Genomic DNA, 55,593 nt, shown 5'->3' on the forward strand with positions numbered 1-55,593 from the left:
GGCGCGTGGGGGGGGTGGGCCCGGGGGGGGGGGGGGGCGGGCGGGCCCCCCCCCCGCCCCGCCCCCGGGGGGGGGGGGGGGGGGGCCGGGCCCGGCCCCCCCCCCCCCCCCCCCCGCGCCCGTCTGGCATGCTTCCGCACACAGTTAATCTCACTTGGAGGATGACATGCGTGCGGCCGACCCGGTCCTGGACAGCCTGCAGGGGCTCGCCCTCGGCGACGCCTTCGGCGACCGCTGGTTCTCGGTCCCGGCCGACGAGGCGCCGGCCGCGCTGGCGGCGCGCATCGCCCGCCCCGCGCCCTGGCACTGGACCGACGACACCGCGATGGCGCTCGTCCTCGTCCGGCACCTGACCGAGCACGGCGAGGTCCGGCAGGACGCGCTGGCCGGGGAGTTCGCCGCCGAGTACACCCGCGAGTACCAGCGCAAGTACGGGCCCTCGATGCACCGGGTCCTGCGCGCGATCGCCGCCGGCGAGGACTGGCGGGCGGTCACCTCCGGCCAGTTCGAGGGCCAGGGCTCGTACGGGAACGGCGCGGCCATGCGAGCGGCTCCGCTCGGCGCCTGGTTCGCCGACGACCTGGCGGAGGCGGCCCGGCAGGCCGAACTCCAGGCGCTCACCACGCACTTCCACCCGGAGGCGGTCGCCGGTGCGGTGGCGGTGGCGCTCGCGGCCGCCCTGGCCGTCCGCCACCGGGGCGAAGTCCCGCCCGGCCGGAGCGAGTTGCTCGCGGAGATCGCGGGGCGACTGCCGGCGGGCGACGTCCGCTCCGGCCTGCGGATCGCCGCCCGGATGCCCGAGCACACCAGCGTGCGGCACGCGGCGAACGTGCTCGGCTCGGGGCTGATGATCTCCGCCCCGGACACCGTCCCATTCGCCCTCTGGTCCGCCGCCGGGCACCTGGACTCGCTGCCCGAAGCGCTCTGGCACACCCTGGAGGGCTGGGGCGACAAGGACACCACCTGCGCGATCGCGGGCGGCGTGGTCGCCGCCCGCACCGGCACGGCCGACGTCCCGGCCGCCTGGCTCGCCGCCCGCGAGACCCTGCCCGACTGGGCGGGCGAGGCCCCGCCCGCCGACTGACCACCGTCCGGCCGACCGGCGGCCGACCGCGGCGCACAACGGACAACGAACAGCTGACAGAGTTCAGCGAACAGATAACAGATTTCAACATCTGTTATCTGTTCGCTGAACTCTGTTCGCCGTCAGCCGTCAGCCGTTCGCTGTAAGCCGCCGCTCCTCCCCCGCCGCGTACGCCCGTCCCGTTCCCGCGTTCGCCACGCCAGCACCACGTACACCACCGCGGCGCCCGCGAAGCCGACCGCCCAGCCATAGTCGGCCAGCGGCCTCAGGAGCGGGATGATCCCGTCCACCGGGAACGGGCCCTGTTTCACGCCGTGCGCGTCGACGGAGGAGTGCGAGCCGCCGACCGCCAGCAGGCCGCCGGTCAGGAGCGCCACGACGGCCCGCCAGTTCCAGCCGCCGGCGTACCAGTAGGCGCCGCCCGGGCGGTACAGCTCGGCGAGCCACAGTTGGGTGCCGCGCAGCAGCCAGTAGTCGGCGATCAGGACCCCGGCGACCGTCCCCAGCAGGCCGCCGACCACGCCGAGCCAGGTGAAGATGTACACGTGCGGGTCGGCGATCAACCGCCACGGGAAGATCGCGATCCCGACCACGCCCGTGATCAGCGCACCGGTACGGAAGTTGACCAGGCGGGGCAGCAGGTTGGCCAGGTCGTAGGCCGGCGAGACGACGTTGGCGGCGATGTTCACCGACAGGGTCGCGACCAGGACGGTCAGCAGCGCGAACAGGATCCCGACCGGGCTCTCCATCTTCGCGGCGAGCTGGATCGGGTCCCACACCGGAGCGCCGTAGACCGCCTGCGAGCCGGAGGTGACCAGCACGGACAGCAGCGCGAAGAGCGTCATCGTGGTCGGCAGGCCGAGCGCCTGGCCGCGGATCTGGGCCCGCTGGCTGCCGCCGAAACGGGTGAAGTCGGGGATGTTGAGCGACAGCGTCGACCAGAACCCGATCATGCCCATCAGCGCCGGGAAGAAGACCTTCCAGAAGCCGGATCCCCAGCCCAGCGTGGACGGTTGGGACAGCAGCGGCCCGAACCCGCCCGCCTTGACGGTGATCCACACCAGCAGCGCGAGCGCGCCCGCGATGACGAACGGCGCCGCCCAGTTCTCGAAGCGCCGCAGCGCCTCCATCCCCCGGGCGATGATGACCATCTCGATCGCCCAGAAGAGCAGGAAGGACAGCCACTGCGTCCACGGGTAGCCGGCGAACTCGGCGGCCTCGCGCCAGGACCGGCCGAGCAGTTTGCCCGCCAGCAGGTAGATGCCCTCGCCGCCGATCCAGGTCTGGATGCCGAACCAGGCGCAGGCGACCGCCGCCCGGACCAGGGCCGGCAGGTTGGCGCCGCGCAGGCCGAACGCGGCCCGGGCGAAGACGGGGAACGGGATGCCGTACTTGGTCCCCGCGTGCCCGGTGAGCAGCATCGGCACGAGGACGATCAGGTTAGCCAGGGCGATGGTCAGCACCGCCTGCTTCCAGTCCATGCCGAGCGCGACCAGACCCGAAGCCAGCGTCCACGAGGGGATGTTGTGGGCCATGCCGACCCAGAGGGCGAGGAAGTTGTAGGTCGTCCAGGTGCGCCGCGCCACCGGCACCGGGCGCAGGTCGTCATTGGTGAAGCCGTTGGGTGGCAGTTCCCCGATGGCCGGGTCGAGTTCGACCCGGCCATCGGGGAACTGCCGTTGTCCGCCGCCGGTGGCCGCGGTCTGGGCCATGGGCAACTCCCTTCTGCTGCAGCTGAGGTCACGCGATGGGTAGTGGCGCCGGAACACAAGGGAAGAGGGACGGCGACGAGCGAGGGCCGGCGGAAGAAGGGCGGCGGGGGCCGCCGGCGGTCTACAGCCGGGGAATGACGTCCGTCCCGTAGGCGTCGATGGTGGCCTCGATCGCGTCGTGCATCGCGTAGACGGCGAACTGGTCGACGCCGAGCGAGCGGAGCTGTTCCAGGCGGGCGAGTTGGGCCTCCGGCGGTCCGATCAGGCAGAAGCGGTCGACGATCTCGTCCGGGACGAAGGCGGTGTCCGGGTTGTCGGCACGCCCGTGGTGGCTGTAGTCGTAGCCCTGGCGTTCCTTGATGTAGTCGGTGAGGGCGTCGGGGACGAGGTCGGAGTGCTCGCCGTAGTGGCCGACCAGGTCGGCGACGTGGTTGCCGACCATGCCGCCGAACCAGCGGCACTGCTCGCGGGCGTGGGCGAGCGCGGCGGGCGAGTCGTCGGCGGTCACGTAGGCGGGGGCCGCGACGCAGATGGTGACGGAGTCGGGATCGCGGCCGGCCTCGACGGCGGCCGCGCGGACCGCCTTCACCATGAACTCGGTGAGGTAGGGGTCGGCCAACTGCAGGATGAATCCGTCCGCTTGACGCCCGGTCAGCGCTAGTGCCTTCGGCCCGTACGCGCCCATCCAGATCGGCAGCTCGGCGCCGGGGCCCACCCACGGCAGGTGCATGTCAGTGCCGTCCACCTCGACGGTCCGGCCCTCGGCCAACTCCTTGACGGCGTGCATGGCTTGGGAGAGCCGGGCGAGCGTGGCGGGGCGCCGCCCGGCGACGCGCATCGCGGAGTCGCCGCGGCCGATGCCGCAGACGGTGCGGTTGCCGTACATGTCGTTGAGCGTGGCGAACAGGGAGGCGGTGACCTCCCAGGTCCGGGTGGAGGGGTTGGTGACCATCGGGCCGACGACCAGCCGCTCGGTCTCGGCGAGGATGCGGCTGTAGATGACGAAGGGCTCCTGCCACAGCACGCAGGAGTCGAAGGTCCAGCCGTGGCTGAATCCGGCCCGTTCGGCGCGGATCATCCGGTCGATGAGCAGGCGGGCGGGCGGGTCGGTCTGCAGGACGAGGCCGATGTCCATGGGTGCGACTCCAGGAACGTGGTGGACAAGGACGAGGAGAAGGGGGCCGCCGGCGCCCGGGACACGGGGCCCCGGGCGGCGCAACTGAGCGGTGGGGCAAGGGGGTTCAGACCAGGTACTGGCAGGTGTCCCGGCGCAGGAAGGTGCCGTGGCCGGCCCGGCCGCGCCAGTCGCCGCCGTCCAGCACGACGGTGCCGCGGGAGAGCACCGTCCGTACCCGGCCGGTGAGTCGGCGTCCCTCGTAGGCGGAGTAGTCGACGTTCATGTGGTGGGTGGCGGCGGAGACGGTCTGCACGGCGGTCGGGTCGTAGACGACGAGGTCGGCGTCCGCGCCCGGCGCGATGGTGCCCTTGCGCGGGTGCAGGCCGAACATCCGGGCCGGGGTGGTGCAGGCGATCTCGACCCAGCGGCGCCGGGTGATCCGTCCGTCCACCACGGCCTGATGGAGCAGGTCCATCCGGTTCTCCACTCCCGGGAGGCCGTTGGGGATCTTCGAGAAGTCGCCGCGGCCGAGTTCCTTCTGCCCGGTGAAGCAGAACGGGCAGTGGTCGGTGGAGACCACCTGGAGGTCGTTGGTGCGCAGCCCGCGCCAGAGCGCGTCCTGGTGTTCGCGGGGCCGAAGTGGCGTGCTGCACACGTACTTGGCGCCCTCGAAGCCGTCCGCGCCCTCTTCGGCGAGGTTGTCGGTGGAGAGGAAGAGGTACTGCGGGCAGGTCTCGCCGAAGACGTTGAGGCCGGCGTCGCGGGCCTGGGCGAGTTCGGCGAGGGCGGACGCGGCGGAGACGTGCACGACGTAGAGCGGGCTGCCGGCGACCTGGGCGAGCCTGATCGCCCGGTGGGTGGCCTCGGCCTCCAGCAACTCCCGCCGCACTTCCCCGTGGTAGCGGGGAGCGGTGCGTCCGGCGGCGAGCGCCTGTTCGACCAGGACGTCGATGGCGATGCCGTTCTCGGCGTGCATCATGGTCAGTCCGCCGTTGGCGGCGCCGCGTTGCATGGCCCGCAGGATGCGGCCGTCGTCGCTGTAGAAGACTCCGGGGTAGGCCATGAAGAGCTTGAAGGAGGTGGATTCGCCGGAGTCGACGAGTGCGTCCATCTCCTTCAGGACGCCGTCGTTGACGTCGGAGACGATGGTGTGGAAGGCGTAGTCGATGGCGCAGTTGCCGTCCGCCTTGGCGTGCCAGGCGTCGAGGCCTTCGCGCAGGGTGCCGCCGACCGGCTGGACGGCGAAGTCGACGATGGTGGTGGTGCCGCCCCAGGCGGCGGCGCGGGTGCCGGTCTCGAAGGTGTCGGAGGCCGCGGTGCCGCCGAACGGCAGTTCCATGTGGGTGTGGGCGTCGACGCCGCCCGGGATGACGTAGTGGCCGGTGGCGTCGATGACGGTGTCGGCGGTCCAGGCCTCGGCGGCGGCGCTGCCGGTGGCGGCGATGGCGACGATGCGTTCGCCCTCGATCAGGACGTCGGCGTGCAGTTCCTCGGTGGCGGTGATCACGAGGCCGCCGCGGACGACGGTACGCGCGTGCGCGTCGCGGAACTGCGGGGCCTGGGCGTCACGGGCGCGGGCGGCGGGGGTGCGGGCGGCAGGGGTGCTGAGGTCGCGGGTGGTCATCGCGCTGCTCCTCAGGCCTCGGCGAGCGGTCCATAGGCGTCGGGCCGGCGATCGCGGTAGAACGCCCACTGCTGGCGGACCTGTTCGATCAGGTCGAGGTCGAGGTCGCGGACGACGAGTTCCTCCTCCTTGTCGGAGGCGACGTCGCCGACGAACTGCCCTCGCGGGTCGACGAAGTAGGAGGTGCCGTAGAAGTCGTTGTCGCCGTACTCCTCGGTGCCGACGCGGTTGATCGCGGCGACGTAGTACTCGTTGGCGACGGCGGCGGCGGGCTGTTCGAGCTGCCAGAGGTAGGCGGACAGGCCGCGGCTGGTGGCGGAGGGGTTGTAGACGATCTGCGCGCCGGCCAGGCCGAGGGCGCGCCAGCCCTCGGGGAAGTGGCGGTCGTAGCAGATGTAGACGCCGACCTTGCCGACCGCGGTGTCGAAGACGGGCCAGCCGAGGTTGCCGGGCTTGAAGTAGTACTTCTCCCAGAAGCCCTTGACCTGCGGGATGTGGTGCTTGCGGTACTTGCCGAGGTAGCTGCCGTCCGCGTCGATCACGGCCGCGGTGTTGTAGTAGACCCCGGTCTGCTCCTCCTCGTAGACCGGGAGGACCATCACCAGGCCGAGCTCGCGGGCGAGTTCACGCATCCGGCGCACGGTCGGGCCGTCCGGGACGGCCTCGGCCCAGCGGTAGTGTTCGGGCTCCTGGACCTGACAGAAGTACGGGGCGTTGAAGACCTCCTGGAAGCCGATGATCTGCGCGCCCTGGGCGGCGGCCTCACGGGCGTACCGCTCGTGGAGGGCGATCATGCTCTCCTGGTCGCCGGTCCAGCGGGTCTGGACGAGCGCGGCACGGACGATCTGCGACATGGGTACCTCCGCAACTCCGTGGTCCGGCGCTGCGGTCGGACCAGCGGTCTGAGGGTTGACGGGGCGGTTCTCGCCTGCGGGCCCCCGGGGGGACCCTCAGGTGTCTACGTGCGTAGAAAGCGATCTGTAGACGGTAGGCCGGGCCTCGGTGGCCTGACAATACGTTGACGGCAACGTGTCTGGGGCGATCTTGTGGCGCGGACACGCGGGCGGGCGTGGATGGGATGAAACGGTCATCTACCCCGGGAGTGGGCTCCTTACTCATCCGGGACAGCGGGGGTGCGGGACCCCGGACGGGCGGGCGCGGGACCCCGGACGGGCGGGTGCGGGATCCGGACGCTGCGCGGGCGGGTACGGGCGCTGCGCGGGCGGGTACGGGCGCTGCGCGGGCGGGTACGGGCGGGCGGGTCCGCGGCGCGGACCGCCAGCACGGACCGGCGGCACGCGCCGACTGCGGACGGTCCGGCTTGACTTCGTCCGCTCCGCTCGGAAAGGATCCGACGCATGGACACCGGCACCACTCTGGTCTGCCGCCTGCACGTCGATCTGCGACGCCAGGCGAGTTCCATCTGTGCCTGTTGACCCAGCCCTTCCCGCCGGTCCCACCCCTGTGACGTCTGCCAGGGCCCACGCCGCGCACCCGCTTCCGCAGTTCTGATCACCGCCCACACGCGTCCTGCGCACTCCGCCGTACCCGTCGCACCTCCACGTGCCCGGCGTACCGCCGCAGGCCGCTCCGGGCGCACCCTGCCGACGTTCCCGCCGCATCCGAGGACGCCCCGATGAGCCCGAGCAGTACCGCACCCACCGCACCGGCCACCGCACCGGCCGCACCCACCGAACCCGCCACACCCGCCACGCCCGCCGCACTCGCCGCCGACGACGTCCGTGCGCCGCTCAGCCCGAGCGCCCTGCGGACGATCGTCCGCGAGCTGGCCGAGCGCCCCGAGCAGTGGATCCACCACGTCCGGCTCTCCACCGAGGAGCGCTGGTACCGGCGACTGGCGGCCGCCGACGACCACGAGGTGTGGCTGATCAGCTGGCTGCCCGGCCAGTCGACCGGCTTCCACGACCACGGCGGCTCGCGCGGCGCCTTCACCGTCGCGCTCGGCGAGTTGGAGGAACTGTCCTTGGGCGGCCCCGATCAGGGGCTGCTGATCCGCCGGATCCCGGCGGGCACCGCCCGCGCCTTCGGGCCCGAGTACGTGCACGACGTGCGCAACACCGCGGTCGGCCCGGCCGTCACCCTGCACGCCTACTCGCCGCCGCTCAGCTCGATGGCGCACTACGACCTGCGGGCCGGCGGGCTCGTCCGCACCTCCGAGGAAGGACCGGAACAGTGGTGACCACGATCGACGACCTGGTGGAGCGCGCCCGCGAGGGCGTCCATCGTCCGCGCGCCCGGGAGGCGTACCAGGCCCGGCTGGACGGCGCGCTGCTGGTGGACATCCGTCCGGCGGCGCAGCGGGCGGCGGAGGGGGAGATCCCGGGGGCGCTGATCATCGAGCGCAACGTCCTGGAGTGGAGGCTGGATCCGACCGGCTCCCACCGCATCCCGGAGGCGGAGGGCTATGACGTGGAGGTGATCGTGGTCTGCTCGGAGGGCTACGCCTCCAGTCTCGCCGCCGCCTCGCTGCGCGAGCTGGGTCTGCACCGGGCGACGGACCTGGACGGCGGGTTCGTCGGCTGGGCGGCCGCCGGCTTGCCGACGCGTCAGGGTGGCCTCGCCCCGGCGGTCGAGCCGAGGCAGGAGTGACAGCACCGGCAGGAGTGGTAGCGCCGGCAGGTGCCGCAGTGGCCAGCAGAGGTGGTAGCGACAGAAGATCAGGTACCTGCGGCAAAGTTTGCTAGCGCCGACAGGCAAGTGGTCACTGCCAGCCACGATGGCGCCGGCAGGCTTCGCGGCCACGGCTGACCCGGCGGCCCCACTGATCCCGCTCGTCCCACCGGCTCGGCCGGGGCCCGGGTCGGCGGCGGCGACCTGCGCGAACATCGCCCGGGAGGCGGCGGCTCACCGTCTCCCGGATGGTGACCGAGCGACAGAAGATGACTCAGGTCATACTCTTATCGGAGTTTCCGCGGGTCCGAAGCTGGGCAGCCACGCGGGCGGAAGAACGCCCAGGCAGCTGATCCGACAGACGCCGGCGCGACGACGGCGGCCCGCTACCGGCCACCACCGCTCGCCGCCCATCGCCCGTCGACAAGCCGCCGACGACCGAACGACCGAACAGGCGCCGCCTCCCCGGGGCGCCCTGACGAGGAAACACCCCGTGATCAGATTCGAGGGCGCCGGCAAGCGCCACCCCGACGGCACCATCGCCGTCGAGGGCCTGGACCTGGAGGTCCCGACCGGACGCACGACCGTCCTGGTCGGGCCGTCCGGCTGCGGCAAGACCACCCTGCTGCGCATGGTCAACCGGATGGTCGAGCCCACCTCGGGCCGGGTCCTGCTGGACGGCACCGACGTCGCCGAGCTGGAGCCCGCCAGACTGCGGCGCGGCATCGGCTACGTGATCCAGCAGGCCGGGCTCTTCCCGCACCGCCGGGTGATCGACAACATCGCCACCGTCCCCCGCCTGCTCGGCTGGGACCGCAAGCGGGCCCGCGCCCGGGCCGCCGAACTGCTCGAACTGGTCGGCCTCGCGCCCGACCTCGCCAAGCGGTACCCGTTCCAGCTGTCCGGCGGCCAGCAGCAGCGGGTCGGCGTGGCCCGCGCCCTGGCCGCCGATCCGCCGGTGCTGCTGATGGACGAGCCGTTCAGCGCGGTCGACCCGGTGGTGCGCGCCGGGCTGCAGGAGGAGTTGCTGCGGCTGCAGTCCGAGCTGCACAAGACGGTGCTGTTCGTCACCCACGACATCGAGGAGGCCGTCCGGCTCGGCGACCAGGTGGTGGTGCTGCGCGAGCACGGGCGGATAGCCCAACTCGCCGACCCGCACACCCTGTTGACCGCACCCGCCGACGACGGCGTGGCCGCCTTCCTCGGCCGGGACCGGGGCCTGCGCGGTCTCGGACTGCGGCCCGCGAGCGCCGTCGCCCTGCGCCCGGTCGCCGCCGGACTCCGGTACGGGAGCTGGGAGTTGGCCCTGGACGACGGGCTCCGGCCGATCGGCTGGCTCGACCGCGCCGCCGCCGGCGGCGAGTTGCACCCCGTCGCCGGATTCCGGCCGGAGGCCGACACGCTGCGCACGGCGCTCGACGCGGCGGTCCTCTCCCCCGCCGGGGTCGCCGTCGCCCTGGACGCGGACGGGCGCGCCACCGGCACCGCCAGCCGGGAGGCCGTCCTCGCGGCACTCTCCGTGCTCTCGCCGCCGGCCGGCGGCGTCGTCCGCGCGGACGGCGTGGACGGCGTGGACGGCGTGGACGGCGTGGACGGCGCGGACGGCTCGCCCCTTCGCAAGGACGGCTCGCCCCTCCGCAAGGACGGCTCGCCCCTCCGCCCAGAGGGCGCTCAGGACGTCCCGGACAGCCCCGCCGGCCTCCGGGCGGACAGCCGAGCGGACAGCCGAGCGGACGGTGCCGCCGGTGGACGATGAACCGATCATCCGCTGGTACTGGATCGGCGAGCACCTCGGCTACCTCGGCCACCTGCTCGCCGACCACGCCCTGCTCGCCCTGCCCCCGGTGCTCATCGGCCTGCTGATCGCCCTCCCGCTGGGCCTGGCCTGCAGCCGCTTCCCCCGCCTCTACCAGCCGCTGTCCGCCGTCCTGAACGTCGTCTACGCCGTCCCGTCGCTGGCCGTCTTCGTGGTGCTGATCCCGTACACCGGGCTCGCCACCGAGGCCAGCGTGATGGTCCCGCTCTCCTTCTACGCGCTGGCCGTCCTGCTGCCGACGACCGTGGACGGGCTGCGCGCCGTGCCGGAGGCCGTCCGGCAGGCCGCGACCGCGATGGGCTACGGGCCGTGGCGCCGGCTGGCCGCGGTCGAGCTGCCGGCCGCCGTGCCGTACCTGGTCGCCGGCCTGCGGGTGGCGGCGGTGGCCAGCATCTCGCTGGCCAGCGTCGGCGCGCTGATCGGGCGCGGCGGGCTGGGCTACCTGTTCATCGACGGCTTCCAGCGCACCTTCCCGACCCCGATCGTGGCCGGCATCGTGCTGATCGCCGCCCTGGCCCTGGTCGTCGACCTGCTGCTGGTGGGCGCCCGGCGGCTGCTCGCGCCGTGGGCCGTCCGGGAGAAGGGGGCGGGCTCGTGAACTGGCTGTCCTGGCTGTCCGACTTCTTCTCCGACCCGGAGCAGCACAGCGGCCCGAACTCGATCGTGCACCGGGTCTGGGAGCACCTGCTGTTCTCGGGCGAGGCCCTGCTGTACGCGACGGTCCTGGCCGTCCCGCTCGGACTGCTGATCGGCTACACCGGGCGCGGCGTCACGGCGGTGACGGCGTTCGCGGGCGCCGCCCGCGCGCTGCCGACCCTCGGGCTGGTGACGCTGACCGTGCTGCTCGCCGGGGTGAACGACACCGCCGCGCTGGTGCCGCTGGTGGCACTGGCCGCGCCGCCGTTGCTGGTGGCCGCCGTCGAGGGGGTGCGCGGCACCGACCCGGACGTGCGGGACGCGGCGCGCGGTGTGGGGCTGACCCACCCGCAGGTGCTGTGGCAGGTGTGCCTGCCGTCCGCGGCCCCGACACTGCTGGCCGGGTTCCGCACCGCGACCGTCCAGGTGGTCGCGACGGCCACCGTGGCCGCCTATGTCGGCCTGGGCGGGCTCGGTCGCTACGTCATCGACGGGCTGGCGACGCGCCGGTACGCGGTGACGGCGGGCGGCGCACTGCTGGTGGTGCTGCTCGCGGTCGGCGCCCAACTGTTCTTCTCCCTGCTCGCCCGGTTCGCGCTCCCGCCCGGGGCGCGCACCGGCCGCCGGGCCCGCTGAACCCGTTGTCTCCTGCCCTCCTTTCCTGCCCTTTCCTCCCCTCCTCTCCGGAAGGACATCTGTCACCATGTCGACGATCAACAGAACCCGGCGCGCCGCCGTCCTGGGCACGCTCGCCGCACTCGCCCTCGGCGCCACCGCCTGCGGCTCCTCCGGCGGCGACCCGCTCGGCGGCGGTTCGAGCGCCCCGGCCGCCGGCGGGGCGACCGCGAGCGGATCGGCGGCGGGCTCGGGCGGCTCCGGCGGCTCGGGCTCGACCGTGGTCGTCGGCTCGGCGAACTTCCCCGAGAACGTCCTGCTCGGCTCGATCTACTCGCAGGCGCTCAAGGCCAAGGGCGTCAAGGTCGAGGAGAAGTTCAACATCGGCAGCCGCGAGGTGCTGTACGGGCAGCTGCAGAGCGGCAACCTGACCGTGCTGCCCGAGTACAACGGCGCGCTGCTCGCCTACCTGGACGCCAAGGCCACCGCCGTCACCACGCAGGACGTCAACGCGGCGCTGGCCAAGGCGCTGCCCGCCTCGCTGGCGGTGCTGGACTCCTCGCCCGCCGAGGACAAGGACTCGCTCAGCGTCAGCCAGGAGACCGCCGACAAGTACGGGCTGAAGAGCATCGCCGACCTCTCGGCGAAGGCGGGCGAGTTCACCATCGGCGGCCCGCCGGAGTTCAAGTCCCGCCGGGAGCAGCAGTTCAAGGACGTCTACGGGCTGACGTTCAAGGAGTGGAAGCCGACCGGCGACACGACGGCGAACGCGCTGAAGGACGACGGGATCCAGGTCGGCAACGTGTTCACCACCGACCCGAAGATCGTCCAGTTCAAGCTCGTCCCGCTGGCCGACCCGAAGAACGTGTTCGGCGCGCAGAACGTCACCCCGCTGGTCAACAAGGCGGGGCTGGACGCGGGCGCGACGGCCGCGCTCAACGCGGTGTCGGCCAAGCTGGACACGGCGGGGCTGACGGCGCTGATGAAGCGGGTCGCGGTGGACAAGGAGGACCCGTCGACGGTGGCCAAGGACTGGCTGAAGTCCAACGGCCTCGGCTGACCCCGCCCGTACTCCGGGCCGGAGGGGGAGGCGGCGGGCGGCGGCCCGCCCCCTCCCCTTCCGCAGCTCTCGGGGCCTCGCATCCGGCGACCCCGGGAACCTTCCCTTCGGCGCCGCGAACATGACAGGGTGGCGCCATGCGCACTCGTCTCCTCGCCGCCACCCTCACGGCATTCGCCGCGGTGAGCCTCGCCGCCTGCTCCAGCTCCGGGTCGGGCTCCGGCTCCGCCACGGCCGCGGCGGGCTCCCCCACCCCCGCCGCCTCGACCGCCGCTTCCGGCGCTCCGGCGTCCGGCACGGCCGCCCCCACGGCCGGCTCGACGACGGACCCGGCCTCGACGGCCCCCGCCCCGGCGGACGGCGGCACCCCGGGCGCCTCCGCGCCCGCCAAGCCCGCGGCCCCCGCCGACGCCGGACTGCCCGGCAAGCCGGACGCCGACCAGACCGCCAAGCTGGTCGCCGCACTGAACGCGATCGACCCGGGGATCGTCGGCGGCAAGCCCGACCAGGCCGTGGAACGGGCGCGCACCCAGTGCCAGTCGATCTACCAGTTCCCCAAGGACAAGCAGAAGTTGGTCGACACGGCGAACCAGCGGTTCACCTCCCCCGAGCACCCGCAGGGCTTCGGGCCGGAGACCGCCGCGAAGATCAACGACGCGCTGCGCACCACGCTCTGCCCGCCGCCCCGCTAGCCCTTCGCCCGCTCCACCCCGATCCGGCTCGATCCGGCTCGATCCGGCTCGATCCACCCTGATCCACCCTGATCCGCCCGGCGTCCTGAGCGCCGGGCGGCCGCGGCCGCGCCCCGTCACCGGGTGCGCGGCCGCGGCGTTTCCCGGCCGGACCGATGCCGTGCGCCGACGAACAGTCAGGACTCTTGACAGAGAAGTGGTCTAGTCCAAACATAGGCATGTCGATCCGACCGGGATGCACTGTGGGGGTGTGACCACCGGCGGCCGAGGCACTGCCCTGCCCTGCTCCGCTCCACCCCCGCCCCCGGCGTGCGCGCGTCCGCAACGCCGCCGCCGTTCCGCACGACCCCGTCGTCCCGAAATCCCCGCCGTTCCGCACCTCTTGCCGTACCGAGCTCCCCGACGCCCCAACACCATCCCCCACCACGTCCGTTGGAGAACCGATGCGTCTACGCAGAACCATCCAGGCGGCGCTGACGGCCTGCGCCACCCTGGCCGCCTCGGCCGGCCTGGTCGCCGCCGGCACCGGCACCGCCCAGGCCGCGACCCCGCTCCCCAGCCGGGTCTTCGCCCCCTACTTCGAGTCCTGGACGGGCCAGAGCCCCGCCACGCTCGCCACCCAGTCCGGCGCCAAGTACCTGACGATGGCCTTCCTCCAGGCCGCCACCAAGGGCTCCTGCACCCCGTACTGGAACGGCGACACCTCCAAGCCCGTCTCCTCCTCCACCTTCGGCGCCGACATCGCCACGATCCGGGCCAACGGCGGGGACGTGATCCCCTCCTTCGGCGGCTACACCGCCGACAACACCGGCACCGAACTGGCGGACAGCTGCACCGACGTCAACCAGATCGCGGCCGCTTACCAGAACCTGATCACCACCTACGACATCAGCCGGATCGACCTCGACATCGAGGACAACTCGCTGACCAACACCGCCGGCATCGACCGCCGCAACAAGGCGATCAAGCAGGTGCAGGACTGGGCCGCCGCCAACGGGCGCAACGTCCAGTTCTCCTACACCCTGCCGACCACCACCAACGGGCTCGCCGACAGCGGCCTCGCGGTGCTGCGCAACGCGGTCGGCAACAAGGCGCGGATCGACGTCGTCAACATGATGACCTTCGACTACTACGACAACGCCGCCCACGACATGGCGGCCGACACCCAGACCTCCGCGCAGGGCCTGTACAACCAGCTCGCCAACCTCTACCCGTCCAAGTCCCACGCCCAGCTGTGGGGTTCGATCGGGATCACCGAGATGGTCGGTATCGACGACTTCGGCGCGGCCGAGACCTTCACCGTCGCCAACGCGACCACCGTGTACAACTGGGCAGTGTCCAAGGGCATCAACACGCTGTCCTTCTGGGCCCTCCAGCGGGACAACGGCGGCTGCCCGGGCAAGGGCGGCGACGACTCCTGCTCCGGAATCGCCCAGAACACCTGGGACTTCACGCACATCTTCGCGCCGTTCACCAGCGGCTCGACGGTGACCAACGACTTCTCCGTCGCGGTGAACCCCAACTCCGCCACCGTGAAGGCCGGTTCGTCCACCTCAGCCGCCATCGCGACGGCGGTGACGGCCGGTTCGGCGCAGAGCGTCAGCCTGTCGGTCGCCGGCGCACCGGCGGGCGTCACCGCCACCGTCACCCCCGGCACCGTCACCGCGGGCAGCGGCGCCACGCTCAACGTCACCACCACCTCGGCGGTGGTGCCCGGAAGTTACCCGCTGACGGTCACCGGCAGCGCGGCCTCCGGCAGCCACAGCGGCGTCTTCACGCTGAACGTCACGGGCACCCAGCCCGGCAACGACTTCTCGGTCGCGGTGAACCCGAACTCCGGCACCGTGGCTGCCGGTTCGTCCGCCTCGGCGGCCATCTCGACGGCGGTGACCGGTGGTTCGGCGCAGAGCGTGAACCTGTCGGTCAGCGGCGCACCGGCGGGCGTCACCGCCACCGTCACCCCCGGCACCGTCACCGCTGGCAGCGGCGCCACGCTCAACGTCGCCACCACCTCGGCCGCCGCGGCGGGCACCTACCCGCTCACCGTGACCGCGACCGCGCCGTCCGGCACCCACACCGCGACCTACTCGCTGACCGTCACCGGGACCACCCCGCCGCCGACCGGCCTGGTCAACGGCGACCTGGAGACCGGCAGCCTCGCCCCGTGGACCTGCCAGAGCGGCGGCGCCGTCGTCAGCAACCCGGTCCACTCCGGCTCGTACGCCCTGCAGGCCGCGGCGGGCGCCGGCCAGACCGGCGAGTGCTCGCAGACCGTCACCCTCCAGCCGAACACCAGCTACACGCTGAGCGGCTGGGTGCAGGGCAACTACGCGTACCTCGGCGTCAGCGGCGGCGCCACCGCGAGCACCTGGGCCAACGCCTCCGGCTGGACCAAGCTGACCGTCCCCTTCACCACCGGCGCCTCCGGCACCGTCACCGTGTACCTGCACGGCTGGTACGGCCAAGGGAACGTGTTTGGCGACGACTTCTCGATCGCCTGACGGCCGACCAGCGACTGACGCCCGGCTGACGGCGAACAGATGACAGTCGACGGATAACAGATGACAGCCGACAGATGTTGAAATCTGTCGGCTGTCATCTGTTAGTTGTTCGCTGCTCACCGTCTGCTTCCGGCGTCAGGCCTCCCCGCCCGCATCCGCCCCGGTCGGCACAGCACGAGGTACGTCGCCGTCGCCACCAGCCCGCAGACCAGCACCACGACCGCCAGCAGCACCGCGGACGGCTGACCGCCCAGGCTGCTCAGCGGCGCCACCACCGCACCGGCGAGGAAGTTGCCGGTGCCGAGCAGCGCCGCCGCCGTGCCGGCCGCCTGCGGCTCGACCAGGCCGAGCGCCTCCGCGGCGGTGTTCGGCAGCAGCACCCCCAGGCTGCCCATCAGCACGAACAACGGCAGGCAGAACCCGAGCAGCCCGAGGTCCCACACCCACGTCCCCAGCACCAGGGCCGCCCCCGCCGCGACCGCCGCACCGAGCCCGCCCAGCACCAGCGCCCGCGACGTGAAGCGCCGCGCCAGGACCCGCCCGTTCAGCTGCGTCATCACGACGATCGCCACCGAGTTCAGCCCGAACAGCAGGCTGTAGGTCTGCGGCGACACCTGGAACACGTGCTGGAGCACCGTCGACGACCCGCTGATGTACCCGAACAGCGCCCCATAGGCGAAGCTGCTGGTCAGTGCCAGCCCCAGGAACGGCAGGTCGCGCAGCAGCCGCCCCATCGTGCGCAGCGTCGCCCCGATCCCGCCGCGGTCCCGGGCCGCGGCCGGCAGCGTCTCGCGCAGCGCGCCGAACGCGCCCAGGGTGAGCAGCAGCCCGAGCGCCGTCAGCGCGCCGAAGGTGCCGCGCCACGAGGTGAAGCGCAGCAGCTGCGCCCCGACGATCGGCGCGAGGATCGGTGCCAGTCCGGATATGAGGGTGATCGAGGCGAGGAAGCGCAGCATCGCGACGCCCTTGAACCGGTCCCGGGCGACGGCCCGTCCGATGACCAGGCCGGCGGATCCGGCCACGCCCTGGACGAAACGGCCCGCGATCAGGACCGGCAGGCTCGGCGCGAGCGCGCACAGCACGCTGGACAGGGTGAACAGGACCATCCCGGCGAGCAGGGGCGGGCGGCGCCCGAAGCGGTCGCTGAGCGGCCCGAAGAGCAGCTGTCCGGCCGCGACCCCGAACATCGAGAAGGTGAGGGTGAGCTGGACGGCCGCCGGTTCGGCGGCCAGGTCGTCCGCGATGGCGGGCAGGCCCGGCAGGTAGAGGTCGGTGGTGAGCGGGCCCAGTGCGGCGAGGCCGCCGAGGACGACGACGGTCGCCGGCCCGGTGACGGCCGGTCCGGCGGTGGAGCTCGCGGCGGAGTCCGCGGCGGGGGCCGCGGTGGCCTGATCGGCGGGAACCTGGTCGGCGTGGTCCGGATCGGCGGGGTCCGGATCGGCGGGCGCGGTGCGGGGGTCGGTGGGGGTGTCGCCGGCGGGTCCGGCGGCGCCGGCGGTCGGGCCGGGCATGGTTCTCCTATCGGACGGGGGTGCGGTGAGGTTTGTCCACGCCCCGTCCTACCGCAGCCCGGCCCGGTTCCGACAGCAGGGGGTCCGTTCGCATGGCGACGGCCCGCCGGCACCTGCTGGTGCGGGCGGGCCGGACGGGCCCCTCGGTCGGGCCGCTCAGCGCTTGGCGGGGTGCTCGGCGCGCAGGGCCGCCTGCATCGCGGCGCCGTCCTGCCAGGCGTAGAGCTGGTTGCCGTGGAGCGAGACGTTGTAGTGCCCGCAGGTGCCGGTGGCCTTGCCGCCGACGTCCTGCGGGAACCAGCCGACCTTGAGCGAGACCGGCACCGGGTGCAGGCCCTTGCCGGGCACGCCGGTGGTGCAGCCGGCGGGCAGCCGTCCCTCGGGGAGGGTGGCGCGCAGCAGGCGGTCGTCGCCGGTGGTGGACATCAGGTACTTGACCGAGGAGGCGTTGTCGGGCAGCCAGCCCGGCATGGAGCGGCGGTCGGACTTGGCCTGCACGCCGGTGTCGTACGAGGACTGCTCCTGGTGGCGTCCGTCGTACCACTCGGACACGCGCGGGCCGATTGCCACGGCGGCCACGGCGACGGCCATGCCGGTGCCCGCGACTCCCAGCGCGACCTTGCTCACGATGCCCTTCATGCCTGTCTGCCCTCTCCGTGTGGCCCCGCGTGGGTGGACCGGTGTGGTGTGTCCGTGGTGTCGGTGGCTTCCGCGTCTGCCCGAACGTACATCCGTTCCGGTGGGTGCGGTAAGCCGTCCGGGTGTATCCATCGTCTCGTGCGGCGTCCTCCCGGGCGTCACCACCAGGTCGCGATCCCGCCTCCGACCCACGGGGTGCGGTCTCCACCTTGAGGCGTACGTCCCCGGGTCCGGTCCGGTGGGTGCGGCCCCGATCGAGCGTCGCCCAGACCCGGCCCGGCCGCAGCCCGGCCTGCTGCACCTGGGGCATCCCGGGGGGCACATCGGCGGACGCGGGCGGTCTGGGGCGAGGCGCCGTCAGGGCGGCGAGTTCACCGGCCCGTCAGGCCGTCGCGGGCTCCGTCACCGCCTCGGTCGCGGGCACCGGCCGGGCGACCGGGAAGGGGCGGCCGTCGAGGGTCCAGTGCGGGTCGATCGGGCGCAGCAGCGAGGCGTACACCTGGGCGGCGACGTCCGGGTGGCGGATCTCGCCGGTGGGCGGGCCGGCCGGGATGTCGTGCCCGGCGCAGGCGACCCAGGCGGTGCGCTCCTCGACGGTGCGGCCGCCGTGGCCGCCGGCGTCGACGTGCCCGTGGTCGGTGACGACGATGACGGTCCACTGCTCGTCGGCGTAGGTGGCGCGGCCGCGGACGGCGTCGAGGAGGCGGCCGAGGCGTTCGTCGGCGGTGCGCATGGAGGCGCGGTACTCCTCGCCGCAGCCGAGGAAGTGGGCGGTCTCGTCGACGGCGCCGAGGTAGACGAAGGAGGCTTCGGGGTCGGCGGTGCCGAGGACGTGGACGGCCTCGCGGGTGACCTCCTCGTCGACGGTCTCCCAGGCCTCGGGGGTGTCCTCGGCGGGGGCTATGTAGGAGAGCCGGCCGGGGGCGCGGAAGAGCGGGCCGCCGGACTCGTTGATCATCAGCGGGTCCCAGCCGGCGGCGACGAAGGTGCGGCGGCGGTCGCCGCGGTTGAGGCGGGTGGCGAAGTCGGGGAAGACGTCGAGCCGGTTCCCGGCCAGGTGGTTGCCCCAGACGCCGTGCTTGGCGGGTTCGACGCCGGTGACGATGGTGGCCCAGCAGGGCCCGGACATGGTGGGGACGGTGTCCGCGACGGTGACCGGCACCAGGAACCCGGCCTCGGCGACCTCCTGGAGGCGCGGCATGGGCACCTCGGTCAGGTAGTCGTGGCGGACTCCGTCGATGCCGACGACGAGCACGCGGGGGCGGGGCCACTGGGCAGCGGTCATGACGAGGGGGGTTCCTTTCGGTCGTGCACACCCGGCCGCGCCCGCCGAGGCGCCGCCGACCGCGCCATGCTTCACCGCCCGCCGTACCGTCCGGCGTCGGACCGTGGAACGGGAGGTGTCCGGCGGGTGTCGGGCGCGGGCGTGCCGGGGCCGCCTGGAGGCTTGTCGGACCCCAGGGTGCCCGGCGGTGCCCGGCGATGCCCGGCGTCACTCGACGGATGAGGCGGCGGACGGGTCGTGGACGAAGCGGCGGTCGGCCGCGGGGAGCTCGGCGGCCGGGCCGGCGGCGCGCAGCACGACGTCCAGGACGCGTTCGGGGTCGGCGGCGTAGCAGTGCGCGAACCACGGCAGGTTGGCCTCGACCACGGCCCAGTGCTCGGCCGGGTCGTACGGGTCGGCGATCGGGCCGACGTCGAGGGCGACGGCGCCGGGCAGGGTGTCGCCGGCCGCGTCGAGCAGGCGGCGGGCGAAGGCGGTGGCGTCGGCGGTCAGCGGCGCCGGGTCGAGCCGGCCGAAGCGGGCGTAGCGGCTGCCGGTGCGCACCTCGCCGTCGAGGACGAACAGCCGGTACTCGGCGGCGAAGGTCACCGGTTCGCTGACCAGGACGGGCGTGTCGGGGCCGATCCGGTCGCCGGTGCGGGGCAACCGCGAGCCGTCCGGGTAGACGGCGGGCGGGATCGACTTGTCGGCGGGCGGCTTGACGAACGCCGGGTGGCGCAGGGTCCAGGCGTCGGCGAGGGTGGTGAGTTCGATCCGGCGGCGGGTGAACTCCTCGGGCAGGCGGGCGAGCCAGTCGTCGTCGGGTTCGAGGAGGGCGAGGCCGAGCGGGGCGGCGATCCGGGCGGCGGCGAGCGGCCCGCCGTACCAGTGGACGGGCCGCCCGGCGAGGCGCTCGACGGTGGCCGGGCCGTCGAGGACGGCGGTGGCGAGGCCGCGGCGGGCGGCGGCCGCGGTGAGCAGCGCGGTGGTGCTGGTGGGCTGGCCGGAGGTGAGCAGGACGCGCTGCGGCGCGGCCGGGGCCGACGTCGGGGCCGACATCGAGGCCGGGGCCGGGGCCGTCACGGCTGTGGCCGGAACTCGTGGACGACCTCGATCCGGCCGACGATGTGCCGGTTGAACTCATCCAACTCCTCGGCGGGCACCCACAGTTCGAGGATGGTCCGGCCGCCGGCCCGCTGTACGGGGTAACGGGCGAGGAAGGCCGTGTCGACCTCGAAGCGGGTGACGTAGCCGACGCCGGAGGCGGGCACGTTCCAGTCCCGGGCGATCCTGATCGCGTAGTCCTCGTTCAGGACGGGGTAGAAGATCGGCTGCTCGGGCAGGCGGGGCGGCCAGGCGCACCAGTCGGCGGCCTCGACCAGCGCCAGCTCCTGCGGGCCGGTGGGGCGCCAGAGGGTGGTGGTCGGGCGCGTCGGGGCGGTCCGGTCGTTCGTCATGACACGGGACGGTAGCCGGGCCGCGGTGGGCCCGGCCACCGGATTTCCGCTGGTCGGCGCGGGTGGGCGGAGTTCGGCGAGCGCGGACGGGCCGTCAGCGGTAGGCGGACTCGCCGGTGATGGCCTCACCGAGGATCAGGGTGTGGATCTCGCTGGTGCCCTCGTAGGTCAGCACCGACTCCAGGTTGTTGGCATGCCGCAGCACCGGGTACTCGGTGGTGATGCCGTTGGCGCCGAGGACGGTCCGGGCGCTGCGGGCGACCTCCAGCGCGGTGCGGACGTTGTTGAGTTTGCCGAAGCTGATGTGCTGCGGGCGGGCGGCGCCCTCCTCCTTGAGGCGGCCGATCCGCAGGGCGACCAGGTAGGCCTTCTCGACCTCCAGCATCATTTCGACCAGCTTCTGCTGGGTGAGCTGGAAGCCGGCGATCGGACGGTCGAACTGGATCCGGCTCTTGGCGTAGTCGAGGGCGGCGGTGTAGCAGTCGCGGGCGGCGCCGACGGTGCCCCAGAGGATGCCGTAGCGGGCCTCGTTGAGGGAGGACAGCGGGCCGCGCAGGCCGGTGACGCCGGGGAGCACGGCGTCGGCGGGCAGGACGACATCGTCGAAGGCGAGTTCGCTGGTGACGGAGGCGCGCAGGGACAGCTTGCCGTGCACGTCGGTGGCGGTCAGGCCGGGGGTGTCGCGCTCGACCAGGAAGCCGCGCACGCCTTCCTCGGTCTGCGCCCAGACGACGGCGACGTCGGCGATGCTGCCGTTGGTGATCCACATCTTGCTGCCGGACAGCACCCAGTCGCCGCGCTCGCCGCCCTTGCGGACGGCGCGGGTGCGCATGTTGGCCGGGTCGGAGCCGAAGTCCGGCTCGGTGAGGCCGAAGCAGCCGATCAGTTCGCCGGCGGCCATGCCGGGCAGCCAGCGCTGCTTCTGCTCCTCGGAGCCGTAGGCGTGGATCGAACGCATCGCGAGCGAGCCCTGGACGGAGACGAAGCTGCGCAGCCCGGAGTCGGCCGCCTCCAGCTCCATACAGGCGACCCCGTACGCGACCGCCCCGGCGCCCGCGCAGCCGTAGCCGTCGAGGTGCATGCCGAGCACGCCGAGGGCGCCGAGTTCGGGGGCGAGCTCGCGCACCGGGACGGTGCCGTGCTCGAACCAGTCGCCGATGTGGGGGCGGATCCGCTCCTCGGTGAACCTGCGGACGGTGTCGCGGATCAGCCGCTCCTCGTCGGAGAGGAGGTCGCCCACGGCGAGCAGGTCGGCGGGGTCGATCCGGGTCGGCTTCGTCATCGAAGCTCCTTGTAGTCTCGGCGGAATGCTCGGCGTTCGACTGGGGTCCGAGTACCGGCGAGTATCGCGCACGCGGCCGGGAGTCGGGCGGACACGAGCGCGTGAGGAAAACGACACGGGGACATGGGGACGCGGGGAGGCGGGAGATGACGCGGCGCTGGGCACTGGTCGTCGAGGAAGTGGTGGGGGTGGGCAAGGACCGGACCTGGGGCAACCAGGTGCTCGCCGAGGTCGTGGGCACCCGCGAGGAGGCCGTCGAGGAGTTGAGGCGGATCGCCCCGACGTTCACCCCGCAGCACCCGATGAGCCCCCGGCACCAGATGCTGCTCCGGGACGGCGACACCTTCCTGCTGATCTCCCGGGGGAGCATGCGCGACTACCACTGCGTGTTCCGGGTGTGGGAGTTGCTGTGGGACAGCAAGCGGCCGGAGGTGCAGGCGGACGCGAACGGATGACGGCGAACAGATGACAGATTTCAACATCTGTTATCTGTTCGCTGAAAGTTGTCATCTGTTCTCGGTTCGCGGTTCACTGCTCACTGTTCGTTGTTCGCTATTTGGCCGTCCACCGTCACCCCACCCCACACAGGCGCAGCAGCGCCGTGGTGGCCGCGCCGGCGACCACGACCAGGGGGAACGGCGCCCGGCGCAGCGCGAGCACCCCCGCGACCAGGACGCCCGCCGGGCGGGCCCGGCCCGCGAAGCCGTGCCCCTGCGTCAGTGCGCCGGTCGCGACCAGGGCGACCAGCAGTACCGCCGCCGCGACGGCCAGCAGGTGCCGCACCCGCTCGGAGAGGGCGAGCCGGTGGCCGAGCAGCGGCCCGGCCAGGCGGAACGCGTATGTCCCGGCGGCCAGCAGCAGGACGGCGTAGAGCGGCATCATCGGACGACCTCCTTCGGCACGGACTCCCCCGCGGCCGCCCCGTCGACGACCGGTTCGGCCGCCCCGCCTGCGGCCGGCCTTCCCGCGAACAGCAGCCCGACCAGGGCCAGCAGCACCGGCAGCCCGGCGGGGACGTACGGCGTCGCCGCGACCGCGGCGACGGCGCCCACCAGGGCGGCGGTTCGGGTTCGGCGGTCGGTCAGCGAGGGCAGCACGAGGGCGAGCAGCACGGCGGGGAAGGCCGCGTCCAGGCCCAGCGCGTCGGTGTCTCCGATCAGTCCGCCCGCGAGCGCCCCGAGCAGCACGGAAACGTTCCACACCACGAACAGCGCGATCCCGCAGACCCAGAACACGGCGCGGCGCCGCCGCCCGTCGTCCTGCTGCAGCACGAACGCGGCGGACTCGTCGGTGATCAGCTGCGCGCCGATCAGCCGCCGCCACCAGGGGCCCTGGAGCACGTCGGCGACGGTGAAGCCGAAGGGCAGCAGCCGGGCATTGAGCACCAGGCCGGTGGCGACGGCCGCGAGGGCGCTGCCGCCGGAGAGCACCACGCCGACCGCCGCGAACTGCGAGCCGCCGGCGAAGACGAGGACGGACATGGCGAGCGGCACCCACAGGGGCAGGCCACCGGAGACGCTGATCGCGCCGAAGGAGGCGCCGACGAGCGCGTCGGCGAGGCAGACCAGGGCGATGTCACGGAGAGTGGCATGCTCCAGGGTTCGAAGGAGCGAACGCATGTCCACGAGAGTGAACCCATCCGGCATGGTTCGTCAAGGCGAACGAGGAGACCGACAGGGCGAACGGCAGGGTGAACAGCAAGGCGCTCTCGACGGCCGTGGCAGCATGAACGCCATCAGCAGTCGGAGCGGGAGCCCGAAGGAAGCGTGAGCGGCGAGCATGACTGACCCCCTGACCACCCCACCCATCGGCCCCACGGACTCCTCCGGCCCCACCGGCCCGACCGGCACCGAGCTGATCGGCCAGATCGCCGCCTCGATCCGGCGCGAGCGCGAACGCAGCGGACTGTCGATGGCCGAGCTCGCCCGGCGCGCGGGCGTCGCCAAGTCCACGCTCTCCCAGCTGGAGTCCGGCGCGGGCAACCCCAGCGTGGAGACGCTCTGGGCGCTCGGCGTCGCGCTGAACGTGCCGTTCAGCCGGCTGGTCGACCCGCCGCGCCCGGTGGTCAAGGTGATCCGCGTCGGCGAGGGCCCGGTGACCCACTCCGAACGGGCCGACTACGCGGCCACCGTGCTCTCCTCCTGCCCGCCGAACGCCCGGCGCGACATCTACCGGATCGAGGCGCAGCCGGGCGAGACCCGCGCCTCCGACCCGCACATGCCCGGCACGGTCGAGCACGTGATGATCGGGAAGGGCCGGGCGCTGGTCGGCCCGTCCACGGAGCCGGTCGAGTTGGGCCCGGGCGACTACATCAGCTACCCGGGCGACGCCCCGCACGTGTTCCGCGCGCTGGCGCCGGACACCCTCGCGGTGATCGTGATGGAGCACATCTGACGGTCCGTCAGGATGGCTTCAACAGCCGGTCCAGGAAGGGGTTTCCGAAGACCCTGTGCGGGTCGTGCCGGTCCAGTACGGCGACCGCCTCGTCCCAGCCGGGGCCGCCGCCGGCGCGCAGGCTCTCGGGGATGACCCGGTCGAGCAGGTCCGGGTCGGACCAGGCCGCGTCGGCGGTGTAGGCCCAGCCCTTGGACCATTCGACCCGCAGGCCGGCGCGGGCGCCGTCGAAGGTGCGCAGCAGCCACTGTTCGAGGTCGCGGGCGAAGCGTTCCAGCCCGGGGGTGCCGGGGAAGGCGAGGACGTCGAGCCAGAGCGCGGTGTCCCACTCCGGGCGGTCGGCGCGCGGGCGCAGCGCGGACAGCAACGGCGGCCGGGCGCCGGGGACTTCGCAGGTCGCGGGGTCGTCCAGGCCGGTGACGCGGATCTCGACCGCGCCGTTCACGGGGTACTCGCCGCGGTCCCGGTACTCGTCGAGCAACGTCCGGTAGTGGCCGGCGAATTCGGCGATCGCCCACTGCAGGTCGGCGCGCCGGAGGAGGATCGCGTAGCCGTTGGCAGTGACCCGCAGGGTGGTGGGGCGGACGTAGTGGAGCAGGGCGCGCGACGGCCCCCAGAGGTCGGAGCGCAGGCCGCCGGCGAGCAGGTGGGTGATCAGTTCGCCGGAGAGCAGGTCGCGCAGGGCCGTGCCGGAGAGCAGGACGTCCGTGAGATCGCCGGTGAGGGCCACTTTGGCGATGAGGTGCTGGAGTTGACCGAAGAGCGGGGCCGATCCCCAGGCGCCGCCGACGAGTTCGCCGACGAGTCGGGCGACCGGTTCCGGAATGCTGTCCGAGAAGGGGTAGTTGTAGGGCCGGTCGACGGCCCGGGAGGCGAGCGGCTTGGCCGGGGAGACGCTCCAGGTCTTGAGCCAGGGGAAGTCCGTGTAGGCGAACCAGATGGCCTCGGCGCGGCCGTCGCGGTCGACGAAGTCGGCGAAGGTGCGTGGGCTCGCACCGCCGGCCGAGCCGCCCAGCAGGCCTCCCAGCAGTCCCCCTGCACCATGGCCGCCATTGTCACCGCTGTCGCTGCCGGCGGGGTGGGCGAAGAGTTCGCTCGCCGGGATGTCGAGCCGGCTGACGCAGCGCAGCGGCCGGTCGGTGCCGGCCCGCAGGACGACCTCGGTGAGGAAGGCGCGGCCCAGGTGCACGAGGAAGGCGGCGCTGTCGGCCTCGTCGCGTTCGAAGGTGCGCAGCGTGTAGCGGCCGGTGGCCGGGTCGAGGACGACGGCGGTCAGCCGGACCACCTGGTTGCTGACCGAGCCGTAGCCGTGCCCGTGCGGCCGGGTCTCGCCGGCGGCGGCGACGGCGGTGCCGTGGCCGCCGATGGCGAGCGCGCCGCCCACGGTGATCTCGCCGGGCGCCGGGCAGGCGGTCAGGCCGAGTCCCCGGTCGGCGAGGTGGGCGAGCAGGGCTTCCATGGTGGCGCCGGTCTGGGCCCGGACGGTGGTGGGTGAGTCGGCGGTGAGGGCGGTGAGGTGGCGGCTGGTGTCCACGATCAGGACGCGGGTGCTCGCCCGGGTGCCGTCCGTGACGGTGAGCGGCGCCCAGGTGTGCCGGTAGCCGGAGGCGCGCAGCCGCCAGCCGTTGGCGTGGGCCCAGTCGGCGAGGGCGGGCAGTTCCTCGGGGGTGCGGGGTGCGCAGGTCCACAGCTGGTCGGTGCGGATCTCGCCGGACCAGTTCTGGAAGACCCGCCGGTACGGCTCGGTGCCGACCGGCAGTGCGGGCGGCACTGGTGCTGCGGGCGTGGCGGGGGCGGCGTGCGTGGGGGTGGCGGCCTCGGCGGCGTCCGGGCCGATGGTGCCGCGCAGCAGCCAGACCGCGCCGCCGAGGGCGGTCGAGGCGCCGAGCAGTCGCCGCCGGGTGAGCCCGCGCTCCCGGCTGCTCCCCCGGCCGCCCGCTGCGTCGTGTGCGCCGTGCTCGGTGGCCATCCGCCTGCCCTCGGTCCCTCGCTGGTCACGGCGCCGACCACCGGGCCGGGCCGCTGTGCTGGTCGCCCGGGGCAGGAATGCGACGGGCCGGGGCGGCGGTGTCCCGCCGACCCGGTGAGGAGCGTACGAATCGCCGTACGGCGGTTTGAAGCGGTCCGGCCGCTTTCTCACCCCTTCGGGTGAGTACGGCCCCAACCGCCGGACAGGTACGCGGCCGCCGGTGTCAGCGCGGCGCCGCGTGTTCCTCGGCGATTGCTCGTCGGGCCGGTCCGTCCTCGCCACCTCCACCGGGGTCACCGGCGCGTTCGGCGGATCGCCCCGCCCGTAGCAGGACAGCCCGGAGCGGCACGGCCTGTAGCGGCACAGCCAGGAGCAGCACGGCCCGCCGGCGCGCCGCGGCCCGGGGCGGAAATACCCGGGGCCCGCGCGCGGCTGTCGTGATCGGAAGACCCGTTCCGGGCCGCCGAGGCCCGTACAGGAGGTGCAGCGCGCGATGACTGACGAGCGGAAGCCGCAGGAGTACCGGATCGAGCACGACTCGATGGGCGAGGTGCGGGTGCCGGCCACGGCGAAGTGGCAGGCGCAGACGCAGCGGGCGGTGGAGAACTTCCCGGTGTCCGGTCAGCGGCTGGAGCGGGCGCACATCGCCGCACTGGCCCGGATCAAGGCGGCCGCGGCACGGGTGAACGCCGGACTGGGGGTGCTGGACGGGGAGACGGCGGCGGCGATCGCGGCGGCGGCCGAGGAGGTGGCCGAGGGACGCTGGGACGACCAGTTCCCGGTCGACGTGTTCCAGACCGGCTCGGGCACCTCGTCCAACATGAACGCCAACGAGGTGATCGCCACGCTGGCCGCCGAGCGGCTGGGCCGGCCGGTCCACCCGAACGACCACGTGAACGCCAGCCAGTCGTCCAACGACGTGTTCCCGTCCTCGATCCACATCGCCGCGACCGCCGCCGTCACGCACGACCTGATCCCGGCGCTGGAGCATCTGGCGGAGGCGCTGGAGCGCAAGGCCGCCGAGTTCGCGACGGTGGTCAAGTCCGGCCGCACGCACCTGATGGACGCCACGCCCGTCACCCTCGGCCAGGAGTTCGGCGGCTACGCGGCGCAGGTGCGGCACGGGCGGGAGCGGCTGCTGGCGACGCTCCCCCGGGTCGCCGAACTCCCGCTCGGCGGAACGGCGGTGGGCACCGGCATCAACACCCCGCCCGGGTTCCCGGCGGCGGTCATCGAGGAGGTCGCCCGCACCACGGGCCTGCCGCTGACCGAGGCCCGGGACCACTTCGAGGCGCAGGGCGCGCGGGACGCGCTGGTCGAGCTGAGCGGCCAACTGCGCACGGTGGCGGTCGGGTTCACGAAGATCGCGAACGACCTGCGGTGGATGGGCTCCGGGCCGCGCACCGGCCTCGGCGAGATCAACCTGCCGGACCTGCAGCCCGGTTCGTCGATCATGCCGGGCAAGGTGAACCCGGTGCTGCCCGAGGTGGTGCTGATGGTCGCCGCCCAGGTGGTCGGCAACGACGCGACGGTGGCGACGGCCGGCGCGAGCGGCAACTTCGAGCTGAACGTGATGCTCCCGGTGATCGCCCGCAACGTGCTGGAGTCGGTGCGGCTGCTCGCCAACAGCGCCCGGCTGCTGGCGGACCGGACGGTCGACGGCATCACCGCCAACGTCGAACGGGCCCGGGAGTACGCGGAGTCCTCGCCCTCGGTGGTCACCCCGCTGAACCGGTACATCGGGTACGAGGAGGCGGCGAAGGTCGCCAAGCAGGCGTTGGCGCAGCGCAGGACGATCCGCCAAGTGGTGCTGGAGCGCGGCTACGTGGAGCGGGGCGAGCTCACCGAGGCGCAGCTGGACGAGGCGCTGGACGTGCTGCGGATGACGCGCCCGTAGCGGCCGGCGGCCCGCCCCGGGGGATCGGGGGCGGGCGTGCGCCGGGGCGCGGTGGGCCGTTCGGGCCCTCCACGCCCCGGACGCGGGCTGCGGGGAAGATCAGCCCCTGGCCCGGCCGGCGCGGCCGAGCCGCATCGAGGCTCCGTTCGCCGTCATGGTGGCCATCGAGAGTGCCGCGAGTCCGAGCAGGAACATCACGGCGCCGACGATGACGCAGGTGACGATGTTCTTGCCGTGTGCGACGGAACCGGAGACGGCCCAGGGGGAGATGATCGTCCAGACGCCGAGCGCGGCGGCCGCCCAGGCCCTCGCGTGCGTGCGTTCGTAGGCCGATCCGTAGCCTGCCATCAGCGCCGTGTAGGCCAGACCCACGATCAGGCAGGTCACGGTCAGGGTGCTGAAAGCGGTGAAGCCGACGATCCATGGCGATGCCGCCAGGAAGAGGCCGGCCAGTACGGCCAGGGCTTCGACGCCCTGGGCGCGGGGGGTCGAGGTGACCCGCTCGTAGTGTTCACGTAGTTCGACGATGTCCGGATGGTGCTCCATGCCCGTCGGGATATGGGTTGCCACCGATACCACCTCCTGTGGTCCGGATGAGGGGCGCACACTCCCCGTGGAAGGCGCGTGCCCCGTACCCATTCTGTCCCTTCTTTATTGTTTTGCACCCGATTGCCCTAAATGATCGATAACCATCCGATCACGCCGGTGACCTGCGTCTCAACCCCGCGAGCCGCCATTGCCTATGCAACTCGTTGCATAGCAGGATGCGGGCATGGCACTGGAGCACGCGATCCTCGTCTCGCTGCTGGAGCAGCCCGGCTCGGGCTATGAGCTGGCCCGGCGCTTCGACCGTTCCATCGGGCGGTTCTGGACCGCCACCCACCAGCAGATCTACCGGGTGCTGCGGCGGATGGAGGCGGACGGCTGGATCGCCGCCGAGGAGGTCGCCCAGGACGGGCGGCCGGACAAGAAGGTGTACTCGGCGGCCGCGCCCGGGCGGGCCGCGCTGGCCGAGTGGCTGCGCGAACCGGTCGAGCCGGAGACCGTCCGGCACGAACTGGCCGTCAAGATCCGGGCCGCCGCCTTCGACGACCCGGCCGCGCTGATCTCCGAGGTCGAACGACACCGCGAGAGCCACGCCGCCCTCCTCGCCCGGTACCTGCACGGCGAGGAGCGGGACTTCCCCGACCTCACCGCACTCGACGCCCGACAGCAGCTCCAGCACGTCGTGCTGCGCGGCGGCATCGAGTACGAGCGCATGACGCTCGCCTGGCTCGACGACGTGCTCGCCACCCTGCGACGGCTCGCGGGACCGGGCGCGACCGCCGGCGCCCATGACGACGGCGCCGACACCGGCGCCGACGCCACCGACGCCGCTGACTGCGCCGCCGACCACGCCACTGACGGTGCCGCCGACGACGAACAGGATTCAACTTTCAGATGACAGAGTTTGAAATCTGTTCGCTGAAATCTGTCGTCTGACATCTGTTCGCTGAACTTTGTTCGCCGGGCCCCGTTCGCCGAACGGGGCCCGGCCACTCCCCTCCACCCGACCCTCAGGGAGCCCCCGATGCTCTTCAACCCGCGCACCTACGACCCCGCGCAGTTCGACGAGCCGACCCGCCGGCTGCTGCGCGCGACCGTCGACTGGTTCGAGACCCGCGGCAAGAAGGCGCTGATCGACACCTACATCGACCGCGCCTGGTACGCCGACTTCCTCGAATTCGCCGCCCGGGAGGGCCTGTTCGCGGAGTTCCTGACCCCGTCGTCGGCCGACCCGGCCAAGCGCTGGGACACCGCGCGGATCGCCGAGCTGAACGAGATCCTCGGCTTCTACGGCCTCGGCTACTGGTACACCTGGCAGGTCACCATCCTGGGCCTCGGCCCGGTCTGGCAGAGCGAGAACGAGGCCGTCCGTGCCCGCGCCGCCCGCCTGCTCGCCGAGGGCCACGTGATGGCCTTCGGCCTGTCCGAGCGCACCCACGGCGCGGACATCTACTCGACCGACATGATCCTCACCCCGGACGGCGAGGGCGGCTTCACCGCGACCGGCTCCAAGTACTACATCGGCAACGGCAACGTGGCCGGCCTGGTCTCGGTGTTCGGCCGCCGCTCGGACGTCGAGGGCCCCGAGGGCTACGTCTTCTTCGCCGCCGACAGCCGCCACGAGGCGTACCACCTGGTCAAGAACGTCGTGAACGCGCAGATGTACGTCAGCGAGTTCCGCCTGGAGGACTACCCGGTGCGCGCCGAGGACGTGCTGCACACCGGACAGGCCGCCTTCGACGCCGCGCTGAACACCGTGAACGTCGGCAAGTTCAACCTCTGCACCGCCTCGGTCGGCATCTGCGAGCACGCGATGTACGAGGCCGTCACGCACGCCGGCAACCGGGTGCTGTACGGCCGCGCGGTCACCGAGTTCCCGCACGTGCGGCGCGAGTTGACCGACGCCTACGCCCGCCTGGCGGCGATGAAGCTGTTCAGCGCGCGGGCCGTGGACTACTTCCGCACCGCCTCCGCCGAGGACCGCCGCTACCTGCTCTTCAACCCGATGACCAAGATGAAGGTCACCACCGAGGGCGAGAAGGTCATCGACCTGATGTGGGACGTCATCGCGGCCAAGGGCTTCGAGGCGGACACCTACTTCGACAAGGCGGCGAAGGACATCCGCGGCCTGCCGAAGCTGGAGGGCACCGTCCACGTCAACCTGGCGCTGATCCTCAAGTTCATGGGCAACTACCTGTTCGCGCCCGCCGATTACGCCCCGGTGCCGACCCGCCTGGACGCCACCGACGATACCTTCCTGTTCCAGCAGGGCCCGGCCCGCGGCCTCGGCGCGATCCGCTTCCACGACTGGCGCACCGCCTACGACCGGCACGCGCAGCTGCCGAACGTCGCCCGCTTCCGCGAACAGGCGGACGCCTTCTGCGAGTTGCTGCTGAAGAACGCCCCGAGCAAGGAGCAGCAGGCCGACCTCGACTTCCTGCTGGAGATCGGCCAGCTGTTCGCGCTGATCGTCTACGGCCAGCTGGTGCTGGAGCAGGCGGAGCTGACGGGCGTGGACGCCGACCTGCTGGACCAGATCTTCGACGCCCTGGTCCGGGACTTCTCCGCGCACGCCACCGAGCTGCACGGCAAGGCCTCGACGACCGAGGAGCAGGCCGCGTGGGCGCTGGCGAACGTGCGCCGGCCGGTCGCGGACGCCGAGCGCGCGGCGAAGGTGTGGGCGCGTGTCGAGGCGCTGTCGGGCGCGTACGAGATGCAGCCGTAGCGGCGCGCTCGTCCAGTCGGACCCCGGGGGTGCCGGTCGGCGGACCGGCACCCCCGGTTCGCCCGCTCCCGGGGTCCGGGGGCGGGTTCAGCCGTCTCCGAGGCCCATGTCGCGGGCCCGGGCGACCGCCTCGGCGCGGGTGGCGACGTGCAGCTTCTCGAAGATGTGGGTGACGTGGTTGCGGACGGTCTTCTCCGCGACCACCAGTTCCCGGGCGATCCGCCGGTTGTCGTGGCCGCGCGCGACCAGGTCGAGCACCTCGGCCTCCCGGGCGGTGAGTTCGGGGAAGAGCTGCCCGGCCTCGCGCATCTTGGCCCCGGCGAGCAGTGCGGTGATCCGGCCCGCGACCTCGCCGCCGAACACCGCGCCGCCGGCGGCGACGGTCCGTACGGCGTGCAGCACCTCCTCCCGCCCGGCGCCCTTGACCAGGTAGCCGCGCGCGCCGGCCTGCAGGGCGGCGAGCAGGTTGCCGTCGTCGTCCGACATGGTGAGCATCAGCACCGGCGGGGCCTGCTCCCGGACGGAGAGCCGGCGGACGGCCTCCAGTCCGGAGCCGTCCGGCAGCGAGAGGTCCATGATCACCACGTCGGGGCGGCTCCGGGCGACGGCCTCGGGCACGTCGGCGACCCGCTCGGCCTCGGCCACCACGGCGACGCCCTCGGCGCTCTCCAGTGCGGCCCTGAGCCCAGCCCGGAACAGGGGGTGATCGTCGACGATCAGTACCCGAACGGGCGGGGCGTCGGCCGCCTGGTCCGGGGATGTCACCGGCTGCTGTTCATCCACCTGGCCGACACTACCAGCGATGATCTCGTGACTTTCCGTGACATGCCCGGGGGGTCGGGGAGTCGTCCGCACGGCGGGCCGGCGCCGGCCGGTCAGCGGCACCGGCCGGTGCCGGGCCGTCCCCGCACCGGGCCGCCTCCGCACCGGGCCATCCCGCGCCGGATCCGAGACCGGTGCCTCAGGCGCCCGGGACACCGGGCGGCCGAGACTGGTGGCATGCGCCCGAAACCGTGAACGCCGGGCCGTCTGCGAGGTGGTGCCATGACCACGGGGATCCCTCCCCGGCTCCGTACGCCGGCCCAGCGACAGTTGACGGCCGCCGCGGTCGCCACCGCGGTGTGCCTCGTCGCGGGGACACTGTGGGCCTGCTATGTGCTCGGCCACCTCGGCGACCCGAACGTCGTCCACCCACGGAACCAACTGGCCACGCTGGTCTACGCCCTGCCGACCGCCGCCGCCGGGATGGTGCTGCACGCCCACCGCCCGGGCAGCCCGCTCGGCTGGGTGATGCTGGTGTACGCGCTGACGGCCGTCCTGCCGCTCGCGGCCGCCGCGCCCGTCTGGGTCGAGGTGTCCGATCCGGGCATCGTCGGCGCGGTGGCCGCCTTCAGCGCGCTGTGCGGCGTGGTCAACGTGACGCTCTTCTACGTGCTGCCGCTCTGGTTGCCGGGCGGGCGGCTGACGACGCGGCGCTGGTGGTGGTACGTCGGGGCGGTCGCGCTGTTCGTGATCCCGGAGATCGCCTGGCAGCTCGACCTCCAGAAGCTCTACGGGCGGCCCAACCCGCTGGCCGGGAACCCGCCGGCGGTCTTCTTCCGCCGCATCGCCACCGCCCTGTACGGCCACGACATGGTGATCAGCGAGTTCCTGATCGGCTTCGTCGCCCTGGTGCTGGTCGTCCGGCTGCTGCGGCCCGCCGGGCGGGCGAGCGGCCCGGAGCGCGCGGCGAACAGCGCGGGGCCGGCGGCGGGCGGCCCGAACGGGTCCGTGACCGGCGCGGACGGGGCGACGGACCGGGCGGCGGACGGCGCGACGGACCGGGCGGTGGGCGAGGCCCGGCGGCACCGGCTGCGGGTGGGCGCGATGCTCGCCGCGTACCTGCTCTGGGCGGGGATGCAGGACATGTACGAGCGGACCTGGACCTCCCACTTCTGGCTCAGCTACGCCCTGTTCTCCGCGGCCGGGCTGGTCTGGGCGGTCGCGGTCGGCTTCCTGGTCGTGCGCGACCACGGCTGGCGGCTGCACCGCGCGGCGCGCAGCGCGCTCATCGGCCTGCTGCTGGCCACCGGGGTGACCGTGCTCTTCGTGGGCGCCGCCGCCGCGACGTCCGGCTGGCTGCTGCCCGGGCGCGGCGGGGCGGCGCTCCTGCTGATCGCCCTGATGTACCTGTTCGGGGCGGCGCTGCCGCGGGCGGCGCGGCGGACGGTCGCCGTGGTGGACCGGCTCTACTACGGGGAGCGGGCGCAGCCGTACCAGGTGCTGCGGGCGCTGGCGGGGCGGGTGCGGCAGGTGGTCGACCCGGAGCGGCTGCCGGAGGCGCTGTGCGCGACGGTCGCCGAGGAACTGCGGCTGCCCGGTGTGACGTTGACGGTGACCACCCGGGCGGGGCGACGCGCGCTGGCCACCGCCGGCCGGCTGGACGGCCGCAGCCAGACCTTCGAGCTGGTCCACAACGGGCTGCCGATCGGCGAGTTGACGGTCGGGCTGCGGGCGGGCGAGGACCGGCTGGACGCCAGCGACATGGACATCCTGCGCTCGCTGGCCGACCAGGCCTCGCCGGCCGTCGCGTCGCTGCGGCTCCAGGAGGACCTGCAGGCGAGCCGGGAGCAGATCGTCGCCGCGCGGGAGGAGGAGCGGCGGTGGCTGCGGCGGGACATCCACGACGGGCTCGGGCCCGCACTGGCCGGGTTGCGGCTGCGGATGGACAACGCGGCCTCGGCGGCCTCGGCGGCGTCGTCCGCCGCCTCGGCCTCGGGTGCGGTCCCCGGTGCGGCCCCGGGCGCGGCGGGGGGCGCCGCGGACGGCGCTCTGGCGCGGACGCTGAGCGGGATCTCGGACGACCTCGGGATGGCGATCCGGGAGGTCCGCCGGATCACCGACCGGCTCGGGCCGGCGCCGCTCGGCGAGTTCGGACTGGCGCGCGCCGTCCAGCAGTTGGCGGGCACTTTCAGCGGGGCCGGGCTGACCGTGACGGCGGAGTTCTCGCCGGACCCGCTGCCGGAGCTGCCGGCGGCGGTGGAGGTCGCGGCGTACCGGATCACGGCGGAGGCGCTCAACAACGTGCTGCGCCACGCCCGGGCGCGGACGGCCAGGGTGACGCTGCGGGTGACGGACGAGGCGATGGTGCTCACGGTGCTGGACGACGGCGTCGGGTACCGGGAGGACGACGGCGGGGGCGGGGGCGCGGCAGACGGCCGCGGGGTGGGGCTGCGGTCGATGGCGGACCGGGCGGCGGAGATCGGCGGTCGCTGCACCGTGGGGCCGCTGCCGGAGGGCGGCGGGACGCAGGTGCTGGCGATGCTGCCGCGCGCGGCGGGCGGCGGTGGGGTCGGCGGGCAGGGGAACGGCGACGGGAGAGGGAACGGGCGGGGGAACGGGCGAGGGCACGGGCGAGGGCACGGGCGAGGGCACGGGAGCAGGAGCGGGGAACGGGCGGTGGATGACGGGTCCCGGGCGACAGACGACAGATGACAACTGACAGATAACAGATGTTGAAATCTGTCATCTGTCAGTTGTCATCTGTTCCGGCTTGGACCGGGTCGATCGGTGGTGGAGTCGAAGTCAGGCCGACCGGCTCCCGCTCAGCCCGACTTTCCGGGAGGCGGCGGGCAGTTGTCCGGCGAGCACCCGATGCCGCCGGCCGGCCCGGCGACACTCCCCGCCGTCATGGCGGCGGAGGACTCGGAGGAGCCGGCGCCGGACGCGGCCGAGGACGAGGCGGAGGCCGAGGACGAGGCGGAGCAGGCGCTGCGCAGCGCGGTGGCTGCCGCGATCACGCCGGTGACCACACCGGCCAGATAACTCAACTTGGAGGAGAAGGTCGTTTTCATGAGGTGGCCCTCCTGATCTGTCACCGGCGACCGATCCGGTCGGTCGCTTCGCTCATCACTGTGCTCAGGGGCCCGCCCCAGGCGCATGAGCCGGCCGTCCCGTTCCGGTCCCAGCCGCGTTCCAGGCACCGGGCGGGCCCGGTTCAGGGGTGGCTGCGGCGTTCGGCCCGGCGCCGCGCCCGGGCGGCCCGGGTGCCGGAGCGGGGCCGGGGCACCGCGAGGGTGAGGCAGAGCAGTTCCGCGCCGAGCGGTCCGGCCTCCAGGTGCAGCGGGCTGCCCCGGCGGGCCAGCAGGAGGTCGCCGTCCGAGGCCAAGTGGTCGGGCACGTCGGGGAGTCGGCCGACGACCGCGGCCCCGCGCAGCACGTGCAGGACGGTCTCGGTGTCGGGCCGGCCGGGGATGACGTGGTGGGCGCCCGGGCTCAGCCGCAGGTGGTCGAAGCTCTCGCAGGCGCTGGCGAGCATGGCCCGGCGGGCGAGCGAACGCACGCGCACGCGTTCGCCGTTGGGGCCGAGCACGATCATCGCGGAGCCGGTGTCGGTGGTGACGATCACTGGGGTTCGCCTCCTTCGAGGCGGCCGGTCCGGTCCGCGGCGGCGGGCGGGACGGCGAGGACGGCGTGGAAGTACTCAAGTCCGGCCGTCCCGGCGGTGAGGACGGTCCGGCTGCCGAGCGGCAGGACGACGGCGGTCCCCTCGATGAGGGGGATGGCGGCGTCGACCTCTTCGGCGTTCGCCAGGTCCTCGGGCAGGGCCGCGAGTCCTGAGCCGGCGGTGACGTAGAGGGCGTGTTCGACGCCGTCCGCGGCCACCTCGGTGCTGCGGCCCGGGTCGAGCCGTTGCAGTCCGACGCCGCGCAGCGGGCCGGCGAGCAGGCGTCCGGGGTCGACGGCGCCGCGTCGGCGCAGGTCGGTGATGACGGTGCCAGGCATCTCGGGGGCTCCTTCCGGGCGTCGGGCGGGCTGGGCGGCCCGCCCTCGGTCACCACGGTCCGTCGCCCGCCGTCCCGGCCGCACGGGGGTGCCGTCCCGATCCCGTCCCGCCCGGATCCCGTACGTATCCCGGCCGGATCCCGTTCACCTCCCGCCCGGGCCCGGGCGAATCCAGGGCGAATCCCGGGCGAATCCCGGGCGGATTCCGGGCGCATCCCGGGGCGATCACGGTCCGGTCCCGGCCCCCGTCGAGCGCACGGGCCACGCGGGCCACGCGGGGAGCCCAGGCGGTTCCGGCAGCACAGGCGGTGCAGGCCGCGCCCGGCGCGGGGGCTGTGCGCCGGGCGCACAGCAGCGCCGTGGGCGCCCCGGGAGCGGCCGGGCCCCGCGCCGACGTACGGTGGAACCCGGAGGCCGTGTCATGCGCGTCACCGCAGTCCACTTCACCGATCGCACCGACGCCGGCCGGCGGTTGGCCGCCCGGCTCGCCGGTCTCGAAGGCCTGGGCGGCCCCGGCACGGTGGTGGTGGCGCTGCCCCGCGGCGGGGTGCCGGTGGCGGCCGAGGTGGCGGCGGTGCTCGGCGCGCCGCTCGACCTCTGCGTGATCCGCAAGCTCGGCGTGCCGTACCAGCCCGAGTTGGGCATGGGGGCGATCGGCGAGGGCGGCGTCCGCGTGCTGAACGAGTCGGTGATGCGGGTCTCCGGGGTCACCGAGAAGCAGCTGGCCGAGGTGGAGCGGCGCGAGCGGGCCGAGCTCGCGCGCCGGGCCCGCCGCTACCGGGGGGATCGGCCGCCCCTCGAACTGCGCGGCCGCACGGTGGTCGTGGTGGACGACGGCATCGCGACCGGTTCGACCGCCCGGGCGGCCTGTCTGATCGTGCGGGCCCGCGGCGCGGCCCGGGTGGTGCTGGCGGTGCCGGTGGCGCCCGGGGACTGGACGGACCGGTTGGCGGGCGTGGCGGACGAGTTGGTGTGCGTCGGCACGCCGTCGCCGTTCTTCGCGATCGGCGAGTTCTACGAGGACTTCACGCAGACCGAGGACGAGGAGGTGCTGCGGCTGCTGGCCGAGGCCCGGCACGGGCGTCCGCGGCCCGCCGCCGCGGCCCCGTCCGGGAGCGGCCCGGTGGAACCCGGCCCGGTCGAGCGCGAACTGCTGCTGCCCGCCGCGGGCGTGCGGCTCACCGGCCTGCTGGCCGTCCCGGGCGCCGCCCGCGGGGTGGTGGTGTTCGCGCACGGCAGCGGGAGCGGGCGGCGCAGCCCGCGCAACCGGTACGTGGCCCGGTACCTGAACCGCGCCGGCCTGGCGACGCTGCTGTTCGACCTGCTGACCGAGGACGAGGAGGCGGACCGGCGCAACGTGTTCGACGTCGGGCTGCTGGGCGCGCGGCTGACGGCCGTCGCCGAACTGCTGACGGACGGCGGCGGGCTGCCGGCGAACGGCGGCGGGCCCGGCCCGCCGGAGACCCGCGGCCTGCCGCTGGGCCTGTTCGGCGCCAGCACCGGCGCCGCCGCCGCGCTGCACACCGCGGCCGCGCTCGGCCCGGCGGTGCGCGCCGTGGTCTCCCGGGGCGGCCGGCCCGACCTCGCCGGGCCGGACGTCCTGGCCCGGGTGGCGGCCCCGACGCTGCTCGTGGTGGGCTCGCTGGACGGCACCGTGCTGGACCTCAACCGGCGGGCCCGGGCCGGGCTGCGGTGCGAGAGCGAGCTGGCGGTGGTGCCGGGCGCGGGCCACCTGTTCGAGGAGCCGGGGACCCTGGACCAGGCCGCTGAGCTGGCCGGGGACTGGTTCCTGCGCCATCTGCCCGCCCGCGGAGCCGGGCAAACCCCGGTTGCGCACAGCTCGTGAATCACCCCACTCAGACCGTGCACTTTGCACAGTCGGGCCTGGGATTTCCTGATCAGCTTGTACACATTGAGCAGTGGAAATCCGACCTGTTGCCCAACCCTCCGGACAGGAGCAAGCTCTCCGCCAACCGCCCCGCCCACCCGTCGCGGCGCGGCCTCGATCCAAGCGGACGCCTCAGAGCCGAGGCCCGAAATGGAGGAACGACCGATGACCCCGCAGTCCCACGCCCTTGAGCTGACCCCCGAGGAGCGCGAGGCCGGTCTCGACACCGACCAGCTGCGCCGCCTCGTCGGCCTCGTCGAGCACGACCCGGCCAGCGACCCGTTCCCCGTCACCGCGCAGGACGCGGTGGTCTTCGTGGTCGGCAACGCCACCCAGACGGCCCAGTTCTACCAGGTCGTGTTCGGCATGGAGCTGGTCGCCTACTCCGGCCCGGAGACCGGCCGCCGCGACCGCAAGTCGTTCGTGCTCCGCTCCGGCTCCTGCCGCTTCGTGATCGAGGGCGGCGTCCGCCCGGACAGCCCGCTGCTGGAGCACCACCGCCGCCACGGCGACGGCGTCCTCGACCTCGCCCTGGAGGTCCCGGACGTCGACAAGTGCATCGAGCACGCCCGCGCCATGGGCGCCACCGTGCTGGAGGAGCCGAACGACGAGTCGGACGAGAACGGCACCGTGCGCCGCGCGGCCATCGCCGCCTACGGCGAGACCCGCCACACCCTGATCGACCGCTCCCGCTACCACGGCCCGTACCTGCCGGGCTACGTGGCCGCACAGAGCAAGGTGCAGCACCCGGAGGGCTCGCCCAAGCGCCTGTTCCAGGCCCTCGACCACGCCGTGGGCAACGTCGAGCTCGGCCGGATGGACGAGTGGGTCACGTTCTACAACAAGGTCATGGGCTTCGTGAACATGGCCGAGTTCGTCGGCGACGACATCGCCACCGAGTACTCCGCGCTGATGTCGAAGGTCGTCGCGAGCGGCAACCACCGGGTGAAGTTCCCGCTCAACGAGCCGGCGATCGCGAAGAAGAAGTCGCAGATCGACGAGTACCTGGAGTTCTACACCGGCCCCGGCTGCCAGCACATGGCGCTCGCCACCAACGACATCCTCACCACCGTGGACGTCCTGCGCTCGCGCGGCGTGGAGTTCCTCAACACCCCGGACGCGTACTACGACGACCCGGAGCTGCGCGAGCGCATCGGCAAGGTGCGGGTGCCGATCGAGGAGCTGAAGAAGCGCGGCATCCTGGTCGACCGCGACGAGGACGGCTACCTGCTGCAGATCTTCACCAAGCCGATCGGCGACCGCCCGACCGTGTTCTACGAGTTCATCGAGCGGCACGGTTCGCTGGGCTTCGGCAAGGGCAACTTCAAGGCGCTCTTCGAGTCCATCGAGCGCGAGCAGGACCGTCGCGGCAACCTGTAGCCGCAACCCGCAGCCGCACGGGCTGTAGCCGAGCGGCCGGTCGCCGCGGCGGGGCCTCTGGCCGCGGCGACCGCCGCCGGGGCAAGCTGTCACCGCCGCGGCGATCCCGTGGGCACGGTCGAGAAGGAGCAGGGAGCAGGGAGATGGCGTACTACCGGCAGCTGGGCAGCATCCCGCCCAAGCGGCACACCCAGCACCGCACACCCGAAGGCGGGCTGTACTACGAGGAGTTGATGGGCGAGGAGGGGTTCTCCTCCGACTCGTCGCTGCTCTACCACCGGGGCATCCCGTCCGCCGTGGTGAACGCGGTGCCGTGGGAGCTGCCGGACCAGTCCACGGTGCCCAACCACCCGCTGCTCCCCCGCCACCTCAAGCTGCACGAGCTGTTCGCGGGCCAGGAGTGGAAGTCCGCCGACGTCGTCGGCAGCCGCCGCCTCGTCCTCGGCAACGGCGACGTGCGGATCTCGTACGTCGCCGCCGGGGCGCCCAGCGAGCTCTACCGCAACGGGCTCGGCGACGAGTGCGTGTACGTGGAGTCGGGCTCCGGCACGGTCGAGACGGTCTTCGGCTCGATCGAGGTCGGCCAGGGCGACTACGTGATCATCCCGCGCGCCACCACCCACCGCTGGGTGCCGTCCGGGGACGAGCCGCTGCGCGCGTACTGCATCGAGGCGAACAGCCACATCACCCCGGTCAAGCGCTATCTGTCCAAGTACGGGCAGCTGCTGGAGCACGCGCCGTACTGCGAGCGGGACTTCCGCGGCCCGGTCGGCCCGCTCGTGGTCGACGCCCCCGGCGACGTCGACGTGCTGGTCAAGCACCGCGGCCCGCACGGCGTCGCGGGCACCCGCTACACCGTGCCGCACCACCCGTTCGACGTGGTCGGCTGGGACGGCTGCCTGTACCCGTACGCCTTCAACATCAGCGACTTCGAGCCGATCACCGGCCGGATCCACCAGCCGCCGCCGGCCCACCAGGTCTTCGAGGGCAACAACTTCGTGATCTGCAACTTCGTTCCGCGCAAGGTGGACTACCACCCGCTGTCGATCCCGGTGCCCTACTACCACGCCAACGTGGACAGCGACGAGGTCATGTTCTACTGCGGCGGCGACTACGCGGCGCGCAAGGGCTCGGGCATCGCCCAGGGCTCGATCTCGCTGCACCCCGGCGGGCACACCCACGGGCCGCAGCCGGGCGCCTACGAGCGCAGCATCGGCGCGGAGTTCTTCGACGAGCTCGCCGTCATGGTGGACACCTTCCGCCCGCTGGAGCTCGGCGAGGGCGGGCGGGCCAGCGAGGACGCCGACTACGCCTGGACGTGGGCGGGTCGGGGGCCCGGGCGATGACTGCCGAGTCCGTGATCCCGGAGCTGTTCCGCGCGCTGTTCGACGACGCGGCGGTGTTCCCGCCGGGGAACCTGCCGGTCGCCGAGGCGGTGCCCGCGCACCGCGCGCACCGCGCCGCCTGGTACGCCGAGGCGGTCGGCCCGCTCCTGTGCGGGGCGGGCCGGCTGGGCGAGTTGGCCGAGGCGGTGGCCGAGGCGGTGGCCGAGGACGCGGCCGGCGGCCGGCCACTGCGGGTCGGGCTCGTACTGCCGGGGGGCAGTGCGGAGTTGGCCCCGGCGCTCGCCGCCGCCGCGCCGTTCGAGGTGGCCGGCGTCGAACTCGCCACCCGGGACGCCGCCGAGGCCGTCGCCGAACTGGACCGGCTGCTGCCCCCGCACGTCCCCGCCGCCGTCGAGCTGCCGCGCGAACTCCTGCGCGGGGACGGCCTGGACGAGGTGCTGGACGTCCTGGTCGACAGCCCGTACCGGGCGAAGTTCCGCACCGGCGGCCTGGCCGCCGAGGCCTTCCCCGACGAGGCGGAGCTGGCGGCCTTCCTCACCGGCTGCGCGCGCCGCGGCCTGCCGTACAAGTGCACCGCCGGGCTGCACAACGCCGTTCGGCACACCGACCCGAAGACCGGCTTCGAGCACCACGGCTTCCTGAACGTGCTGCTCGCCGCGCAGGAGACCGAGCCGGCGGCGGCCGCGGCCGTGCTGGCCGAGCGCGACGGCGAGGCGCTCGCCAAGGCGGTGCGTACGCTGACTGATCGTCAGGTTACGGTGATCCGCAACTCGTTCACCGCGTTCGGCACCTGCAGCATCGCCGAGCCGCTGGCCGACCTGGCCTCGCTCGGCCTGCTGTCGGCCGGCCCACTGCCCCAGGAGGACCGTTGAGCACCACCCCCAGCAGCCCGCACAGCTGGCTCGTCAGCGCCCAGGACTCGCCGTTCGGCGTGCACAACCTGCCGTACGGCGTCTTCACGGCCGCCGACCAGCCCGGGCGGCGCCGGGTCGGCGTGCGTGTCGGGGACTTCGTGCTGGACGCCGGGGCCGCCGCCCGCGCGGCCGGCGCGCCGTCCGTCCTGCTCGACGCGGACTCGCTCAACCCGCTGATGGCGGCCGGTCGTCCGGTCTGGACGCAGGTGCGCGCGGACCTCACCACCTGGCTGACGGACGAGTCCTTCCGCGAGGCGCTGACGCCGGCCCTGCTGCCGGTGGGCGAGGTCGAGCTGCACCTGCCGTTCGAGGTCGCCGACTACGTCGACTTCTACGCCTCCGAGCACCACGCCACCAACCTCGGCAAGATCTTCCGGCCCGGCTCCGAGCCGCTCACCCCCAACTGGAAGCACCTGCCGATCGGTTACCACGGCCGGGCCGGCACCGTCGTCGTCTCCGGCACGCCGGTCGTACGGCCGCACGGGCAGCGCAAGGCGCCCGCCGACGCCGCGCCGACCTTCGGGCCGAGCCGGCGGCTGGACATCGAGGCCGAGGTCGGCTTCGTCGTCGGCACGCCCTCGCAGCTGGGGCGGCCGGTGGCGCTGGACGACTTCGACCAGCACGTGTTCGGCGTCTGCCTGCTCAACGACTGGTCGGCGCGCGACATCCAGGCCTGGGAGTACGTGCCGCTCGGGCCGTTCCTCGGCAAGTCCTTCGCGACCTCGATCTCGCCGTGGATCGTGCCGCTGGACGCGCTGCGGCACGCACGGGTCACGCCGCCGCAGCGCGACGTCGAGCCGCTCGCCTACCTGGACGACCGCGGCGGCGAGCCGTGGGGCCTGGACCTGGCGATGGAGGTCCGGCTGAACGGGCACCCGGTGTCCCGCCCGCCGTTCGCCACCATGTACTGGACGGCGCAGCAGCAGCTCGCCCACATGACCGTCAACGGCGCCTCGCTGCGCACCGGCGACCTGTTCGCCTCGGGCACCGTCAGCGGGCCGGAGCCGGACACCCGCGGCGCGCTGATCGAGCTGACCTGGAACGGCGAGAACCCGGTGAAGCTCCCGGACGGTACAACCCGCACCTTCCTGGAGGACGGTGACGAGGTCGTCATCACCGCCACCGCGCCGGGGCCGAACGGGACGGTCGTCGGCTTCGGCGAGGTCGCCGGGCGCGTCGGCTGACGCCGGGCCGGCGGCGGACGGCCGCGGACAAGTGACAGATGACAGCTGACAGATTTCAGATGATGAAATCTGTCGGCTGTCATCTGTTTTCTGTTTTCTGTTCTCCGTCTGCCGTCACCGGTCGGCGGTTCGTTACAGTCCAGCCCCGCCGGTGGCGTCGACCACCCGCCCGGTGACCCAGCGTGCGTCGTCCGAGGCGAGGAAGGCGACGATGTCCGCGATGTCCGCCGGCTGCCCGACCCGGCCGAGCGCGGCGAGCGAGGCCGCATGGGCCTCGGCCGCCGGATTTCCGCGCAGCCAATCCGCGTTGACGTCGGTGTCGACGACGCCGGGCGCGACCGAGTTGACGGTGATCCCGCGCGGCCCGAGCTGCTTGGCGAGGTTGAGCGTGAAGGTGTCGAGCGCGCCCTTGGTCGCGCCGTAGGCGATGATCTCCGGCATGGCCAGCCGGGCCGCGCCGCTGGAGACGTTGACGATCCGGCCGCCGTCGCGCAGCCGTTCCAGCCCGTGCTTCACGAGGAAGAACGGCGCGCGAACGTTGACCGCGAAGACCTCGTCGAAGCCCTCCTCGGTCAGGTCGGCGAGAGCGGCACTGCGCCCGATCCCGGCGTTGTTCACGATGATGTCGAGGCCGCCGGTCGGCGCGTGGTCACCGATCCGCGCATCGAAGGCCTCCCACAGCGCGGCGGCGTCGCCGTGCCGCCCCAGTTCGGCCCGCAACGCGAAGGCCTGGCCGCCGTCCGCGCGGATGCCGTCGACCACCTCGACCGCCGCCCGTTCGTCCCGTGCGTAGCCGACCGCGACGACGGCGCCGTCCCGGCCGAGCCGCCGGGCGATGGCCCGGCCGATCCCCCGGCTGCCGCCGGTGACCAGCGCCGTCTTCCCGTCCAGTGCGTTCCCGCCCATGCCGTGGCCCTCCCTGTCGGATTCCCGTGTCACTCGCATCAGCGACCCTCGATTTGTTGAGTGATCGCTCAAGAAAGAAGCTAGCACACACTTCTTGAGCGACTGCTCTAAAATCTCCTCATGGCCGAGACGACGACCCCAGCCGACCCAGCCGACCCCGCTGACCTGTCCGGCTCCTCCGGCCCCTCCGGCCCCGGCGCGCCCGCCCCGCCGGCCCGGGCGCGGCGCGGCCGTCCGCCCGCCTTCGACCGGGCCGAGGCACTGGCGGCGGCGACCCGGCTGTTCTGGGAGCGCGGCTACGAGGCGACCTCCGTCGCCGACCTCACCGCCGCGATGGGCATCCGGCCCGGCAGCCTGTACGCCGCGTTCGGCGACAAGCGCGCGCTCTTCGAGGAGGTCGTCCGGGAGTACGGGCGCTCCCCGGCCGGTGCGATCTTCGGGAAGGCCCTGGCCGAGGAGACCACCGCCCTCGCGACCTTCGCCCGCATGCTGCGCGACGCCGCCGCCGTCTACGCCGATCCCAGCCACCCGGCCGGCTGCCTGGTGATCAGCGCCGCCACCAACGTCTCCGTCCAGGACGCCGAGGTCCAGGCCCACCTGCGCGACCTGCGCAACGCCAACCTGCGGGTCTTCGAGGCACGGCTGCACGCCGCGCAGCGGGACGGCGAACTGCCCCCGGAGGCCGACCCCCCGGCGCTCGCCCGCTACTTCGCCGCGGTGATCCAGGGAATGTCCCAGCAGGCCCGGGACGGCGCCACCGCCGTCGAGCTGGCCCGCACCGCCGAACTCGCCCTGCGCGCCTGGCCCGGATAGCCGACCGGGACCGACGTCCCCCACGCCCCACCCGCCCCGGTACGGTGGACGGCGGAAGCCGACATCACCGAGGGGACGGGAGCGGGCCCGATGAGCGCAGAGCTGACGGCAGAGGTCACGACGGAGGTCCGGGCCTTCCTGGACGGCGGGCTCGGACGGATCGAGCTGAACCGTCCGCGCGCCCTCAACTCCCTGACCCACGCCATGATCACGGCCCTGCGCGCGACGCTGGACGCCTGGGCCGCGGACGACCGGGTGCGCGCCGTCGCCCTCACCGGCGCGGGCGGGCGCGGCCTGTGCGCGGGCGCCGACATCCGCGCGATGCACGACGACGCCAAGGCCGGCGGGGCCGGCACCCGCGCCTTCTTCCGCGACGAGTACCGGCTGAACGCGCTGATCGCCCGCTACCCGAAGCCGTACCTCGCGGTGATGGACGGCATCACCATGGGCGGCGGCGTCGGCCTGTCCGCCCACGGCGCCGTGCGGATCGTGACCGAACGCTCCACCGTCGCGATGCCCGAGACCCGGATCGGGCTCACCCCGGACGTCGGCGGCAGCTTCCTGCTCGCCCGCGCCCCGGGCGAGTTGGGCACCCACCTGGCGCTGACCTCGTCCTCGATGGGCCCCGGCGACGCGCTGCTGTGCGGGTTCGCCGACCACTTCGTGCCGTCCGCGCGCGTCCCCGACCTGCTCGCCGCGCTCGCGCGGAGCACCGACCCGGCCACGGCGGCTGGCGAGCTCGTCGCCGCGCACGCCGAGCCCGCGCCGGCCGCCGGGCTCGCCGAACAGCGCGACTGGATCGACGCCTGCTACGCCGCCGACACCGTCGAGGAGATCGTCGAGCGGCTGCTGAACTCCGGTGTGGCGGAGGCGAAGGAGGCCGCCGAGCTGGTCCTCGGGAACTCGCCCACCGCCGTCAAGGTCGCCCTCGCCGCGCTGCGCCGGGCCCGGACGCTGCCCTCGCTGGAGGCGGTGCTCGACCAGGAGTACCGGATCTCCTGCGCCGCACTGGAGAGCCACGACCTGGTCGAGGGCATCCGCGCCCAGGTGATCGACAAGGATCGCAACCCGCGCTGGTCGCCCGCCTCGGCGGCGGAGGTGACGGAGGCGGACGTCGCACGCTACCTCGCCCCGCGCACGGACGACGAGTTGGGCCTGGCCTGACGCGGCCGGTCTCGGCGGGGCGAGCGACTCGTGACCGGCGTCTCGCATGCCAAGACTGGCGCGAGGCGGCTCGCGTCGTGGATCGTTGGGGGGTCAGGGCGCGCCCCAGCGGCGCCGAGCAGCGGAAATGGGAGTCAACGGCGATGACCGAGGCCGATACGTACGAGACGATCCTGGTCGAGCGCAGGGGCCGGGTGGGCCTGATCACCCTCAACCGGCCCAAGGCGCTGAACGCGCTGAACACCCAGCTGATGAACGAGGTGGTCGCCGCCGCCACCGCCTTCGACCGGGACCCGGAGATCGGCTGTCTGGTGGTCACCGGCTCGGAGAAGGCCTTCGCGGCCGGCGCCGACATCAAGGAGATGCAGGGCAACCGGTTCCCGGACGTCTACCTGGACGACTGGCTGGGCCCGTGGGACCGCTTCGGCGCGCTGCGCAAGCCGGTGGTGGCGGCCGTGGCGGGCTTCGCCCTGGGCGGTGGCTGCGAGTTGGCGATGATGTGCGACGTGCTGCTGGCGGCGGACACCGCGAAGTTCGGGCAGCCGGAGATCAAGCTCGGCGTCATCCCCGGCATCGGCGGCTCGCAGCGTCTGACCCGGGCGATCGGCAAGGCGAAGTCGATGGAACTGTGCCTGACCGGCCGGATGATGGGCGCCGAGGAGGCCGAGCGCGCCGGTCTGGTCTCCCGCATCGTGCCCGCCGACCAGCTCCTCGACGAGGCCCTGGCCACCGCCGACACCATCGCGGCCATGTCCACCCCGGCGGCGATCATGATGAAGGAGGCGGTGAACCGCGCCTTCGAGACCACGCTGTCCGAGGGCGTGCGCTTCGAGCGCCGACTCTTCCACGCCGCCTTCGCCACGGCGGACCAGAAGGAGGGCATGACGGCCTTCGCCGAGAAGCGCCCGCCGAAGTTCGAGAACCGCTGACGACGGACTGCGCGCAACCGGCGCCTGACGGCTGACGGCTGACGGCTGACGGCTGACGGCCAGCAGTTGGCAGCCGACGGATGACAGCGAACAGATAACAGCTGACAGCTTTCATCATCTGAAATCTGTCAGCTGTTCGTTGTCGGTTGTCAGCCGTCCGCCGTCTCCTCCTCGACCAGCGCCGTGTTGAGGCGGGCGAGCCCGCTGCGGGTGGCGGCAACGACGATCCGGTCGCCCGGGGCGAGACGCCGGGTGCGGTCGGGGAAGTTCCAGTCCAGCCGGGGGTTGCGGGCGAACCCGACCGCGATGACCCGGACGCCGCCCGGGTCCTCCAGGTCGTGGCGGTTCAGGCCGATCAGCGGGCTGCCGTCCTCCACCGTCAGTTCGGCGATGAGCAGCACGTGCCGGAACACCGACAGCGTTCCGCGCACCTCGCGCCCCATCAGGGCGGCGGCGAAGGCCGGTGCGGCCAGGTAGGAGACCGAGCGGGAGGCCGCGTTGTCCAGCGTGGCGTAGAAGTGCTCGGCGAAGTTGTCGTCGAACAGCCGCACCACCACCCTGACGTCGGGGTTCCCGTGCCGCGCCTCCAGGGCGGCCTCCACATTGGTGGCGTCGTCGCCGCTGACCGCGACCAGCGCCCGGCTGTACCGCAGCCGGGCCCGGCGCAGCTGCTGCTCCAGCGGACCGTCGCCCATCACGACCGGGATCCCGAGCGCCCGGACGGCGCCGATGCCGCGCGCCTGCGGGTCGCGTTCCATGCAGACCACCGGCACGCCCAGCTCGTGCAGTTGGACGGCGACGCGGGTGCCGACGTTGCCGAGGCCGACGACGATCACGTGGTCCCGGGTGCCGGCTCCGGGGTTGCGGGGCTGTCCGCGGCGTCCGGAGCCGAGCACCTCGACCGCGATGGCGGTGGCGACCGGGGCGAAGGTGATCCCGCAGACGGTGATGACCACTTGGGCGACCCGCTGCCAGATCCCGCCCGTGCCGGTGCCGTTGGCGATGTCGGAGAGCTGGTCGGGCTGGGCGGCGCCGGCCAGGTCGAGCAGCGAGATGTAGACCGTCCAGCCGAAGTCCCGGTTGAGGTACCAGAGCACGCCGAAGGCCATGAGCACCGCGGCGAGGGCGGTGAGCAGCACCAGCCGCATCCGGGCGCTGGTGAAGAAGCGCATGGTGTCGAGCAGCCGCCAGCGCAGCCGCCGCAACCAGCCGATCGGTTCGTGGGGTTCCATCGGCAGTGCCTGGAGGGCGGCGATCCCGCCCGGGTCCGGTGCCGTCCGCTCGGGGTCCGGCTGCTCGCCCGGCTCCTGGTGCCCCGCCGGGTCGTGCGGGCCCGCCTGTTCCGGGATCGTCCCGGACGGCTCCGTTGGGCGCCGTACGCCGCCGGGGCGGACCGGGCCGTCGTCGCCGAACTCGCGGGCGAGCTTGACGAACGCGGCGGAGTCCTGCTGTTCCGGCAGGAGACGGATCCTGCTGAGGTCCTGGCGGTCGACGTGGTCGGCGACCACGCAGATCCGGTCGGAGGTGATGGCGTCGTCGAAGGCGACGTGCAGGAAGCGGCCGCCGACCTCGACGGAGTTGGGCCGTCCGAGCGCGGCGGCGGCGAAGGCCGGGGCGGCGGTGGCGGAGCCGGAGAGTGCGGCGCCGTTCTTGAGCAGCCGTTCGATGTGGTCGCCGAGGCGCTGGTTGAACATTCGGAACACGATCCGGATGTCCGGGTTGTGGCCCTGTGCGCTGAGCGCGGCGTGGATGTTGTCCTGGTCGCTGCCCTCGACGAGGGCGAGGCCGCGGGCGGTGCCGATGGAGACGGCTCGCAGGGCCTCGTCGGTGATGGTGGCGTATTCGACGACGGCGCTGACGCCGGGCAGTTGCTCGATCTGGGGCGCGTGGTCCCGGGTGCGGTCGGCGACGAGGACGACGACCGGGACTTCGTAGTGTTCGACGAGTTCCAGCACCAGTCGGTGGGCGAGCGCGTTGCCCCCGCACACGATGTAGTGCTGACTGATCGGTTCGACCGGCGGGGTCCCCCACCCTGCGGAAGTCATACCACCGGATGGTATCGATCGCGGGTGGATGGAACATGGCATTCCGGCGACCGGGTGCCCATCCACTGCGACACGTGGGACACCGGGCGTCTCCGAACCGAATGCCCACGAACGGCTGCGTCCCCGGCCGGCTGCCCGACTGCGGTGTCCCCCGGACGGCGGTGTCCGGCGTGCGGAGCGGCGGTGGCGCGGTGAGGCTGGGCCCGTCCCCTGTCCGTCTGCGGTCCTCGCCCGTCACGGGCCTGCCGGTCGCCAGTCCGAGGAGTGCGCTGCCGTGGTATCTCCGATCGTCACCCCCGATGGTTCCCCGGTCCAGGGCCCGCTCGGGCTGCTCGCCAAGGCGGCGTGGCAGGTCCTGCTGGCCGCCGGGATCGCCTCGCTCGCCCTCGGGATCGTCGTCTTCGCCTGGCCGCGCGAGACCCTGCTGGTGGTGGGTGTGTTGTTCGGCCTCTACCTGCTGGTGATCGGCATCGTGCAGTTGGTCGCCGCGTTCGGCACCCACGTCACCACCGCGCTGCGGGTGATGGCGTTCATCAGCGGCGCGATCTGTGTCCTGCTGGGCCTGCTGTGCTTCCGCAGCGCCGTGCAGTCACTGCTGCTGCTCGCGCTGTGGATCGGGATCGGCTGGTTGTTCAGGGGGATCACGCAGCTCGCCGCGGCGGCGTCCGATCCGCTGATGCCGGCCCGTGGCTGGCAGGCGTTCGCGGGTGTGGCCAACACGCTGGCCGGGGTGCTGCTGATGGTGTGGCCGGTCGGTTCGATCGCCGCGCTGACGGTGCTGGCGGGCTGCTGGCTGGTGATCCTCGGGGTGATCGAGGTCGCGACGGCGCTCCAGGTCCGGGGTCGGGCCAAGCGGATCCCGTCCGGGGTCTGACCCCTCGGGGTCCCGCGCACCGGGGTCCCGCACGGCGGGGACCGACCGTCCGCCGGCCCGGCCGGGGCCGCGTCCGCTCGTCCGCATCGAGCGCGTTCGCATCGAGCGGCCTCGCAGCGGTGTGGGCACGGCCCCGGGCCGGTGGGCGAGGTCTCAGCGCTGGGCGGACGGGCTGACGGGCCGTGGCGCGTAGCCGAGCCGGAAGGTCGCGGCCTCCAGCCGTTCCGGGCTGAGCCGGGCGTCGGTCAGCCGCTCGGCGAGGGCGAACGCGGCCTCGGTGCAGAGGTCGTGGTCCTCGGTGTCGAGGTGGAAGCCGCAGTGGGCCAGCAGTTCGGGGATGCCGGGGGCGTCGGCGTCCGAGCCGTGCCGGTCGTCCGGGAACAGCGGCTCGAAGTGCAGCCGGCAGCTGCCGTGCTCCCACCAGTCGAAGTGGTCCGCGGCGTTGACGTTCCGGTAGTGCGAGACCAGTCGGGTGCCCTCGGCGAGCCGGGGTATGACCTCCCACAGGGTGCCGAGGTAGCCGTAGGGCTCCACGGCGAGCGCCCAGCCGTCGATCTCGGTGACGGCGACGAAGATCCGGTCCTCGGCCGGGTCGGACGGCGCCGCGGCCCCGTCCTGGTCCTCTTCGCCGTCCTCTTCGCCGTCCTCTTCGCCGTCCTCTTCGCCGTCCTCGTCCTCGTCCTCGTCCTCCCCCGCCTCGTGGGCCTCCCAGGCGGCGAGCACCGCGTCCAGGCCGACGACGCTGCCCGCGGGCAGCGCGTCGTAGCGGCGCAGCAGTTCGTCGGCGTCAAGCCCCTGGACCTGGGCGAGGCAGTAGGCCTCGCCCAGGACGGGGTAGCGCTGGGCGAACCAGGTGTAGTCGGTGGCGTGTGCGGTCATGCCGGTGATGCTGCCAGACGCCACCGACAGACCGGTACCGGTTCCGGTCAGAGCCAGACGGGCCGGTCCGTGCCCCAACGGCCGGGCGGACGGGCCCAGTCGGTGGGCGCGCCGTCGTAGCCGATCGGCGGGAGGGCGTGGCGCAGTTTCCCGTACGCGGAGTCGGTTTCGGTGAGGTAGCGCTGCGGGTCGTACGGTTCGGTGCTCGGCCGCGTGCCCTGTTCCGCGGGCGCGGCCGGTGGCTCGGGGGCGATGCCGTGCAGCAGCCAGGAGGCGGTGCCGGCGAAGGAGCAGCGCAGGTGGCGGCCGCCGGGGCGGCCGGTGCGCTGGTCGGTGAGGGCGCGCAGGACCGCGGCGGCGACGAGGTAGCCGGTGCCGTGGTCGAGGGCCTGGGCGGGCATGGCGCCGGGACGGCCGTCCGGTCCGGCCTCGTGGGCGGCGATGCCGACGCCGGCCTGGACGAGGCTGTCGAAGCCGCGCCGCCCGGCCCAGGGGCCGGTCCAGCCCCAGGCGCAGATCTGGGCGAGGACGAGGTCGGGGCGGCGGGCGAACAGGGCCTCGGGGGCGAGTCCGTGGGCGTCGAGGGCGCCGGGGCGGTAGGCGTTGACGACGACGTCGGCGGTGGCGAGCAGGTCGTCGAAGGTGGCGCGGTCGGCCGGGTCGGCGAGGTCGAGGCGGGTGGAGCGTTTGCCGAAGCCGGTGTCGGCGTGGGCGTCCTCGGCTTCGGGCAGGCGGGGCGAGTCGATCCGCAGGACGTCGGCGCCGAGCAGGGCGAGGGTGCGGGTGGCGACCGGTCCGGCGATGACCCGGGTGAGGTCGAGGACGCGGATGCCGGCGGCGGGCCGGTCGACCGGGGCCGGGCCGAGCGGCCGTGCGGCGGCGGTGCCGGCTACGGGCAGGCTCTCCACCAGGGGGTGCGTGGCGGTACTCACGGGCGCGACCGCGACGGCGAGCGCCCCGGCGGCGTACGCGCGCTCCTGGACGTCCTCGGCCCGCAGTCCGCTCAGTGCCTCGGCGAGGCGTTCGGGGCCGGTGTCCGCGGGCAGGTCGAGGACGTCGAGCAGCCGGTCGCGGTGGTGCGGGTAGTTGGCGTGGGTGCGGACCCAGCCGTCCGAGGTGCGCCAGAAGCCGGAGAGCGGGGCGAAGCCGACCGGGCTGCGGCCGTCGACGGTCAGGTGGCGTTCGCTGACGAAGGCGGTGCCGACCGCCCCCTGGTCCACCCGGACGGCGGGGACGGGGCCGCCGGTGCGGTGGGCGGCGAGTTCGGCGGCGGCGAGCGAGCAGGCGGCGACGGTGGCCCGGGCGAGGCGGCGCACGGGCAGGCCGGAGGGCAGGACGTCGTCCGGGCCGTGGAAGGCGACGCGTTCCAGCAGGTCCGGCTCGCCGCCGAGGGCCGCCCAGGCGTCGGCGGTGGGGCGGTCGACGCGGGTGGCGCCGGTGGCGGCAGTGGCGGCAGTGGCGGCGTCGGCGGTCGGCTGGTCGGCGGCACGGCCCCCTGCGGGCGACGGTTGCTCAGTCATGTCCCGCATTGTGCTACCGGGTTCAGGCGCCCGCAGTGACGCCCGCCACCTGCGCGGCCGTCGCCTGACGGGGAAGCAGACGAAGCCGGACCGGGGGCGGCCGGTCGGCGGGTAGGGTACGAACACGGGCCCCGCCGGGGCGCTCGGCCGCGGGGGCGGGGGCGGGGGCCGCCCGCGGCGCGGGACACGCGAACCGTCCGTACGGCCGGGCGCGGCTGCCGGCACAGCGGTGCGGGCCGTAGGGGTTTCACGAACAGCGCGAACTGGCGCGCACTCGCGCGCACTGGGGGGACGAAGCATGTACCCGATCCGCCGCCTCGACCTGGGCTTCTTCGTCCGGCCGGCCTCCGAAGTGGGCGGGCCGGAGCCGCGGGTGGAGCCCGTGCTGGCGTACCTGGTGCAGCGTCCGGAGGGCCTGCTGCTGTTCGACACCGGGATCGGTTCGGGCGAGCCGGAGACCGAGGCGCACTACCGTCCGGTCCGCCGGCCGCTGCCGGAGGCGCTCGCGGCGGTCGGGGTCTCGGTCGCCGACGTCGACCTGGTGGTCAACTGCCACCTGCACTTCGACCACTGCGGGGGCAACCCGCTGCTGGCCGGGGTGCCGGTGGTGGTGCAGGCCGCCGAGCTGGCCGCGGCGCGGCGCGGCGGCCACACCATCGACGCACTGGTCGACTTCCCCGGCGCCGACTACCGGGTGCTCGACGGGGAGGCCGAGGTGTGGCCGGGTGTGTGGGCGCTGCCGACCCCGGGGCACACGGAGGGGCACCAGTCGCTGCTGGTGGAACGGCCCGGCGGGCGCTCGGCCCTACTGGCCGGACAGGCGTTCGACTCCGCGTCCGAGTACGGCCGGGCGGCGCTGGCCCGGCAGGTGGCGCTCGACGGCGTGGCGCCGCCGCTGCCGGGTTACCCGGCGTGGCTGGACCGGGTCGCGCGGTTCGCGCCGCACCGGGTGCTGTTCGCGCACGACCTGGCGCTGTGGGAGCGGATCGGGTAGCGGATCGGGTGGATGCGCGGGCCGTGGTGGGACGCGGTGGCGGCGCGGTGGCGGCGGACCGGCCGGGCATGGTCTCACGGGGCGGAACCGGCCATCACCGCAGGGTGCGGTCCGGACCGGGCGGGGTGGATGCGACGATGAGTGCCATCGTGATGACCGACCGAGTTCGCCTGCTGCGCGCCGTGGTCTTCGCCGCGCTGTGCGTGGCGCTGGCCGCCGCGGCGCACGTCGCCATGGCCGGCGCCGGCGTCTCGCCGACCGTGCTGGCCGGCGCGTTCGGGGCCGTCCTCGGGCTGACCTGGCTGCTCGCCGGGCGGCGGCGGGGCCTCGGGGCGATCGGCGTCTGGATGGTGGCGGCGCAGGGCGCGCTGCACCTGCTCTTCGAACAGGCCGGGACGGCCGCCCGCGGGGGCGGCGCCGGTCTGGGCCGCCTCGCCACCACGGACTGGGCGGCGCTGCTGCTCTGCAACCCGGACCGGGCCCCGGGCGGGGTCTCCGCCGCCGACCTGGCGCGGATGGCGGGCCTCGACCCGGACGTCCCGCCGCCGGCGGGCAGCCTGCACGTGATGGCCGGGATGCACCACGGGACGGCGGCGCACGCCGCGTCCGGGGGCGGCACGGCGCACGACGCGGCGACGGGCACGGTGTCCGGCGCTGCCCGCGTCCTGGCGGACGGCACGGTGTGGGGCGTGTCCGACGGCGCGTCCCCCGGCACGGCCACGGGCATGGCGCACGGGATGTCCCACGGCATGTCGCCGGGGATGCTCGCCGCGCACGTGCTGGCCGCGCTGGCCTGTGCGCTGCTGCTCTGGCGCGGCGAGGCCGCGCTGGTGCGACTGTTCGACCTGCTGGGCGCGCTCGGCGGTGTGGTCGCCGGGGCGCTGCTGCGTCCGCTGCTGCCGCTGCTGGCGCTGGTCGGGCGGCCGCTCGGCCACCGGCGGCGGGCCGTGCCCCGGCCCGTCGACCGCGCCGCCCGGCCACCCCGGTCGGTGCTGCTCACGCATGCCGTGGTCCGGCGCGGGCCGCCGGCATTCGCGTTCGCCTGCTGACGCGCCCGCCGCGCTCCTCGCGCCCTGCGCCGTCGTCCCGGTTCCGGCTGTTCCCGCCGCCGGTCGCCGGTCGCCGGGGCCGCACCCGTGGCGGGCAGGTCGCCCCTGCCGGACCGGTCGCGCCCTGCGCCGCCGCCGCGCCGGGGCCCGGGCCTCGCCGCCGCCGCCCTCCGGGAGGTGCGACGCGGTGCGCGCGATGCCCACGGACGCTGACGGTGCCGCCCCGCGCGGCGCCGTCCCCAGCCCTTCCCTCGGGACCTTCCCATGCCTCACCACGACGGCGCGCCGGCTCAGGCCCGCGCCTGCGCCTGCGCCTGCTCCGCCTCCGCCTCTGCCTCTGCCTCTGCTGAACCCGCTTCGGCCGAGCCCAGGTCGGGTGGTACCGCTTCGGCCGCTTCAGCGCGGCCCGTCCTCCGCCGCCCCGGTTCCCGCCTCGCCCAGTCGGGCCAGCAGCCGGGCGGACCACTCCGCCGATGGGCCGTCCTCGGCGGTCCGCCCGGTGCGGGCGCGCAGCCGCTCGGCGTCGACCAGCCACGCGCGGCAGCCGGTACAACGCGCGAGGTGCTTGTCCAGGCGGCCGCTCGGCAGACCGGTCCGTTCGCCGTCGAGCCGGGCGGACAGAGCGGTACGGAACTGCGCGCATCTCATCTGACCATCGTCTCGCACGGCCGCCGCGCCGGGACCGGCCGGGTCGGAGGCGGCCGTGGATGACGACCAGCTCACCGCGCTCGCACTGACCGCCCGGGCCGGCCGGGCCGCCGACGTCGAGGCCTTCGTCCGCGCCACCCAGCGGGACGTCTGGCGCTTTGTGGCCCACCTCACCGACGTGCAGTCCGCCGACGACCTCGCCCAGGAGACCTTCCTGCGCGCGCTGCGCGGTCTGCCCGCGTTCGCCGGGCGCTCCTCGGCCCGCACCTGGCTGCTCTCGATCGCCCGGCGCACGGTGATCGACCGCTACCGGATGGCCGCCGCCCGGCCGCGCTGCGCCTCCCTGCCGGACTGGCAGGAGGCGGCGGAGCGCCAGGGGGCGGGGGCCGCGCCGGCCGCCGGGTTCGAGGACGGCGTCGCACTCGGCGACCTGCTGGACCGGGTGCCCGCGCAGCGCCGGGAGGCCTTCGTCCTGACCCAGGTGCTCGGCCTCAGCTACCTGGAGGCCGCGGAGGTCGCCGGCTGCCCGGTCGGCACCGTCCGCTCCCGCGTCGCCCGGGCCCGGGAGGAACTGATCTCCCGCCTGCGGGCGGCCGAGCACGGGGAGCTCGCGACGGCCTGCTGAGCGTCGGGCTCGGCAAGCGCTTCGGGGGCGGGCGGCCGACCGCAGGGCGCCGACGACTGACAGCCGACGGGTTTCAGCGAACAGATAACAGATCACAGCTTTCAACATCTGTTATCTGTTCGCTGAAAGTTGTTCGCGCGCCCGGCGGCCGACGCCTGCCCCGGGCGTCTTGTCCTCGCGCGGCAGGGCTGTGCACCATGGCAGCTCGGCCGCCATGGGGAGGGTGGAGAAGCATGTTCGGACGCTTCGGACGTCGGCGCAGGAATCCGCAGGAGCCGCAGAAGCCACCGGCGGTGCCGACGTCACCGACGCCGCCTCCGGTGGCGCCTCCGCCGGCGGTCGCGCCGGAGCAGGCGCCGCCGAAGGACCGGCCCCGGGACGGCCAGACCATCTCCGCGTCGCCGCTGGAGGCCGCGCCGCGAGCCCTCGCCCTGCTGCGCGCCGCGAGGGCGGAGTTGGACGAGGCACTCCAGGAGTACCGCGACGGGCTCACCGAGGT

General features: G+C 73.7%; 51 protein-coding genes and 1 pseudogene (1 of these 52 running past the window's edge). 30 read left to right on the forward strand and 22 right to left on the reverse strand.

Going from position 1 to position 55,593, the window contains the following annotated elements:
• Window positions 1-166 precede the first annotated feature (166 nt).
• On the forward strand, window positions 167-1,084 hold the full coding sequence (locus tag ACPC54_RS06195; protein ID WP_498961740.1) for an ADP-ribosylglycohydrolase family protein: 918 nt from the start codon (window positions 167-169) through the stop codon (window positions 1,082-1,084).
• Window positions 1,085-1,206: 122 nt separating this feature from the next.
• Here ACPC54_RS06195 and ACPC54_RS06200 read toward each other — a convergent pair whose 3' ends face one another.
• The 4 genes from ACPC54_RS06200 to ACPC54_RS06215 all read right to left on the reverse strand — a co-directional run bounded on the left by ACPC54_RS06200 (window position 1,207) and on the right by ACPC54_RS06215 (window position 6,391).
• A complete protein-coding gene (locus ACPC54_RS06200) occupies window positions 1,207-2,796 on the reverse strand; it encodes an NCS1 family nucleobase:cation symporter-1 (RefSeq protein ID WP_498961742.1) in 1,590 nt (529 codons plus the stop codon).
• A 121-nt stretch (window positions 2,797-2,917) separates the two neighbouring features.
• A complete protein-coding gene (locus ACPC54_RS06205) occupies window positions 2,918-3,931 on the reverse strand; it encodes a TIGR03842 family LLM class F420-dependent oxidoreductase (RefSeq protein WP_498961745.1) in 1,014 nt (337 codons plus the stop codon).
• Window positions 3,932-4,037: 106 nt separating this feature from the next.
• Window positions 4,038-5,537 (reverse strand): dihydropyrimidinase, encoded by a 1,500-nt coding sequence (gene hydA / locus ACPC54_RS06210; RefSeq protein ID WP_498961747.1) that lies wholly within the window; start codon window positions 5,535-5,537, stop codon window positions 4,038-4,040.
• An 11-nt stretch (window positions 5,538-5,548) separates the two neighbouring features.
• Entirely contained in the window at window positions 5,549-6,391 is an 843-nt protein-coding gene (locus ACPC54_RS06215; protein ID WP_498961749.1) for a nitrilase-related carbon-nitrogen hydrolase, read from the reverse strand.
• 504 nt (window positions 6,392-6,895) lie between these two features.
• Between ACPC54_RS06215 and ACPC54_RS06220 the strand changes: the two genes are divergently transcribed.
• The 9 genes from ACPC54_RS06220 (at window position 6,896) to ACPC54_RS06260 (ending at window position 15,488) form a co-directional block, all read left to right on the forward strand.
• Entirely contained in the window at window positions 6,896-6,973 is a 78-nt protein-coding gene (locus tag ACPC54_RS06220; RefSeq protein WP_106981192.1) for a putative leader peptide, read from the forward strand.
• Between the two features lie 200 nt (window positions 6,974-7,173).
• Window positions 7,174-7,737 (forward strand): cysteine dioxygenase, encoded by a 564-nt coding sequence (locus ACPC54_RS06225; protein ID WP_498961751.1) that lies wholly within the window; start codon window positions 7,174-7,176, stop codon window positions 7,735-7,737.
• Window positions 7,731-8,147, forward strand: coding sequence for a rhodanese-like domain-containing protein (locus ACPC54_RS06230; RefSeq protein WP_498961753.1), 417 nt, complete (start codon window positions 7,731-7,733; stop codon window positions 8,145-8,147). The genes ACPC54_RS06225 and ACPC54_RS06230 overlap by 7 nt, the downstream gene beginning before the upstream one ends.
• Window positions 8,148-8,661: 514 nt before the next feature.
• The gene (locus ACPC54_RS06235; protein ID WP_498961755.1) at window positions 8,662-9,924 is read left to right on the forward strand and encodes an ABC transporter ATP-binding protein; all 1,263 of its coding nucleotides are present in this window, start codon (window positions 8,662-8,664) and stop codon (window positions 9,922-9,924) included.
• Window positions 9,914-10,582 (forward strand): ABC transporter permease, encoded by a 669-nt coding sequence (locus ACPC54_RS06240; RefSeq protein WP_498961757.1) that lies wholly within the window; start codon window positions 9,914-9,916, stop codon window positions 10,580-10,582. The genes ACPC54_RS06235 and ACPC54_RS06240 overlap by 11 nt, the downstream gene beginning before the upstream one ends.
• Window positions 10,579-11,256: an ABC transporter permease gene (locus ACPC54_RS06245; RefSeq protein WP_498961759.1), complete on the forward strand. Its 678-nt coding sequence runs from the start codon at window positions 10,579-10,581 to the stop codon at window positions 11,254-11,256. Before ACPC54_RS06240 ends, ACPC54_RS06245 begins: the two co-directional genes overlap by 4 nt.
• A gap of 67 nt (window positions 11,257-11,323) precedes the next feature.
• A complete protein-coding gene (locus ACPC54_RS06250) occupies window positions 11,324-12,295 on the forward strand; it encodes an ABC transporter substrate-binding protein (protein WP_498961761.1) in 972 nt (323 codons plus the stop codon).
• Window positions 12,296-12,432: 137 nt separating this feature from the next.
• On the forward strand, window positions 12,433-12,987 hold the full coding sequence (locus ACPC54_RS06255) for a DUF732 domain-containing protein (protein WP_498961763.1): 555 nt from the start codon (window positions 12,433-12,435) through the stop codon (window positions 12,985-12,987).
• A gap of 443 nt (window positions 12,988-13,430) precedes the next feature.
• Window positions 13,431-15,488, forward strand: coding sequence for a glycosyl hydrolase family 18 protein (locus ACPC54_RS06260; protein WP_498961765.1), 2,058 nt, complete (start codon window positions 13,431-13,433; stop codon window positions 15,486-15,488).
• Window positions 15,489-15,604: 116 nt separating this feature from the next.
• On the opposite strand, the gene ACPC54_RS06265 is transcribed toward ACPC54_RS06260, so the two are convergent.
• The 6 genes from ACPC54_RS06265 to ACPC54_RS06290 form a co-directional block, all read right to left on the reverse strand.
• Complete coding sequence (locus tag ACPC54_RS06265) at window positions 15,605-16,999, reverse strand: multidrug effflux MFS transporter (RefSeq protein ID WP_498961767.1); 1,395 nt, start codon at window positions 16,997-16,999, stop codon at window positions 15,605-15,607.
• A 156-nt stretch (window positions 17,000-17,155) separates the two neighbouring features.
• On the reverse strand, window positions 17,156-17,638 hold the full coding sequence (locus ACPC54_RS06270; RefSeq protein WP_498961769.1) for a hypothetical protein: 483 nt from the start codon (window positions 17,636-17,638) through the stop codon (window positions 17,156-17,158).
• A 382-nt stretch (window positions 17,639-18,020) separates the two neighbouring features.
• Window positions 18,021-18,923 carry an alkaline phosphatase family protein gene (locus ACPC54_RS06275; RefSeq protein WP_498961771.1) on the reverse strand — a complete coding sequence of 301 codons (903 nt, stop codon included), beginning with the start codon at window positions 18,921-18,923 and terminating at the stop codon, window positions 18,021-18,023.
• Window positions 18,924-19,130: 207 nt separating this feature from the next.
• A complete protein-coding gene (locus ACPC54_RS06280; RefSeq protein ID WP_498961773.1) occupies window positions 19,131-19,961 on the reverse strand; it encodes an ATP-grasp domain-containing protein in 831 nt (276 codons plus the stop codon).
• A 20-nt stretch (window positions 19,962-19,981) separates the two neighbouring features.
• Window positions 19,982-20,359, reverse strand: a complete 378-nt coding sequence (locus tag ACPC54_RS06285; RefSeq protein WP_498961775.1) for an ADP-ribosylation/crystallin J1 — start codon at window positions 20,357-20,359, stop codon at window positions 19,982-19,984.
• A 94-nt stretch (window positions 20,360-20,453) separates the two neighbouring features.
• A complete protein-coding gene (locus ACPC54_RS06290) occupies window positions 20,454-21,641 on the reverse strand; it encodes an acyl-CoA dehydrogenase family protein (RefSeq protein WP_498961777.1) in 1,188 nt (395 codons plus the stop codon).
• A 146-nt stretch (window positions 21,642-21,787) separates the two neighbouring features.
• Here ACPC54_RS06290 and ACPC54_RS06295 point away from each other — a divergent pair, with 146 nt between their 5' ends.
• Window positions 21,788-22,096 carry a hypothetical protein gene (locus ACPC54_RS06295; RefSeq protein WP_498961779.1) on the forward strand — a complete coding sequence of 103 codons (309 nt, stop codon included), beginning with the start codon at window positions 21,788-21,790 and terminating at the stop codon, window positions 22,094-22,096.
• Window positions 22,097-22,211: 115 nt separating this feature from the next.
• Here ACPC54_RS06295 and ACPC54_RS06300 read toward each other — a convergent pair whose 3' ends face one another.
• Both ACPC54_RS06300 and ACPC54_RS06305 read right to left on the reverse strand, forming a co-directional pair.
• Entirely contained in the window at window positions 22,212-22,520 is a 309-nt protein-coding gene (locus ACPC54_RS06300; protein ID WP_498962431.1) for an AzlD domain-containing protein, read from the reverse strand.
• Window positions 22,520-23,260 carry an AzlC family ABC transporter permease gene (locus tag ACPC54_RS06305; RefSeq protein ID WP_498961781.1) on the reverse strand — a complete coding sequence of 247 codons (741 nt, stop codon included), beginning with the start codon at window positions 23,258-23,260 and terminating at the stop codon, window positions 22,520-22,522. Before ACPC54_RS06305 ends, ACPC54_RS06300 begins: the two co-directional genes overlap by 1 nt.
• 292 nt (window positions 23,261-23,552) lie before the next feature.
• On the opposite strand from ACPC54_RS06305, the gene ACPC54_RS06310 reads away from it, so the two are divergent.
• Window positions 23,553-24,035 (forward strand): helix-turn-helix domain-containing protein, encoded by a 483-nt coding sequence (locus ACPC54_RS06310; protein ID WP_498962433.1) that lies wholly within the window; start codon window positions 23,553-23,555, stop codon window positions 24,033-24,035.
• 7 nt (window positions 24,036-24,042) lie between these two features.
• On the opposite strand, the gene ACPC54_RS06315 is transcribed toward ACPC54_RS06310, so the two are convergent.
• A complete protein-coding gene (locus ACPC54_RS06315; protein ID WP_498961783.1) occupies window positions 24,043-26,004 on the reverse strand; it encodes a cholesterol oxidase substrate-binding domain-containing protein in 1,962 nt (653 codons plus the stop codon).
• 493 nt (window positions 26,005-26,497) lie between these two features.
• Between ACPC54_RS06315 and ACPC54_RS06320 the strand changes: the two genes are divergently transcribed.
• Window positions 26,498-27,901, forward strand: a complete 1,404-nt coding sequence (locus ACPC54_RS06320) for a class II fumarate hydratase (RefSeq protein WP_498961785.1) — start codon at window positions 26,498-26,500, stop codon at window positions 27,899-27,901.
• A 99-nt stretch (window positions 27,902-28,000) separates the two neighbouring features.
• Here the strand turns inward: ACPC54_RS06320 and ACPC54_RS06325 are convergent, their stop codons facing one another.
• Window positions 28,001-28,447 carry an SPW repeat protein gene (locus tag ACPC54_RS06325; protein WP_498961787.1) on the reverse strand — a complete coding sequence of 149 codons (447 nt, stop codon included), beginning with the start codon at window positions 28,445-28,447 and terminating at the stop codon, window positions 28,001-28,003.
• A 226-nt stretch (window positions 28,448-28,673) separates the two neighbouring features.
• Here ACPC54_RS06325 and ACPC54_RS06330 point away from each other — a divergent pair.
• Window positions 28,674-29,216: pseudogene (locus ACPC54_RS06330) on the forward strand (PadR family transcriptional regulator); the annotation flags it as partial.
• A 255-nt stretch (window positions 29,217-29,471) separates the two neighbouring features.
• Complete coding sequence (locus ACPC54_RS06335) at window positions 29,472-31,172, forward strand: acyl-CoA dehydrogenase family protein (RefSeq protein WP_498961789.1); 1,701 nt, start codon at window positions 29,472-29,474, stop codon at window positions 31,170-31,172.
• Window positions 31,173-31,259: 87 nt separating this feature from the next.
• On the opposite strand, the gene ACPC54_RS06340 is transcribed toward ACPC54_RS06335, so the two are convergent.
• Window positions 31,260-31,955, reverse strand: coding sequence for a response regulator (locus ACPC54_RS06340; protein ID WP_498961791.1), 696 nt, complete (start codon window positions 31,953-31,955; stop codon window positions 31,260-31,262).
• Between the two features lie 261 nt (window positions 31,956-32,216).
• Between ACPC54_RS06340 and ACPC54_RS06345 the strand changes: the two genes are divergently transcribed.
• Together ACPC54_RS06345 and ACPC54_RS06350 are read left to right on the forward strand one after the other, a co-directional pair.
• A complete protein-coding gene (locus ACPC54_RS06345) occupies window positions 32,217-34,646 on the forward strand; it encodes a sensor histidine kinase (protein WP_498961793.1) in 2,430 nt (809 codons plus the stop codon).
• A gap of 141 nt (window positions 34,647-34,787) precedes the next feature.
• On the forward strand, window positions 34,788-34,976 hold the full coding sequence (locus tag ACPC54_RS06350) for a hypothetical protein (protein ID WP_498961795.1): 189 nt from the start codon (window positions 34,788-34,790) through the stop codon (window positions 34,974-34,976).
• Window positions 34,977-35,148: 172 nt separating this feature from the next.
• On the opposite strand, the gene ACPC54_RS06355 is transcribed toward ACPC54_RS06350, so the two are convergent.
• Both ACPC54_RS06355 and ACPC54_RS06360 read right to left on the reverse strand, forming a co-directional pair.
• A complete protein-coding gene (locus ACPC54_RS06355; protein ID WP_498961797.1) occupies window positions 35,149-35,559 on the reverse strand; it encodes a hypothetical protein in 411 nt (136 codons plus the stop codon).
• Window positions 35,556-35,936 (reverse strand): hypothetical protein, encoded by a 381-nt coding sequence (locus ACPC54_RS06360; RefSeq protein WP_498961799.1) that lies wholly within the window; start codon window positions 35,934-35,936, stop codon window positions 35,556-35,558. The genes ACPC54_RS06355 and ACPC54_RS06360 overlap by 4 nt, the downstream gene beginning before the upstream one ends.
• 421 nt (window positions 35,937-36,357) lie before the next feature.
• Here ACPC54_RS06360 and ACPC54_RS06365 point away from each other — a divergent pair, with 421 nt between their 5' ends.
• The 5 genes from ACPC54_RS06365 (at window position 36,358) to fahA (ending at window position 42,648) form a co-directional block, all read left to right on the forward strand.
• Window positions 36,358-37,782: a phosphoribosyltransferase family protein gene (locus ACPC54_RS06365; protein ID WP_498961801.1), complete on the forward strand. Its 1,425-nt coding sequence runs from the start codon at window positions 36,358-36,360 to the stop codon at window positions 37,780-37,782.
• Between the two features lie 207 nt (window positions 37,783-37,989).
• Complete coding sequence (hppD, locus tag ACPC54_RS06370; RefSeq protein WP_498961803.1) at window positions 37,990-39,204, forward strand: 4-hydroxyphenylpyruvate dioxygenase; 1,215 nt, start codon at window positions 37,990-37,992, stop codon at window positions 39,202-39,204.
• Window positions 39,205-39,347: 143 nt separating this feature from the next.
• Entirely contained in the window at window positions 39,348-40,550 is a 1,203-nt protein-coding gene (locus tag ACPC54_RS06375) for a homogentisate 1,2-dioxygenase (RefSeq protein WP_498961805.1), read from the forward strand.
• A complete protein-coding gene (locus ACPC54_RS06380; protein ID WP_498961807.1) occupies window positions 40,547-41,422 on the forward strand; it encodes a hypothetical protein in 876 nt (291 codons plus the stop codon). Before ACPC54_RS06375 ends, ACPC54_RS06380 begins: the two co-directional genes overlap by 4 nt.
• Window positions 41,419-42,648 carry a fumarylacetoacetase gene (gene fahA / locus ACPC54_RS06385; RefSeq protein ID WP_498961809.1) on the forward strand — a complete coding sequence of 410 codons (1,230 nt, stop codon included), beginning with the start codon at window positions 41,419-41,421 and terminating at the stop codon, window positions 42,646-42,648. Before ACPC54_RS06380 ends, fahA begins: the two co-directional genes overlap by 4 nt.
• Before the next feature lie 132 nt (window positions 42,649-42,780).
• Here the strand turns inward: fahA and ACPC54_RS06390 are convergent, their stop codons facing one another.
• Entirely contained in the window at window positions 42,781-43,554 is a 774-nt protein-coding gene (locus tag ACPC54_RS06390; protein WP_498961811.1) for an SDR family oxidoreductase, read from the reverse strand.
• 120 nt (window positions 43,555-43,674) lie between these two features.
• Here ACPC54_RS06390 and ACPC54_RS06395 point away from each other — a divergent pair, with 120 nt between their 5' ends.
• From ACPC54_RS06395 to ACPC54_RS06405, 3 genes are all read left to right on the forward strand, one after another.
• The gene (locus ACPC54_RS06395) at window positions 43,675-44,367 is read left to right on the forward strand and encodes a TetR/AcrR family transcriptional regulator (protein WP_498961813.1); all 693 of its coding nucleotides are present in this window, start codon (window positions 43,675-43,677) and stop codon (window positions 44,365-44,367) included.
• Window positions 44,368-44,457: 90 nt separating this feature from the next.
• Window positions 44,458-45,531 (forward strand): enoyl-CoA hydratase/isomerase family protein, encoded by a 1,074-nt coding sequence (locus tag ACPC54_RS06400; RefSeq protein ID WP_498961815.1) that lies wholly within the window; start codon window positions 44,458-44,460, stop codon window positions 45,529-45,531.
• Window positions 45,532-45,674: 143 nt separating this feature from the next.
• The gene (locus ACPC54_RS06405) at window positions 45,675-46,460 is read left to right on the forward strand and encodes an enoyl-CoA hydratase (protein WP_498961817.1); all 786 of its coding nucleotides are present in this window, start codon (window positions 45,675-45,677) and stop codon (window positions 46,458-46,460) included.
• A 149-nt stretch (window positions 46,461-46,609) separates the two neighbouring features.
• On the opposite strand, the gene ACPC54_RS06410 is transcribed toward ACPC54_RS06405, so the two are convergent.
• A complete protein-coding gene (locus ACPC54_RS06410; RefSeq protein ID WP_498961819.1) occupies window positions 46,610-48,505 on the reverse strand; it encodes an NAD-binding protein in 1,896 nt (631 codons plus the stop codon).
• 274 nt (window positions 48,506-48,779) lie between these two features.
• Between ACPC54_RS06410 and ACPC54_RS06415 the strand changes: the two genes are divergently transcribed.
• Window positions 48,780-49,379 carry an HdeD family acid-resistance protein gene (locus ACPC54_RS06415; protein ID WP_498961821.1) on the forward strand — a complete coding sequence of 200 codons (600 nt, stop codon included), beginning with the start codon at window positions 48,780-48,782 and terminating at the stop codon, window positions 49,377-49,379.
• 153 nt (window positions 49,380-49,532) lie between these two features.
• Here ACPC54_RS06415 and ACPC54_RS06420 read toward each other — a convergent pair whose 3' ends face one another.
• Both ACPC54_RS06420 and ACPC54_RS06425 read right to left on the reverse strand, forming a co-directional pair.
• Window positions 49,533-50,258 (reverse strand): DUF6461 domain-containing protein, encoded by a 726-nt coding sequence (locus tag ACPC54_RS06420; protein WP_498961823.1) that lies wholly within the window; start codon window positions 50,256-50,258, stop codon window positions 49,533-49,535.
• 47 nt (window positions 50,259-50,305) lie between these two features.
• Window positions 50,306-51,778, reverse strand: coding sequence for a CoA transferase (locus tag ACPC54_RS06425; RefSeq protein ID WP_498961825.1), 1,473 nt, complete (start codon window positions 51,776-51,778; stop codon window positions 50,306-50,308).
• 298 nt (window positions 51,779-52,076) lie between these two features.
• Here ACPC54_RS06425 and ACPC54_RS06430 point away from each other — a divergent pair, with 298 nt between their 5' ends.
• Window positions 52,077-52,772 carry an N-acyl homoserine lactonase family protein gene (locus ACPC54_RS06430; RefSeq protein WP_498961827.1) on the forward strand — a complete coding sequence of 232 codons (696 nt, stop codon included), beginning with the start codon at window positions 52,077-52,079 and terminating at the stop codon, window positions 52,770-52,772.
• Window positions 52,773-52,909: 137 nt separating this feature from the next.
• Window positions 52,910-53,821 (forward strand): hypothetical protein, encoded by a 912-nt coding sequence (locus tag ACPC54_RS06435; RefSeq protein ID WP_498961829.1) that lies wholly within the window; start codon window positions 52,910-52,912, stop codon window positions 53,819-53,821.
• Between the two features lie 396 nt (window positions 53,822-54,217).
• On the opposite strand, the gene ACPC54_RS06440 is transcribed toward ACPC54_RS06435, so the two are convergent.
• Window positions 54,218-54,469, reverse strand: a complete 252-nt coding sequence (locus ACPC54_RS06440) for a zf-HC2 domain-containing protein (protein WP_498961831.1) — start codon at window positions 54,467-54,469, stop codon at window positions 54,218-54,220.
• Window positions 54,470-54,524: 55 nt separating this feature from the next.
• On the opposite strand from ACPC54_RS06440, the gene ACPC54_RS06445 reads away from it, so the two are divergent.
• Window positions 54,525-55,094 carry a sigma-70 family RNA polymerase sigma factor gene (locus ACPC54_RS06445; protein WP_498961833.1) on the forward strand — a complete coding sequence of 190 codons (570 nt, stop codon included), beginning with the start codon at window positions 54,525-54,527 and terminating at the stop codon, window positions 55,092-55,094.
• Between the two features lie 320 nt (window positions 55,095-55,414).
• Window positions 55,415-55,593, forward strand: the start of a protein-coding gene (locus tag ACPC54_RS06450; RefSeq protein WP_498961835.1) for a hypothetical protein. It continues 397 nt past the right edge of the window; only the first 179 of its 576 coding nucleotides appear in the window; it begins with the start codon at window positions 55,415-55,417; its stop codon lies off the right edge, out of view.

The sequence above is a fragment of the Kitasatospora sp. NPDC094028 genome (genome assembly GCF_049543595.1).
Lineage (GTDB): Bacteria > Actinomycetota > Actinomycetes > Streptomycetales > Streptomycetaceae > Kitasatospora.

Excerpts from the sequence above, each read along its gene's own strand:
- ACPC54_RS06195 (WP_498961740.1), top strand. The coding sequence starts at position 167 with ATGCGTGCGGCCGACCCGGTCCTGGACAGCCTGCAGGGGCTCGCCCTC.
- ACPC54_RS06200 (WP_498961742.1), bottom strand. The coding sequence starts at position 2,796 with ATGGCCCAGACCGCGGCCACCGGCGGCGGACAACGGCAGTTCCCCGAT.
- ACPC54_RS06205 (WP_498961745.1), bottom strand. The coding sequence starts at position 3,931 with ATGGACATCGGCCTCGTCCTGCAGACCGACCCGCCCGCCCGCCTGCTC.
- hydA (WP_498961747.1), bottom strand. The coding sequence starts at position 5,537 with ATGACCACCCGCGACCTCAGCACCCCTGCCGCCCGCACCCCCGCCGCC.
- ACPC54_RS06215 (WP_498961749.1), bottom strand. The coding sequence starts at position 6,391 with ATGTCGCAGATCGTCCGTGCCGCGCTCGTCCAGACCCGCTGGACCGGC.
- ACPC54_RS06220 (WP_106981192.1), top strand. The coding sequence starts at position 6,896 with ATGGACACCGGCACCACTCTGGTCTGCCGCCTGCACGTCGATCTGCGA.
- ACPC54_RS06225 (WP_498961751.1), top strand. The coding sequence starts at position 7,174 with ATGAGCCCGAGCAGTACCGCACCCACCGCACCGGCCACCGCACCGGCC.
- ACPC54_RS06250 (WP_498961761.1), top strand. The coding sequence starts at position 11,324 with ATGTCGACGATCAACAGAACCCGGCGCGCCGCCGTCCTGGGCACGCTC.
- ACPC54_RS06255 (WP_498961763.1), top strand. The coding sequence starts at position 12,433 with ATGCGCACTCGTCTCCTCGCCGCCACCCTCACGGCATTCGCCGCGGTG.
- ACPC54_RS06260 (WP_498961765.1), top strand. The coding sequence starts at position 13,431 with ATGCGTCTACGCAGAACCATCCAGGCGGCGCTGACGGCCTGCGCCACC.
- ACPC54_RS06265 (WP_498961767.1), bottom strand. The coding sequence starts at position 16,999 with ATGCCCGGCCCGACCGCCGGCGCCGCCGGACCCGCCGGCGACACCCCC.
- ACPC54_RS06270 (WP_498961769.1), bottom strand. The coding sequence starts at position 17,638 with ATGAAGGGCATCGTGAGCAAGGTCGCGCTGGGAGTCGCGGGCACCGGC.
- ACPC54_RS06275 (WP_498961771.1), bottom strand. The coding sequence starts at position 18,923 with ATGACCGCTGCCCAGTGGCCCCGCCCCCGCGTGCTCGTCGTCGGCATC.
- ACPC54_RS06280 (WP_498961773.1), bottom strand. The coding sequence starts at position 19,961 with ATGTCGGCCCCGACGTCGGCCCCGGCCGCGCCGCAGCGCGTCCTGCTC.
- ACPC54_RS06285 (WP_498961775.1), bottom strand. The coding sequence starts at position 20,359 with ATGACGAACGACCGGACCGCCCCGACGCGCCCGACCACCACCCTCTGG.
- ACPC54_RS06290 (WP_498961777.1), bottom strand. The coding sequence starts at position 21,641 with ATGACGAAGCCGACCCGGATCGACCCCGCCGACCTGCTCGCCGTGGGC.
- ACPC54_RS06295 (WP_498961779.1), top strand. The coding sequence starts at position 21,788 with ATGACGCGGCGCTGGGCACTGGTCGTCGAGGAAGTGGTGGGGGTGGGC.
- ACPC54_RS06300 (WP_498962431.1), bottom strand. The coding sequence starts at position 22,520 with ATGCCGCTCTACGCCGTCCTGCTGCTGGCCGCCGGGACATACGCGTTC.
- ACPC54_RS06305 (WP_498961781.1), bottom strand. The coding sequence starts at position 23,260 with ATGCGTTCGCTCCTTCGAACCCTGGAGCATGCCACTCTCCGTGACATC.
- ACPC54_RS06310 (WP_498962433.1), top strand. The coding sequence starts at position 23,553 with ATGGCCGAGCTCGCCCGGCGCGCGGGCGTCGCCAAGTCCACGCTCTCC.
- ACPC54_RS06315 (WP_498961783.1), bottom strand. The coding sequence starts at position 26,004 with ATGGCCACCGAGCACGGCGCACACGACGCAGCGGGCGGCCGGGGGAGC.
- ACPC54_RS06320 (WP_498961785.1), top strand. The coding sequence starts at position 26,498 with ATGACTGACGAGCGGAAGCCGCAGGAGTACCGGATCGAGCACGACTCG.
- ACPC54_RS06325 (WP_498961787.1), bottom strand. The coding sequence starts at position 28,447 with ATGGAGCACCATCCGGACATCGTCGAACTACGTGAACACTACGAGCGG.
- ACPC54_RS06335 (WP_498961789.1), top strand. The coding sequence starts at position 29,472 with ATGCTCTTCAACCCGCGCACCTACGACCCCGCGCAGTTCGACGAGCCG.
- ACPC54_RS06345 (WP_498961793.1), top strand. The coding sequence starts at position 32,217 with ATGACCACGGGGATCCCTCCCCGGCTCCGTACGCCGGCCCAGCGACAG.
- ACPC54_RS06360 (WP_498961799.1), bottom strand. The coding sequence starts at position 35,936 with ATGCCTGGCACCGTCATCACCGACCTGCGCCGACGCGGCGCCGTCGAC.
- ACPC54_RS06365 (WP_498961801.1), top strand. The coding sequence starts at position 36,358 with ATGCGCGTCACCGCAGTCCACTTCACCGATCGCACCGACGCCGGCCGG.
- hppD (WP_498961803.1), top strand. The coding sequence starts at position 37,990 with ATGACCCCGCAGTCCCACGCCCTTGAGCTGACCCCCGAGGAGCGCGAG.
- ACPC54_RS06375 (WP_498961805.1), top strand. The coding sequence starts at position 39,348 with ATGGCGTACTACCGGCAGCTGGGCAGCATCCCGCCCAAGCGGCACACC.
- ACPC54_RS06380 (WP_498961807.1), top strand. The coding sequence starts at position 40,547 with ATGACTGCCGAGTCCGTGATCCCGGAGCTGTTCCGCGCGCTGTTCGAC.
- ACPC54_RS06390 (WP_498961811.1), bottom strand. The coding sequence starts at position 43,554 with ATGGGCGGGAACGCACTGGACGGGAAGACGGCGCTGGTCACCGGCGGC.
- ACPC54_RS06395 (WP_498961813.1), top strand. The coding sequence starts at position 43,675 with ATGGCCGAGACGACGACCCCAGCCGACCCAGCCGACCCCGCTGACCTG.
- ACPC54_RS06400 (WP_498961815.1), top strand. The coding sequence starts at position 44,458 with ATGAGCGCAGAGCTGACGGCAGAGGTCACGACGGAGGTCCGGGCCTTC.
- ACPC54_RS06405 (WP_498961817.1), top strand. The coding sequence starts at position 45,675 with ATGACCGAGGCCGATACGTACGAGACGATCCTGGTCGAGCGCAGGGGC.
- ACPC54_RS06410 (WP_498961819.1), bottom strand. The coding sequence starts at position 48,505 with ATGACTTCCGCAGGGTGGGGGACCCCGCCGGTCGAACCGATCAGTCAG.
- ACPC54_RS06420 (WP_498961823.1), bottom strand. The coding sequence starts at position 50,258 with ATGACCGCACACGCCACCGACTACACCTGGTTCGCCCAGCGCTACCCC.
- ACPC54_RS06425 (WP_498961825.1), bottom strand. The coding sequence starts at position 51,778 with ATGACTGAGCAACCGTCGCCCGCAGGGGGCCGTGCCGCCGACCAGCCG.
- ACPC54_RS06430 (WP_498961827.1), top strand. The coding sequence starts at position 52,077 with ATGTACCCGATCCGCCGCCTCGACCTGGGCTTCTTCGTCCGGCCGGCC.
- ACPC54_RS06435 (WP_498961829.1), top strand. The coding sequence starts at position 52,910 with ATGAGTGCCATCGTGATGACCGACCGAGTTCGCCTGCTGCGCGCCGTG.
- ACPC54_RS06440 (WP_498961831.1), bottom strand. The coding sequence starts at position 54,469 with ATGAGATGCGCGCAGTTCCGTACCGCTCTGTCCGCCCGGCTCGACGGC.